This window comes from Neobacillus drentensis, from assembly GCF_036962125.1.
In the GTDB taxonomy this organism is placed as follows: Bacteria; Bacillota; Bacilli; order Bacillales; family Cytobacillaceae; genus Neobacillus; species Neobacillus drentensis_B.
This window is the reverse complement of sequence record NZ_JBALOA010000005.1, coordinates 432-58,102: the sequence shown is the minus strand read 5'-3', so window position 1 is coordinate 58,102 and position 57,671 is coordinate 432. Positions and strand designations below refer to the sequence as shown.

General features: G+C 38.4%; 57 protein-coding genes, 1 pseudogene and 1 other annotated feature (1 of these 59 only partly in view). Of the genes and pseudogenes, 4 read left to right on the top strand and 54 right to left on the bottom strand.

Going from position 1 to position 57,671, the window contains the following annotated elements; genetic code table 11:
• The 46 genes and pseudogenes from V7121_RS04885 to V7121_RS04660 form a co-directional block, all read right to left on the bottom strand.
• A protein-coding gene (locus V7121_RS04885) for a dihydroorotate dehydrogenase (protein ID WP_335545897.1) crosses the window boundary here: on the bottom strand, positions 1–25 show its start. 917 nt of this gene lie to the left of the window's left edge; the window shows 25 of its 942 coding nt (coding positions 1–25); its start codon is at positions 23–25; its stop codon lies off the left edge, out of view.
• The gene (locus V7121_RS04880; protein WP_335499460.1) at positions 22–795 is read right to left on the bottom strand and encodes a dihydroorotate dehydrogenase electron transfer subunit; all 774 of its coding nucleotides are present in this window, start codon (positions 793–795) and stop codon (positions 22–24) included. The genes V7121_RS04885 and V7121_RS04880 overlap by 4 nt, the downstream gene beginning before the upstream one ends.
• The gene (gene carB / locus V7121_RS04875; protein WP_335545895.1) at positions 792–3,998 is read right to left on the bottom strand and encodes a carbamoyl-phosphate synthase large subunit; all 3,207 of its coding nucleotides are present in this window, start codon (positions 3,996–3,998) and stop codon (positions 792–794) included. Before carB ends, V7121_RS04880 begins: the two co-directional genes overlap by 4 nt.
• Positions 3,965–5,082: pseudogene (locus V7121_RS04870) on the bottom strand (carbamoyl phosphate synthase small subunit). The gene carB and the pseudogene V7121_RS04870 overlap by 34 nt, the downstream one beginning before the upstream one ends.
• Positions 5,079–6,365, bottom strand: a complete 1,287-nt coding sequence (locus V7121_RS04865; protein ID WP_335545892.1) for a dihydroorotase — start codon at positions 6,363–6,365, stop codon at positions 5,079–5,081. Before V7121_RS04865 ends, V7121_RS04870 begins: the two are co-directional and overlap by 4 nt.
• Positions 6,325–7,269, bottom strand: coding sequence for an aspartate carbamoyltransferase catalytic subunit (locus tag V7121_RS04860; RefSeq protein WP_335499469.1), 945 nt, complete (start codon positions 7,267–7,269; stop codon positions 6,325–6,327). Before V7121_RS04860 ends, V7121_RS04865 begins: the two co-directional genes overlap by 41 nt.
• A 155-nt stretch (positions 7,270–7,424) precedes the next feature.
• Positions 7,425–8,738 carry a solute carrier family 23 protein gene (locus tag V7121_RS04855; protein WP_335545891.1) on the bottom strand — a complete coding sequence of 438 codons (1,314 nt, stop codon included), beginning with the start codon at positions 8,736–8,738 and terminating at the stop codon, positions 7,425–7,427.
• A 160-nt stretch (positions 8,739–8,898) separates the two neighbouring features.
• Positions 8,899–9,441, bottom strand: a complete 543-nt coding sequence (pyrR, locus tag V7121_RS04850) for a bifunctional pyr operon transcriptional regulator/uracil phosphoribosyltransferase PyrR (RefSeq protein WP_335499472.1) — start codon at positions 9,439–9,441, stop codon at positions 8,899–8,901.
• 180 nt (positions 9,442–9,621) lie between these two features.
• Positions 9,622–10,533 (bottom strand): RluA family pseudouridine synthase, encoded by a 912-nt coding sequence (locus V7121_RS04845; RefSeq protein WP_335499474.1) that lies wholly within the window; start codon positions 10,531–10,533, stop codon positions 9,622–9,624.
• Entirely contained in the window at positions 10,505–11,014 is a 510-nt protein-coding gene (gene lspA / locus V7121_RS04840) for a signal peptidase II (protein ID WP_335499476.1), read from the bottom strand. Before lspA ends, V7121_RS04845 begins: the two co-directional genes overlap by 29 nt.
• A 97-nt stretch (positions 11,015–11,111) precedes the next feature.
• Positions 11,112–11,396, bottom strand: a complete 285-nt coding sequence (locus V7121_RS04835) for a hypothetical protein (protein ID WP_335499478.1) — start codon at positions 11,394–11,396, stop codon at positions 11,112–11,114.
• Between the two features lie 141 nt (positions 11,397–11,537).
• Complete coding sequence (ileS, locus tag V7121_RS04830; protein ID WP_335545890.1) at positions 11,538–14,303, bottom strand: isoleucine--tRNA ligase; 2,766 nt, start codon at positions 14,301–14,303, stop codon at positions 11,538–11,540.
• A gap of 74 nt (positions 14,304–14,377) precedes the next feature.
• Positions 14,378–14,619 (bottom strand) — a binding site (T-box leader).
• A 49-nt stretch (positions 14,620–14,668) separates the two neighbouring features.
• The gene (locus V7121_RS04825) at positions 14,669–15,184 is read right to left on the bottom strand and encodes a DivIVA domain-containing protein (RefSeq protein WP_335499482.1); all 516 of its coding nucleotides are present in this window, start codon (positions 15,182–15,184) and stop codon (positions 14,669–14,671) included.
• Positions 15,185–15,271: 87 nt separating this feature from the next.
• Complete coding sequence (locus V7121_RS04820) at positions 15,272–16,045, bottom strand: RNA-binding protein (RefSeq protein WP_335499484.1); 774 nt, start codon at positions 16,043–16,045, stop codon at positions 15,272–15,274.
• Positions 16,046–16,074: 29 nt separating this feature from the next.
• Entirely contained in the window at positions 16,075–16,341 is a 267-nt protein-coding gene (locus V7121_RS04815) for a YggT family protein (RefSeq protein ID WP_335499486.1), read from the bottom strand.
• 5 nt (positions 16,342–16,346) lie between these two features.
• The gene (locus V7121_RS04810; RefSeq protein WP_335499488.1) at positions 16,347–16,802 is read right to left on the bottom strand and encodes a cell division protein SepF; all 456 of its coding nucleotides are present in this window, start codon (positions 16,800–16,802) and stop codon (positions 16,347–16,349) included.
• Positions 16,803–16,813: 11 nt separating this feature from the next.
• Entirely contained in the window at positions 16,814–17,491 is a 678-nt protein-coding gene (locus V7121_RS04805; RefSeq protein WP_335499490.1) for a YggS family pyridoxal phosphate-dependent enzyme, read from the bottom strand.
• A complete protein-coding gene (pgeF, locus tag V7121_RS04800; protein ID WP_335499492.1) occupies positions 17,488–18,315 on the bottom strand; it encodes a peptidoglycan editing factor PgeF in 828 nt (275 codons plus the stop codon). The genes V7121_RS04805 and pgeF overlap by 4 nt, the downstream gene beginning before the upstream one ends.
• Positions 18,316–18,384: 69 nt before the next feature.
• Positions 18,385–18,648, bottom strand: a complete 264-nt coding sequence (locus tag V7121_RS04795) for a YlmC/YmxH family sporulation protein (protein WP_335499494.1) — start codon at positions 18,646–18,648, stop codon at positions 18,385–18,387.
• A gap of 94 nt (positions 18,649–18,742) precedes the next feature.
• A complete protein-coding gene (gene sigG / locus V7121_RS04790) occupies positions 18,743–19,522 on the bottom strand; it encodes an RNA polymerase sporulation sigma factor SigG (protein WP_335499496.1) in 780 nt (259 codons plus the stop codon).
• Positions 19,523–19,683: 161 nt separating this feature from the next.
• The gene (gene sigE / locus V7121_RS04785; RefSeq protein ID WP_088086313.1) at positions 19,684–20,403 is read right to left on the bottom strand and encodes an RNA polymerase sporulation sigma factor SigE; all 720 of its coding nucleotides are present in this window, start codon (positions 20,401–20,403) and stop codon (positions 19,684–19,686) included.
• 45 nt (positions 20,404–20,448) lie between these two features.
• Positions 20,449–21,381, bottom strand: coding sequence for a sigma-E processing peptidase SpoIIGA (gene spoIIGA / locus V7121_RS04780; protein WP_335546152.1), 933 nt, complete (start codon positions 21,379–21,381; stop codon positions 20,449–20,451).
• A 400-nt stretch (positions 21,382–21,781) separates the two neighbouring features.
• Positions 21,782–22,918 carry a cell division protein FtsZ gene (gene ftsZ / locus V7121_RS04775; RefSeq protein WP_335499498.1) on the bottom strand — a complete coding sequence of 379 codons (1,137 nt, stop codon included), beginning with the start codon at positions 22,916–22,918 and terminating at the stop codon, positions 21,782–21,784.
• A gap of 37 nt (positions 22,919–22,955) precedes the next feature.
• Complete coding sequence (gene ftsA / locus V7121_RS04770) at positions 22,956–24,251, bottom strand: cell division protein FtsA (RefSeq protein WP_335499500.1); 1,296 nt, start codon at positions 24,249–24,251, stop codon at positions 22,956–22,958.
• A gap of 125 nt (positions 24,252–24,376) precedes the next feature.
• On the bottom strand, positions 24,377–24,739 hold the full coding sequence (locus V7121_RS04765; protein WP_335499503.1) for a small basic family protein: 363 nt from the start codon (positions 24,737–24,739) through the stop codon (positions 24,377–24,379).
• Positions 24,739–25,470 (bottom strand): DUF881 domain-containing protein, encoded by a 732-nt coding sequence (locus tag V7121_RS04760; RefSeq protein WP_335545888.1) that lies wholly within the window; start codon positions 25,468–25,470, stop codon positions 24,739–24,741. Before V7121_RS04760 ends, V7121_RS04765 begins: the two co-directional genes overlap by 1 nt.
• A gap of 54 nt (positions 25,471–25,524) precedes the next feature.
• A complete protein-coding gene (locus V7121_RS04755; RefSeq protein ID WP_335499509.1) occupies positions 25,525–26,235 on the bottom strand; it encodes a DUF881 domain-containing protein in 711 nt (236 codons plus the stop codon).
• Complete coding sequence (locus V7121_RS04750; protein ID WP_335499512.1) at positions 26,228–27,001, bottom strand: cell division protein FtsQ/DivIB; 774 nt, start codon at positions 26,999–27,001, stop codon at positions 26,228–26,230. The genes V7121_RS04755 and V7121_RS04750 overlap by 8 nt, the downstream gene beginning before the upstream one ends.
• 295 nt (positions 27,002–27,296) lie before the next feature.
• Complete coding sequence (gene murB / locus V7121_RS04745; RefSeq protein ID WP_335545886.1) at positions 27,297–28,205, bottom strand: UDP-N-acetylmuramate dehydrogenase; 909 nt, start codon at positions 28,203–28,205, stop codon at positions 27,297–27,299.
• 61 nt (positions 28,206–28,266) lie between these two features.
• Complete coding sequence (murG, locus tag V7121_RS04740) at positions 28,267–29,370, bottom strand: undecaprenyldiphospho-muramoylpentapeptide beta-N-acetylglucosaminyltransferase (protein WP_335499518.1); 1,104 nt, start codon at positions 29,368–29,370, stop codon at positions 28,267–28,269.
• 189 nt (positions 29,371–29,559) lie between these two features.
• A complete protein-coding gene (gene spoVE, locus V7121_RS04735) occupies positions 29,560–30,660 on the bottom strand; it encodes a stage V sporulation protein E (RefSeq protein ID WP_335499521.1) in 1,101 nt (366 codons plus the stop codon).
• A 102-nt stretch (positions 30,661–30,762) separates the two neighbouring features.
• Positions 30,763–32,115 (bottom strand): UDP-N-acetylmuramoyl-L-alanine--D-glutamate ligase, encoded by a 1,353-nt coding sequence (murD, locus tag V7121_RS04730; protein ID WP_335545884.1) that lies wholly within the window; start codon positions 32,113–32,115, stop codon positions 30,763–30,765.
• A 1-nt stretch (position 32,116) separates the two neighbouring features.
• Positions 32,117–33,091, bottom strand: a complete 975-nt coding sequence (mraY, locus tag V7121_RS04725) for a phospho-N-acetylmuramoyl-pentapeptide-transferase (protein WP_335499524.1) — start codon at positions 33,089–33,091, stop codon at positions 32,117–32,119.
• A gap of 1 nt (position 33,092) precedes the next feature.
• On the bottom strand, positions 33,093–33,536 hold the full coding sequence (locus V7121_RS04720; RefSeq protein ID WP_335545882.1) for a hypothetical protein: 444 nt from the start codon (positions 33,534–33,536) through the stop codon (positions 33,093–33,095).
• 2 nt (positions 33,537–33,538) lie between these two features.
• Entirely contained in the window at positions 33,539–34,999 is a 1,461-nt protein-coding gene (locus V7121_RS04715; RefSeq protein WP_335499531.1) for a UDP-N-acetylmuramoyl-L-alanyl-D-glutamate--2,6-diaminopimelate ligase, read from the bottom strand.
• Between the two features lie 186 nt (positions 35,000–35,185).
• Positions 35,186–37,105: a stage V sporulation protein D gene (locus tag V7121_RS04710; protein ID WP_335499533.1), complete on the bottom strand. Its 1,920-nt coding sequence runs from the start codon at positions 37,103–37,105 to the stop codon at positions 35,186–35,188.
• Positions 37,106–37,221: 116 nt separating this feature from the next.
• A complete protein-coding gene (locus V7121_RS04705) occupies positions 37,222–39,468 on the bottom strand; it encodes a penicillin-binding protein (protein WP_335499536.1) in 2,247 nt (748 codons plus the stop codon).
• A 2-nt stretch (positions 39,469–39,470) separates the two neighbouring features.
• A complete protein-coding gene (ftsL, locus tag V7121_RS04700; RefSeq protein WP_335499539.1) occupies positions 39,471–39,827 on the bottom strand; it encodes a cell division protein FtsL in 357 nt (118 codons plus the stop codon).
• Between the two features lie 65 nt (positions 39,828–39,892).
• A complete protein-coding gene (gene rsmH / locus V7121_RS04695; protein ID WP_335499542.1) occupies positions 39,893–40,825 on the bottom strand; it encodes a 16S rRNA (cytosine(1402)-N(4))-methyltransferase RsmH in 933 nt (310 codons plus the stop codon).
• A 63-nt stretch (positions 40,826–40,888) separates the two neighbouring features.
• A complete protein-coding gene (gene mraZ, locus V7121_RS04690; RefSeq protein WP_335499544.1) occupies positions 40,889–41,320 on the bottom strand; it encodes a division/cell wall cluster transcriptional repressor MraZ in 432 nt (143 codons plus the stop codon).
• A gap of 143 nt (positions 41,321–41,463) precedes the next feature.
• A complete protein-coding gene (gene bshC / locus V7121_RS04685) occupies positions 41,464–43,098 on the bottom strand; it encodes a bacillithiol biosynthesis cysteine-adding enzyme BshC (protein ID WP_335499545.1) in 1,635 nt (544 codons plus the stop codon).
• Positions 43,099–43,187: 89 nt separating this feature from the next.
• Positions 43,188–43,583, bottom strand: a complete 396-nt coding sequence (locus tag V7121_RS04680; protein ID WP_335499548.1) for a DUF3397 domain-containing protein — start codon at positions 43,581–43,583, stop codon at positions 43,188–43,190.
• Positions 43,580–44,485, bottom strand: a complete 906-nt coding sequence (locus tag V7121_RS04675; RefSeq protein WP_335499550.1) for a 2-dehydropantoate 2-reductase — start codon at positions 44,483–44,485, stop codon at positions 43,580–43,582. The genes V7121_RS04680 and V7121_RS04675 overlap by 4 nt, the downstream gene beginning before the upstream one ends.
• Positions 44,486–44,606: 121 nt before the next feature.
• A complete protein-coding gene (locus tag V7121_RS04670) occupies positions 44,607–46,151 on the bottom strand; it encodes an acyl-CoA carboxylase subunit beta (RefSeq protein ID WP_420490611.1) in 1,545 nt (514 codons plus the stop codon).
• An 18-nt stretch (positions 46,152–46,169) separates the two neighbouring features.
• Positions 46,170–46,382 carry a biotin/lipoyl-containing protein gene (locus V7121_RS04665; protein ID WP_335499555.1) on the bottom strand — a complete coding sequence of 71 codons (213 nt, stop codon included), beginning with the start codon at positions 46,380–46,382 and terminating at the stop codon, positions 46,170–46,172.
• 12 nt (positions 46,383–46,394) lie between these two features.
• Positions 46,395–47,732 carry an acetyl-CoA carboxylase biotin carboxylase subunit gene (locus V7121_RS04660; protein WP_335545879.1) on the bottom strand — a complete coding sequence of 446 codons (1,338 nt, stop codon included), beginning with the start codon at positions 47,730–47,732 and terminating at the stop codon, positions 46,395–46,397.
• Positions 47,733–47,968: 236 nt separating this feature from the next.
• On the opposite strand from V7121_RS04660, the gene V7121_RS04655 reads away from it, so the two are divergent.
• On the top strand, positions 47,969–48,448 hold the full coding sequence (locus V7121_RS04655; RefSeq protein WP_335499561.1) for an N-acetyltransferase: 480 nt from the start codon (positions 47,969–47,971) through the stop codon (positions 48,446–48,448).
• A 29-nt stretch (positions 48,449–48,477) separates the two neighbouring features.
• Here the strand turns inward: V7121_RS04655 and V7121_RS04650 are convergent, their stop codons facing one another.
• From V7121_RS04650 to V7121_RS04635, 4 genes are all read right to left on the bottom strand, one after another.
• Positions 48,478–49,107: an RsfA family transcriptional regulator gene (locus tag V7121_RS04650; RefSeq protein WP_335545877.1), complete on the bottom strand. Its 630-nt coding sequence runs from the start codon at positions 49,105–49,107 to the stop codon at positions 48,478–48,480.
• 85 nt (positions 49,108–49,192) lie between these two features.
• Positions 49,193–49,954, bottom strand: coding sequence for an enoyl-CoA hydratase/isomerase family protein (locus V7121_RS04645; protein WP_335499564.1), 762 nt, complete (start codon positions 49,952–49,954; stop codon positions 49,193–49,195).
• A gap of 115 nt (positions 49,955–50,069) precedes the next feature.
• The gene (gene rpmF, locus V7121_RS04640) at positions 50,070–50,243 is read right to left on the bottom strand and encodes a 50S ribosomal protein L32 (RefSeq protein WP_026566356.1); all 174 of its coding nucleotides are present in this window, start codon (positions 50,241–50,243) and stop codon (positions 50,070–50,072) included.
• Between the two features lie 83 nt (positions 50,244–50,326).
• The gene (locus V7121_RS04635; protein WP_335499566.1) at positions 50,327–50,854 is read right to left on the bottom strand and encodes a YceD family protein; all 528 of its coding nucleotides are present in this window, start codon (positions 50,852–50,854) and stop codon (positions 50,327–50,329) included.
• A gap of 233 nt (positions 50,855–51,087) precedes the next feature.
• On the opposite strand from V7121_RS04635, the gene V7121_RS04630 reads away from it, so the two are divergent.
• Positions 51,088–52,302, top strand: a complete 1,215-nt coding sequence (locus V7121_RS04630) for a nucleotidyltransferase (protein ID WP_335499568.1) — start codon at positions 51,088–51,090, stop codon at positions 52,300–52,302.
• Positions 52,303–52,419: 117 nt separating this feature from the next.
• On the opposite strand, the gene V7121_RS04625 is transcribed toward V7121_RS04630, so the two are convergent.
• The gene (locus V7121_RS04625) at positions 52,420–53,439 is read right to left on the bottom strand and encodes a SepM family pheromone-processing serine protease (RefSeq protein WP_335499570.1); all 1,020 of its coding nucleotides are present in this window, start codon (positions 53,437–53,439) and stop codon (positions 52,420–52,422) included.
• An 8-nt stretch (positions 53,440–53,447) separates the two neighbouring features.
• Entirely contained in the window at positions 53,448–54,227 is a 780-nt protein-coding gene (locus tag V7121_RS04620; protein WP_335499573.1) for a patatin-like phospholipase family protein, read from the bottom strand.
• A 233-nt stretch (positions 54,228–54,460) separates the two neighbouring features.
• On the opposite strand from V7121_RS04620, the gene ylbJ reads away from it, so the two are divergent.
• Positions 54,461–55,675 carry a sporulation integral membrane protein YlbJ gene (gene ylbJ, locus V7121_RS04615; RefSeq protein WP_335499575.1) on the top strand — a complete coding sequence of 405 codons (1,215 nt, stop codon included), beginning with the start codon at positions 54,461–54,463 and terminating at the stop codon, positions 55,673–55,675.
• A gap of 78 nt (positions 55,676–55,753) precedes the next feature.
• Here the strand turns inward: ylbJ and coaD are convergent, their stop codons facing one another.
• Together coaD and rsmD are read right to left on the bottom strand one after the other, a co-directional pair.
• Positions 55,754–56,236, bottom strand: coding sequence for a pantetheine-phosphate adenylyltransferase (gene coaD, locus V7121_RS04610; RefSeq protein ID WP_335499577.1), 483 nt, complete (start codon positions 56,234–56,236; stop codon positions 55,754–55,756).
• Positions 56,237–56,248: 12 nt separating this feature from the next.
• Positions 56,249–56,809 (bottom strand): 16S rRNA (guanine(966)-N(2))-methyltransferase RsmD, encoded by a 561-nt coding sequence (gene rsmD / locus V7121_RS04605; RefSeq protein ID WP_335499578.1) that lies wholly within the window; start codon positions 56,807–56,809, stop codon positions 56,249–56,251.
• A gap of 406 nt (positions 56,810–57,215) precedes the next feature.
• Here rsmD and V7121_RS04600 point away from each other — a divergent pair, with 406 nt between their 5' ends.
• Positions 57,216–57,605, top strand: coding sequence for a DUF7147 family protein (locus tag V7121_RS04600; RefSeq protein WP_335545875.1), 390 nt, complete (start codon positions 57,216–57,218; stop codon positions 57,603–57,605).
• Positions 57,606–57,671: the final 66 nt, after the last annotated feature.

Below are 57,671 nucleotides of genomic sequence, written 5' to 3'. Positions count from 1 at the left end.
GTAATTCGATGTTTAAGCGACTCATATCAATACCTCCCCTGCCTGGAATACAGGACCATCACTACAGACTTTTTTATAAGAAGCGCCTGTCGGATCATCCTTCTTTTTACATACACAAGCAAAGCAGGCACCAATGCCGCAGCCCATCCGCTCTTCTAGTGATAAGAATACTTTTTTATCTTGATAATTCTGCTCAATTGCTCTTAACATCGGAGTTGGTCCGCATGTATAGATACAATCAAACTGCAATTCTTTCATTACATCTGTCACAAAGCCCTTTCTACCAAAGGAGCCATCCACAGTCGCTACATAAGTTTCCCCATTTTTCAAAAACTCTTCTTCGTAAAAGACAGCTGATGCGGTTTGGAAGCCAAGCACATGGATGACTTTAACTCCTTTTGCGACTAACTGATTTGATAATTCATATAGTGGGGGAACACCAATTCCACCGCCGACAAGTAAGGCAGTATCTCCTTTGCTGACTTCTTCAACAGGAAAACCATTACCTAGTGGACCAAGGATATCAACAAACATTCCTGCTCTTAATTCTGCAAGCAAGGAAGTTCCTTTCCCTTCCTTGCGGTAAATCATGGTTAACATTTTTTGTTCCTTGTCGTACGAGGATATACTAATAGGCCTGCGTAACAGTGGATCTAAACCATTGGTTACTTTAATATGGACAAATTGACCTGGCTCCGTTATTTGAGAAACCAATTCTCCTTCAATGGTCAGCTCATAGATATCTGAAGCAATCTCTTTTTGGCTTAGAATTTTGCATAACTCTTTACTAATCATGCAAAAACAGCCTCCTTTTTCACTTGGTCCATCGCTTCAGCCGAAAAATTCATTGATTCAATGACTTTAAGGATCGCGTCAGCTGTATCTAAGGATGTTAAGCATGGAACACCATTTTCTACGGCTTCGCGGCGAATTCTAAATCCATCCCGTTCAGGCTGTTTTCCTTTTGTCAGTGTATTAATAATGAATTGCGCCTCACCGTGTTGAATAACATCCAACAGCGTCTTTCCGTCTGAACCAATCTTGCTGACGACTTTCACTCGTAGTCCAGCAGCTTCTAGGACAGTGGCTGTACCACTCGTTGCCATTAAACGATAGCCGTTAGCGGAAAATCGCTTCGCGAGCTTTAAGGCTTCTTGCTTATCTTTATCAGCTACGGTAAACAAAACGGTACCGAACTTTTGGATCGTCATTCCAGAAGCAACCAATCCCTTATACAATGCTTTTTCGAGTGTGATATCCTTCCCCATAACCTCACCTGTTGATTTCATTTCAGGTCCAAGCGTGATATCTACACTTTTCAGCTTGGCAAAGGAGAAAACAGGAACCTTGACGAATACTCCTTCTTTTTCCGTTACAAGTCCTGGAATATACCCCTGCTCGACAATCGATATACCAAGGATTGCTTTAGTGGCTATTTTCGCCATAGGAACATTAGTTATTTTACTTAAAAATGGCACGGTTCGGCTTGCACGTGGATTCACTTCAAGCACGTATACTTGCTCTCCTGCCAACACATATTGAATATTTAACAAGCCAACAATGTTTAAGCCTTTGGCTAATTTCTCGGTATATTCAACAAGAGTTTGTTTTACAGTTTCAGAAAGTGTTTGTGGCGGATATACGGCAATTGAGTCACCTGAATGAACTCCTGCTCGTTCAATATGTTCCATAATCCCAGGGATGAGTACATTTTCACCATCACAGATTGCATCTACTTCGATTTCTTTACCTGTTAAATATCGGTCAATCAGAACAGGATGGTCTGGATTAATTTTTACAGCATTTTTCATGTAGTGAAGCAGTTCTTCTTCATGATAGACAATTTCCATTGCCCTTCCGCCAAGTACATACGAAGGGCGGACTAAAACTGGATACCCGATTTCGTTGGCAATCCCCACCGCTTCTTGCACGGATAAAGCTGTTTTTCCTAACGGCTGCGGAATATTCAGCAGGTGGAGGGCATGTTCAAATTTATCTCTATTTTCTGCACGATCTAAATCCTCTAAGCTTGTGCCGAGAATTTTCACGCCATTTTCAGCAAGGTTGGCGGCAAGGTTAATGGCGGTTTGTCCGCCGAATTGAACGACAACTCCGAGCGGATTTTCTAACTCAATGATATTCATGACATCCTCGCTTGTCAGAGGTTCGAAATACAGCTTATCGGAAATACTGAAATCAGTGGAAACTGTTTCAGGGTTATTGTTAATGATGATGGCTTCGTAGCCTGCTTCCTTTATGGCTTTTACAGAATGAACGGTCGCATAGTCAAACTCAATCCCTTGACCAATCCGGATAGGACCAGACCCAAGAACAATCACACTTTTCTTGTCAGTCACGATGGACTCGTTTTCCTCTTCATACGTCCCATAGTAATAGGGTGTTTCCGATTCAAATTCTGCGGCACATGTATCAACCATTTTGTAAACAGGGATAATTCCTAAATTCTTACGCAACCTACAGACTTCTTGTTCTGAACGATTCCAAAGCTCAGCTATTTTTTTATCAGTAAAACCTTTTTGCTTTGCCTCAATCAGAATTTCTTTTTCAAATGGAGTGGCAGCAACTTTTCCCTCTAGTCCAATAATTCCTTCCATTTTCCTTAAGTAAAATAAATCGATTTTACTCCACTCATGCAAGGTTTCAATGGTTAATCCACGTTTTAACCCTTCTGCGATGTAAAAGAGTCGCTCATCGCCTGCTTTTCGAATCCGCTTCTCAAGTAAATCATCATCGATATCGTCTGCCCCGTTTAATTCAAAATGATAAACACCGGTCTCAAGTGATCGAATTGCCTTCAATAAGGACTCTTCAAAAGTACGGCCGATTGCCATAATTTCTCCCGTTGCTTTCATTTGCGTTCCTAATGAACGATTACCAGATTCAAATTTATCAAATGGCCATCTCGGGATTTTAGTAACGATGTAATCGAGCGCTGGTTCAAAGCTTGCGTACGTTTTCCCCGTTACGGGATTCAACATTTCATCCAAGGTTAATCCCACAGCAATTTTTGCTGCTAGTTTGGCTATTGGATAACCAGTGGCTTTTGACGCCAATGCCGAAGAACGGCTAACGCGTGGATTTACTTCGATAATATAATAATTAAAGCTGTTTGGGTCTAAGGCAAGCTGAACGTTACAGCCACCTTCAATTCCAAGGGCGCGGATGATTTTTAGTGATACATTTCTTAAAAGTTGATATTCGCGGTCACTTAATGTCTGGCTCGGTGCCACTACAATCGAGTCTCCAGTATGTACCCCGACCGGATCAATGTTTTCCATGTTACAAACGACTATAGCATTGTCATTTCCATCGCGCATCACTTCATACTCAATCTCTTTGAAACCGGCTATACTTTTTTCGAGTAGACATTGACTTACAGGACTGTGCTTTAAACCACTTGTAACAATTTCCGATAATTCCTCCTGGTTATGACAAATACCGCCGCCTGTCCCACCTAAGGTATAGGCTGGACGAACAATTACCGGAAAACCAAATTGTTCCACAAAGGCCGTAGCTTCAGCTAATTTATGAATGATTACACTATCAGGTACCGGTTCATTTAACTCTTTCATTAAGCTTCGGAATAGGTCTCGGTCTTCCGCTTGTTTAATCGCTGAAAGTTTTGTTCCTAGAATTTCAACCTCACACTCTGACAAGACCCCTGATTCTGATAACTCAACAGCAAGATTAAGTCCTGTTTGCCCCCCAAGTGTAGCTAACAGTGCATCAGGGTGTTCTTTACGAATAATTCGACTGACAAATTCAACTGTTAGTGGTTCTATATAAACGGCATCGGCAATTTCTGTATCAGTCATAATCGTTGCAGGGTTAGAATTCACTAGTATCACACGATAGCCTTCTTCTTTTAGAGCCATGCATGCCTGGGTTCCGGCATAATCAAATTCAGCCGCCTGACCAATCACGATGGGTCCTGACCCGATTACTAATATGGAGTTGATATCTGTACGTTTAGGCATTTGCTGTAACCTCCTGTTTGTTCTCATCCATCATGGCTAAAAACTGATTAAATAATCCATTCGCATCTTCCGGTCCCGGTGACGCCTCAGGATGGTACTGAACAGTAAAAGCCGGATAATCTAGATGTTTTAGTCCTTCAACCGTGTCATCATTTATCGCTATATGAGTAATGGCTAACCTAGTATTTTTTATAGAAGCTGCTTCCACTGTATAGCCATGATTTTGGGAAGTAATCGCAATTTTTCCTGTCGAAAGGTCTTTGACCGGGTGATTGGAACCGCGGTGGCCAAACTTCATTTTCTCTGTATTTGCTCCACATGCAAGGGCAAACAGCTGATGGCCGAGACAAATCCCAAACAATGGCACTCTGCCAAGTACACCTTTTAACATATCAATCGCTTCAGGAACATCCTTCGGGTTCCCAGGACCATTAGAAAGCATAATTCCATCTGGACTTAACTGGAGAATTTCATCTGCAGTTGTGTGATAGGGAACAACAATGACATCACAATCGCGTTGATTTAATTCTCGTAAGATCCCATGTTTCATTCCAAAATCAACAAGGACTACTCTTTTCCCACGCCCTGGGCTCGGATAAGGATTTCTAGTCGATACTTGTTTCACTTGATTAATGGGAAGATTACTTTTTTGTAACTGGCTTACTATTTCGTTCGGGTTTTTTTCAATACTGCAGATGGCTCCTTTTAAGGTTCCATACTGGCGGATAATTCTTGTCAATTTTCTTGTATCGATTCCAGCGATTCCAGGAATTTTTTTCATTTCAAAATATTCATCTAATGTATATTCACTACGCCAATTAGAGGGGAAGTCCGTTGCTTCTTTAACAATGAAGCCCTTTACCGCTGGATTAATTGATTCAAAGTCATCCCGATTAATCCCGTAGTTGCCGATAAGAGGATAGGTTAGCGTGACAATTTGCCCACAATAGGATGGGTCGGATAGAATTTCTTGGTAACCTGTCATACCGGTGTTAAAGACCACTTCACCGATTGTTTCGTTATCGCTGCCAAATCCTTTCCCAATAAAGACCGTACCATCTTCTAAAATAAGCTGTTTTTTCATGCTAATACACTTCCTCTTTCCCAAGCTATTTGGCCGTTTACAATCGTCATCTCAGGCCATCCCATACATTTCCAGCCGCCAAATGGAGTATTTTTACCCTTCGACAAAAATTCTTCTGGGTTAATGACACGTTCCTCATCCAAATTTATGAGGACGAGATCTCCAGGTGCACCAACTTCTATTTTCCCAAGAGGCAGTCCAAATGCTTCCGCTGGCTTTATTGTTAAATAACTGATTAATTGATCGAGTGAGATAATTCCTTTTAAAACAAAATGGGTGTATAAAAGTGGGAATGCGGTCTCTAGTCCCACAATTCCAAATGGTGCAAGAACCATTCCTTCACTTTTTTCTTCAGCCGTATGAGGAGCATGGTCAGTTGCAATAAAATCAATTGTTCCATCAAGTAGACCAGCGATTAATGCCTCCCTGTCAAGAGCATCACGAAGCGGCGGATTCATCTTGTAATTTGCATCAAGTCCCGGAATATCATCTTGAGTTAATAATAAGTGATGGGGCGTTACTTCTGCAGTGACATTAATACCCGCTCGTTTTGCATCCCTTACTACCCTGACTGATTCCTTTGTACTAATATGGCAGACATGATAATGACAGCCTGTTGCTTCAGCTAAGAGAACATCTCTGGCAATTTGGACTGACTCACAAATCGAAGGAATCCCATTTAGTTCATGCTTCTTCGAAAATGAACCCTCGTGTACACAGCCTTTATTTATTAAGGTATTTTCTTCACAATGGGCAACGATAGCCATATTATTGGCTGCTGCCTTACGCATCGCCGCAAGCATCCGCTCGGCCGACTGGACACCGACACCATCATCAGTTAAGGCAAACGCCCCTGCCTCTTTAAGCGCCGCAAAGTCCGTTAACTCTTGACCCAGTTGTCGAGTTGTAATGGATGCATATGGTAAAACTCTTACCTTCGCCGTTTCCTGTATTCTGTTTTGGAGCCAATCCATTTGTTCCTTGGTGTCAGGTACCGGTCTTGTATTTGGCATTGCTGCAAGAGTGGTAAACCCTCCTCTAGCTGCGGCAAGTGTACCGGTTGCAATGGTTTCCTTTTTTTCCCCGCCAGGCTCACGCAGATGGACATGCAAATCGATAAAGCCTGGTGAAACTAATTTCCTTTGTGCATCAACTTTACGATCGACCATGCCATCTATTTGAGGTGCGATTTTTGTAATCACTCCATTTTCTATTAATATATCCGCTTGGTTCGTTTCCCCATCAAATGCTATGTAAGATGCGTTCTGAATAAGTATTTTCATATTGTTTTCCTCCTTCAAAGCTTTGAATTGATCTCTTTATGGCTGCCATTCGGACAAACACACCGTTTTCCATTTGCTTAAAAATTCTTGATTTCTTGCACTCTACAAGACTATCAGCTATTTCCACATTTCGGTTAACAGGTGCAGGATGCATGATAATACTTCCAGTTTTCATCATTTTTTCTCTTTCTAAGGTGAGACCAAATTGTTGATGGTACTCATTAGCAGTAAAACTGCTTTTCTGTTGGTGACGTTCATGTTGAACGCGCAGCAGCATGACAACATCAGCTACCTGTACCGCCTCATCGATAGGCCTATACCTGGTTATATCTGTACTGCGAGTATCAAACCATTCTTTCGGCCCTGAAAAAATGATTTCTGCTCCTAGTCTGGTTAAGACATCCGCATTTGAACGCGCCACCCTGCTATGGCGGATATCGCCAATAATAGCAATCTTTAAGTCTGTAAATTTACCAAACTCTTCCCTGATCGTCATTAAATCAAGGAGTGATTGTGTTGGATGATGGCCGCACCCATCTCCGCCATTAATGATTGGAATATTTACCTTACCTATTAATTCATCAAAATAACGCTCTTGTTCGTGACGGATAACAATGGTTCTTACACCAATTGATTCTAATGTTTTAACTGTATCGTAAAGTGTTTCCCCTTTTTGGACGCTGGAAGTAAGCACTTCAAAGGGGATCACTTCTAAGCCTAATCTTCTTTCAGCAACTTCAAAACTGCTTTTTGTTCGTGTGCTTGGTTCGAAAAATAGATTGGCAGTAAACATTTGCCCTTCCGGTTGCCATTTCATTCCGTTTTTAAAACTCTGGGCATCTGCTAAGATTTGGTTAATCTCCTCTACCTTTAATTCATTTGTGGTTAGTAAGTGATTTAACATCAGTCTCTTTCCCGCCTCTCTTTTTTGATAAAAAAAAACACCCTGACCAATGGTTTAGGGTGTAGGAATTGCCGCTTAGTCCATAACAAAATCATCGAACTAAGTTTACACCCTTTTAAACCTCTCTGGATTTACTTAAAGAGTTGAAACTTGAGTTATGCAGTTTTCCGCTTTTCAGAGGTTACATTCTCCTCAAGCATATTGTCATTAGCTGTTTCTCTCCCCGGCAGGATGAGGTTTAGCAACACTCCGCAAATTGCTGCTAGGGCCATCCCTTGGATTTGCAATGATTCCGATACCTTTATCACCGCTCCACCAATTCCAATTACGAGAATGACCGAAGAAATCACCAGGTTACGTTTGTTTCCAAAATCAATTTTGCTATCAACCAGCATTCGTAAACCAGAGGAAGCAATGATTCCAAACAGCAAGATCGAAACTCCGCCCATAACCGGCGTTGGGATAGTCCCAATTAAGGCAGTTATTTTGCCGATAAATCCAAAGATGATGGCGAAAATCGCTGCTCCTGCAATTACATAGACACTATATATACGAGTGATTGCTAGGACGCCAATATTTTCACCATAAGTTGTTTTAGGTGGTCCGCCAATTAAAGCCGAAATGATTGTTGCTGTCCCATCCCCGAGGATAGAACGGAATAAGCCTGGTTCTTTTATATAATCACGACCGACTACTTTACTAAGTACCAATTGATGTCCGATGTGCTCCGATAAAGTTACAATGGCAACTGGTACCATTAATAAGGCAAGATCCCAAGTGAATTTTACTTTATAGCTTACAAAGGGAATGATAAATTCAGGCATTTCTAACACTTTTGCATCTAAAACTGGTTTGAAATCGACGACTCCGACTAGTAGTGCATAGATGTATCCAACAATAATCCCTGCTAAGATAGGAATCATGCTTAGCATTTTTTTAGCATATATCGAAAAAATGATCGTTGCTGCTAAAGTTACCAAGGCGACAGAGAAATGAAGCATACTATATTTACCAGTTGCTGGATTATTCATCGCCATGTTTACGGCTGTTCCTGAGAGTGCTAATCCGATGACAATGATTACTGGACCGACCACAATTGCTGGCAAAAGATTCATAATCCAACGATGACCTGCTTTGCTTATGACTAGTGCAACAAGTCCGTAAACCAACCCTGCTAGAAAAGTACCGACCATCGCACCTCCCGGGCCTCCCGCTCCTTTCGCCGCAATCACAGGAGCGATAAAGGCAAAGGATGAACCTAGATAGGCTGGAACTTGGAATTTTGTTATGATTAAGAATGCCAATGTTCCAAGACCACTCGAGATAAGTGCAATCGCTGGGCTTAGTCCGACGAGATATGGAACAAGAATGGTAGCTCCAAACATGGCGAATAAGTGCTGTAAGCTTAATGTTATCCATTGGAAAGGTTTTGGAATCTCTTTTACATCTAAGACTGGTTTATTATTCATGATGATTTCCCCCAATTATTATTTCTGCTCTTCTTTTTTTCATAAAAAAACCTCTTTGCCCATGACGGTACAAAGAGGTATGGAAATGCCTAAATGAAGATTCACTTTAGTCATTTTCCCCTTTGTCAGCCTCACAGGACTACTTTTAAAAGGGTGCTATTTATTTTTCAAAAATACTTACTTGATCAATTTGATCCACTTCTGTTAACTCGACAACTATTTTTTCGTCACTTGAGGTAGGAATATTTTTTCCGACATAATCTGCTCGGATTGGAAGCTCGCGGTGCCCTCTATCGACTAAGACCGCCAGCTGTATGACTGCAGGACGTCCTAAATCCATAAGGGCATCTAGTCCAGCTCTAACCGTTCTTCCCGTATATAACACATCATCAACGAGGATCACTTTTTTATTATTTATACCAACCGGAATATCGGAACCTTTCACCAATGGTTCTTGATTTTCTGTCTTTTTTGTTAAGTCGTCTCGATATAGGGTAATATCTATTTCACCAACAGCAATCGATTTTCCCTCAATCGCTTCAATTTTTTCTGCTAGTCGATTGGCTAGATATATGCCTCTCGTCCGAATTCCAACCAGTATGCAGTCTTCAATTCCTTTGTTTTTTTCAATAATTTGGTGAGCAATTCGGGTTAAGGCTCTGCCGATTGCTTGTTCGTCAAGGACAACAGCTTTTTGATTCATATTACACCTTCTTCTTTTGTAAAATAAAAAACCTCTCACCCAAATTATGGCGAGAGGTTAGTCAATTTATAGATATGGGTATAGATTACCCATTATCATAACCGTTTCCTTCTCAGCCTCACTGGACTGTTTTAAAGGCTTATTAAGCTAAAATTATCTTACTTTAATTATTCAGCTGTGTCAACGATTATTTCGAAGCTGGGTAAGCAGCGTTTGAAAATCGTCTGGAAGCGGGGCTTCAAATTCTAAGTATTCATTCGTTCGTGGGTGGTTAAATCCAAGTACACCAGCATGTAATGCTTGTCCGCCAATATCCAACGTTTTTTTCGGACCATATTTTGGATCTCCTGCAAGCGGATAGCTAATATATTTCATATGAACACGAATTTGGTGTGTTCTCCCTGTTTCTAATTGACATTCAACAAATGTAAAATCCTTAAAGCGTTCAAGTACATGGAAATGGGTGACAGCGTGTTTGCCATGGTCAACCACTGTCATACTTTGGCGGTCCTTTGTATCCCGACCAAGCGGTGCATCAACGGTTCCAAAATCATGGGGAATGACTCCATGGACAATCGCTTTATATTTACGAGTGACAGTTTTAGCGACTAATTGATTGACAAGGCTTTCGTGAGCCAGATCATTTTTTGCCACCATCAATAATCCAGAGGTATCCTTATCTATTCGATGGACAATTCCTGGTCTTAAGACACCGTTAATTCCTGATAAATCCTTACAGTGGAACATCAATCCATTTACCAATGTCCCTGACATATGTCCAGGAGCAGGATGAACGACCATCCCCCTTGGTTTATTTACCACCAAAACATCGCTATCCTCGTAGTATATTTCAAGATTAAGATCCTCTGGGACTACATCCAATTCTTCAGGATCGGGAATCGTGATTTCGATTTGGTCGTTCAAGCTGCATTTATAATTGGTTTTAATCTGTTGCCCGTTCACTGTAATATTGCCTTCTTTAATCCATTGCTGAACTTGTGTTCTTGACCATTCTTCATCAAGACTTGAGATCACCTTATCAATTCGATCCCCTTTTTGCTCCTCAAGAATGGTGTGTTCCATTTTCTCCATAAGATTTCTCCTTTGTATCTCTCTCTTCTAACAACATTTGAATCATTAACAGGATGACACCAATTACTAAAGCTGAATCTGCGATATTAAAGACTGGAAAATTATAACCGAAAACATACGTATGAATGAAATCCACTACTTCCTTGCGAATAACACGGTCAATAAAATTTCCAATCGCGCCGCCCAGCATTAAGGCTAAGGACACCCCCAGCATCCATTTACCTTTCACCGCTTTATATAGATAATACATAATTGCGACGATGACAATAATGGTAATTACATAAAAGAGCCACATTTGACCTTGTAATATTCCCCATGCCGCCCCACGATTGCGATGTGAGGTAATATAGAAAATATTATCAATGATTGGAATGCTTTCTCCTAAATACATATTGCTTACAATTAACCATTTCGTAAATTGATCTAATAAAATAACAAAAATTGCGATTAAGTAATAAAACACTAAGAAATACCTCCACATCAACCCCGACTCTAAGTCTGGACGCTTTCGCTTTTCTACTTCTTAAGCATTTTAGCATACTTTATCACTAAACGAAAATGGAACATGTTATAAACGTTTAATATATCGATTTTTTATAGTAATTTACTAAATGTTCTGAATCTCTTTTCGACTTCAAAGTTGGTATCATGCTTAATAATTCGGCGGGCAAAAATTCTCCTGAAATTTCACACTGGCCAAATTTGCCGCTCTCGAGCTTACGAATCGCTGTATTAATATCTGACAGTTCATCTTCTAAAACGGCCGTTAACCAATCTTGCTTTGGTTTATTGCTTAAAGAATTTTCAATCTCTTGTTTCGTATGACGGAGTTCCAAAAACAGCTTTTCCTGCATGGCATTCATAGTTGTTACCTCCGTGTATCATTTGTTTTATTATTTCCGCAGTCACTAACCACACACGGATAAACATTTGACAACAGCAACAACAATTAACGGATAAGGAAAATATTAAAAGCCCTGGGCAATTACTCAGGGCTTCCATAATTAATTATGGGTATAATTTTCTTTTACTACTTCCGCACATCGTGGGCAAAGTGTTGGGTGCTCGTGATCTTGGCCAACCTCTGGGGTAACAATCCAGCAACGTTCACAGGTCTCACCCTCGGCTTTCGTAACAACGATAGCTGCAGTTTCTAATTTGACTGCATTTTCAGGTGCTTCCTCATATGTTCCTGCCACTTCAAAACCTGAGATAATAAAGAGTTGTTTCATATTTTCTTCAATCGAATCTAATAATGCTCTTGATTTTTCATTTACATAAAGTGTTACTTTAGCTGTTAATGACTTTCCAATCACCTTTTGATTACGTGCTTCCTCAAGCGCCTTTAACACATCGTCACGAAGATGTAGGAATTCAGTCCATTTTTCCTCTAAAGCCTGGGCATTTTTTAATTCTTGATATTCAGGAAGATCTGTTAACTGAACACTTTCTTCTGTTACTTCTGGGATGAATTTCCATACTTCATCAGCAGTGTGTGAAAGTATCGGCGATACCAACTTCGTTAAAGCAAGCAGTGATTCATACAACACTGTCTGAATAGCACGGCGCTCAAGATTATTTGTAGCCTCAATATAAAGTACATCTTTTGCAAAATCTAAGTAAAAAGAACTTAAATCAAGGGTGCAGAAATTATTGATTGCATGATAAATGCCAGCAAATTCATAATTCTCATAAGCAGTACGAACATTTTTAATCAATTTATTTAATTTAACAAGCATAAATTGATCCACTTCACGAAGATCTTCATAAGCTACTTTATCTGCAGGCGTAAAATCAGCTAAATTACCCAGCAAGAAACGGAAGGTGTTACGAATTTTCCGATAGACCTCAGCAACTTGTTTCAAAATCGCATCGGATACACGAACATCCGCTTGATAATCTACAGAGGCAACCCAAAGGCGTAAAATATCGGCACCTAATTGATTCATTACCTTTGCAGGAACAACAACGTTTCCAATCGATTTACTCATCTTTCTGCCTTCACCATCAAGTGCGAATCCGTGGCTTAAAACGCCTTTATACGGTGCTTTACCCGTTACAGCTACGGCAGTAGATAATGATGAGTTAAACCAGCCGCGATATTGGTCAGAGCCCTCTAGATAAAGATCAGCAGGTCGAACTAGATCGTCTCTCTCCAGTAATACAGCTTGATGGGAAGAACCTGAATCAAACCAAACATCCATAATATCTGTTTCTTTTGTAAAAATACCGTTCGGGCTTCCTGGATGTGTAAAGCCTTCTGGAAGTAATTCTTTTGCTTCACGTTCAAACCAAACATTCGAACCAAATTCACGGAATAGGTCTGATACATGATTAATGGTTTCATCTGTAATAACCTCTTCACCATTTTCAGCGTAAAAAACAGGAATAGGTACTCCCCAGACACGTTGACGAGAGATACACCAATCCCCACGGTCACGGACCATATTAAATAACCGTGTTTCTCCCCAAGCTGGAACCCATTTTGTTTCTTTCACTGCATCAAGTAATTCTTCACGGAAATCTTTAATAGACGCAAACCACTGTGCAGTCGCTCTGAAGATTACCGGTTTTTTGGTTCTCCAATCATGTGGATAAGAATGGGTAATAAACGAAAGTTTTAGCAATGCACCTGCTTCTTCTAATGCTTGTGTGATTGGTTTATTGGCTGTGTCGTAAAATAACCCTTCAAAACCAGGTGCTTCACTTGTCATGACCCCTTTATCATCAACAGGACATAAAACATCTAAACCATATTTTTGACCGACATAGAAGTCATCTTCCCCATGACCAGGTGCTGTATGAACGCAGCCTGTACCGGCATCAGTCGTTACATGTTCTCCTAACATCACCAATGAATCACGGCCATATAAAGGATGGGCAGCTAAAATATTCTCTAATTCATTTCCTTTTACCTTTTGAACGACCGTTACATCTTCCCATCCGATTTCCTTCGAAACAGATTCGAGAAGTGCTTCAGCCACTAGATATTTATTTTCATTTGCAGAAACAACGACATAAGTTAAATCAGGATGAACAGAAATTCCCAAATTCGCTGGGATGGTCCATGGAGTTGTCGTCCAGATAATAATTTGCGTATCCGTATCTAGAACATTTTTTCCATCTTTTACTTTAAAGCCAACATAGATTGATGCAGACTTTTTATCTTGGTATTCAATTTCAGCTTCAGCAAGTGCTGATTCACTTGATGGGGACCAGTAAACAGGCTTCTTACCTTTATAGATATAGCCTTTCTTAGCCATTTCACCGAAGACTTTAATTTGTTGCGCTTCATAAGACGGTTTGAGCGTAATATAAGGATTTTCCCAGTCACCGCGGACACCAAGACGTTTAAATTGTTCACGTTGATTATCAATTTGCTCAAGCGCATACTTTGTACAAAGTTGACGGAATTCTGCTATCGTCATTTCTTTACGCTTTACTCCTTTGTTCGTTAACGCTTGCTCAATTGGAAGACCGTGTGTATCCCAGCCTGGTACGTACGGAGCATGGAAGCCGCTCATTGATTTATAGCGGACAATCATATCTTTTAAAATCTTATTAAGGGCATGCCCCATATGGATATCACCATTGGCATATGGAGGTCCATCATGTAATACAAACATCGGACGTCCTTTAGTCCGTTCTTGAACTTTTTTGTAAATATTCATTTCTTCCCATTTCGCCTGAATCTCAGGCTCTCTTTGTGGAAGATTACCACGCATCGGAAATTCAGTTTGTGGCATTAATAACGTATTTTTATACTCCATTTTTTCTTCCTCCTGTAATCCTCTTCATATACAGAATAGCCATTCGGACAAATAAAAAAACCCTCTCATCCCAAAATAGGGACGAGAAGGTTTTATTCCCGCGGTACCACCCTGATAGATAGTTCGAAATAATCGTCTATCCTCTTAAGCATTCGTAACGTGAATAACACGCCTTAGCCTACTACCCTTGATAAAAGGGTTCAGCTGCGGAACTCAAGGGCGATTTTCCAATCTTTCAACTTTACCGAGCTTCCACCGCCCTCGGTTCGCTAAAAAAGTCCTAAAAAAATTGTACTGTCCCTGTCATCGTCATTGACCATTCTATATAACTGTTAAGAAATTATATGCTAAAAAAATGCTTTTCGTCAAGCTAATGAATCTTCTTCTTGATGAATTTTTAGTTCTGTTGCATCAACTTCATATTCTAATAAATGATCCCAATCATCCGTATTTAACATATCAAGCTGCGCTTCAATCAACATTTTAAAACGGGTACGGAATACTTTTGATTGCTTTTTTAAATCTTCAATTTCAAGAGCTACTTTTCTCGCTTTTGAAAGGGACTCATTGACAATCCGATCGGCATTTTTTTCTGCTTCCTTAATTATCAATTTAGCTTCTTTTTGAGCATTACGTTTAACATCTTCACCCGCTTCTTGAGCAATAATGATTGATTTGTTTAGTGTTTCTTCAATCGTTACAAAGTGACCAAGACGCTCATTCATTTCGTTCACACGTTCTTCTAATTCTTTTTTTTCTCTAAGAACTAATTCATAATCCTTGATGACTTGATCAAGAAACTCATTCACTTCATCTTCATCATATCCTCTAAAACCTTTATTAAACTCTTTATTGTGAATATCCAACGGTGTTAACGGCATTAATGCCACCTCCATACAATCTCTAATTCTATATGTATAAGCAATTATTCGACATCATTCTGCGAAATTCCTTTTTTATTTATGTGGTTATTTTAGTTTTCCTACATTAATTCGCCATTTTTCTTTTTTCGTTTTCCCTTCAATGGTTAGAATTTTCGCCCGGCCACTTCCTCTTACTGAAATCATATCACCAACACCGCATTCAAATGAAGGGTTTTCAGTTAATGACCAATTTACTTTCACAAGTCCTTGTTGTATAAAAAGTTGTGATTTCTGCCGTGAAACATGATATATACCAGAAATTACAGTATCAAGTCGAAGCGAAGATACAGTTAAATCAGTTTCCACCAATAATTCATTGGTGGAAATCATATTCTCTAAACTTATTTCAGTGACTTTTACTCCTGCCCTGCCAATTGATTCAACATTGCTGATAATATAGTCTCGAATTTCTTTAGCGGCAAAAAACTGTGCTTTACCATCCATATTGAGGATATCACCGAACTTCCCACGTTTAAGACCCAATGACATAAGTGTTCCCAATACCTGCCTATGTTCGATTGAGACAAATTTACTTGGATAATGGATGTCAAAAAGACTGACTTGAAACTCGTCTTCTGACACTGTTAGATAATCAGGAAAAATCAGCGCTCTTTTTCGTTCAGAATCCGGGCTGCCTCCAAAAAACTTATGGATTACTTCACCTTGCTCGCCAATTAGCATTTTTAAGATATGCTGTTCCCTTGGATCAAGAAAGTCGGTTAACTTAGGTGAATATTGTGTCTCGACATAATTCTTCCAATTTAACACTTGATCAATATATTCTCGTTCTTCTGGACGAAAGTGCTGATAAATATTCATTATTCCATACACACCTAGTTTCAATATACTTAAGCAGCAAGAAAGCGATAGACACTTAATAAGCCACTGCTGGCGAAGTTTAAGACAAGAAAGGCAACAATAGGAGAAATGTCCATCATACCAATCGGTGGAATGATTTTTCTAAATGGCTCTAAATAGGGTTCACAAATTTTTGCTAGAAATTGACCAATGGTAGTCCCTCTAGCATTAGGAAACCAAGACATTAAAATATAAATAATTAATGCCCAAGAATAAATTTCAATTAACTTTTGCAATAAGCTAAAAACTAGTGCCATTCACATTACCACCTTGTATTTTGATTATCAAAATCAGGAATAAGGTCCGATATATTTCCTGACACCTCTACATTATCAGGGGTACATAAGAAAATGCTTGAACCAATCTTTTGAATGTCTCCACCAATCGCATAAACTGCTCCACTAAGAAAATCGACAATTTGTCTGCCCTGATCACTATCAATTCTCTGAAGGTTCACTACAACGGCACGGCGATTCTTTAAATGGTCAGCAATATCAGTTGACTCAGAAGCTGTATGGGGTTCAACTAAAATTACCTTAGACGACTTTGTAGAACTTGCCGTCTTTTGCACACTCTGAAGGCTCACAACATTTTGGGTTTTTACCACTGGTTGTCTTTGCTTGACAGGGGTAGCTTCAGTTACTTGTCTATCATCTTTATTGTCGTCATATTCATCGTCCAAAAAGAAAAATGTTTTTAACTTCGATTTAATCGTCATTATGGTCTCTCCTAATCATCTTCACCAACAAGTGCTGTGCCTATTCTTACCATTGTAGCCCCTTCTTCAATAGCAATTACATAATCATTTGACATGCCCATCGAAAGCTCAGTACAAGGGGCATGCTCCAAATTTAAGGCTTGGACTTGTTCGCGAAGTTCTCTTAATTTGCGAAAACATTCCCGTATTTGGGATTCATTATCTGTGAGTGGGGCCATTGTCATTAAACCTTCTACGCTGATATGCTCAAATTTACGAAGTTCGTGAATAAATGTTAGTGCATCATTAACACTTAAACCATGCTTTGATTCTTCCCCAGAGATATTGACTTGAACCAAGCATTTTACTTTATGAACCGCACGTTTATTAATTTCTTCGGCAAGAGAAATCCTGTCCAAAGAATGAATATATTCAACGATATTAATAATATTTTTTACTTTCCTCGTTTGAAGAGAACCTATATAATGCCAAACAGGCTTGTCCTTAAGTACTTCCCACTTTCCGAGAAGCCCATCATCACGATTCTCACCCAAATCTATTATCCCTGCTTCAAGTGCTTCATTGGCTCTTTGGGTACTAACATATTTCGTCACGCCAATTACCCTCACTTCTTCAGGTTTTCGGTTTACTCTAAGGCAAGCCTCATTAATTAGCTGTTTTATTTGTTTATACTTTGCTGCAACACTCATAAACGTTCTGTAGTCTCCTTCCAGCCCATATAAGTTAACATTCTTCCTGTTTTACCATGATCACGACGATGGGAAAAAAACGCATCATCACAACTGGAACAATATCTGGTTATAAGAATATTAGAATTTGGAACACCGGACTTCATCAGTATTTGTCGATTAACTTCACGTAAATCTAATGAATATTGGTCTTGGCTAATTAAATTATATGGTAAAATATCGACATCTACTAGTGTATTTTCAACCAAGTTTATAACATGCTTGTCAACAATATAACATTTTTCACAAATGGAAGGACCGATAGTGACGAAAATCTGATCTGGGGTAATACCTTCTCTTTCCCATGCAGTTACCATTTCCCTAGCAATTTGACCAACGGTTCCTTTCCAGCCAGCATGGGCAACACCAATCATTCTTGATTCAGGAGCAATAAAAAAAAGGGGAACACAGTCGGCATAGCAGAGAGTTAACAAGATGCCCGCTTCATTTGTATAAAATCCATCTGTATCTTTAATAGAATTGTCATAGGAAGTTGAGCCTTTGCCGCAATCTAATTTGGAAACTTTTTTAAGATGTATGCCATGTGTTTGTTCCGCACCTACCCATAAATTTAGCGGAAATGAGAGTAAATCAGATATTTTTTCTCGGTTGGAACAAACATCTTTAAGATGATCACCAACATGAAAACCAAGGTTAAGGGAGTGGAACTCGCCTTTGCTCGCTCCACCATCTTTAGTTGTCATTCCCACAACTAAACCTGGAAATTGATCTACCCAGGTTTCAATAGTTAAAAGTGACTGATTTTGTAAAACAAAGGGTTCCATGATTATACCTCGTATGTTTTTTCTATAGTTTACCATGAAAAGAAAAAATGGTCACCGCAAAACAAATGGTTAACCATCTACTTCTCCTGAAAACTCATTTCCTTTATACCTAACCAAGATAACATCCTGACCAATTTTAATAATATTTTTCCATGGGATTACCACGTCATCATCTTTCCCAAAAAAGCCAAGTACCCGGCCGCTTCCACTAATTACTACAGCGTCAATTTTACCTGTTGTTAAATTAATCTCGATGTCCCCTATATTCCCTAACCTTTTTCCATCTGCTACATTGACCACATCTTTGATTTGGAATTCAGAAATTTTTACCATCTCACTCACTCCCGATTTTATTACTATAGAAAATATATGTTTGTGCTTTTCGTTTTAGTAAAGGGAATAAAAATAAAGCTGCCCAAAGGACAGCTTAACTTTGAATATTTTTATTCATTTGCCGGATGGCCGCTTTCTCTAACCTAGATACCTGTGCTTGAGAAATCCCGATTTCGTCGGCAACCTCCATTTGCGTTTTTCCCTGAAAGAAACGTTTCCGTAAAATTAACTTTTCGCGATCGTTTAACCTTCTCATGCCTTCTTTTAATGCAATTTCTTCAATCCAGTGGATATCTTTATTTTTTTCATCACTTAATTGGTCCATTACGTAGATTGGATCGCCGCCATCATTATAAATTGGCTCGAATAGGGACACTGGGTCCTGTATAGCATCAAGGGCGAAAACAATTTCTTCATGTGGAACTTCTAATACTTTAGCTATTTCTTCAGCGGTTGGTTCTCTTGAGGTCTCGCTCATCAATCGCTCCCTTACCTGCAGGGCCTTATATGCAATATCTCTTAGAGACCTTGACACACGAATTGGATTATTATCTCGAAGATACCTTCGAATTTCACCAATAATCATTGGAACCGCATAGGTAGAAAACTTCACGTTTTGGCCCAAATCAAAGTTATCTATTGATTTCATTAGCCCAATACAGCCAACCTGAAACAAGTCGTCAACAAATTCGCCTCTATTGTTAAATCGTTGAATGACACTTAATACGAGTCGTAAATTACCGTTGACTAGCTTTTCTCTGGCATAAGTATCGCCCTCTTGCATTTGCTTGAAGAGTATTCTCATTTCTTCGTTCTTTAAGACAGGAAGTTTTGCTGTGTCCACACCGCAAATTTCAACTTTATTTCGAGTCAATCCTTTTCCCTCCTCACAGGAGTTGCTGTACAAAAAACAGTATCTCCTTGAGAAGGAAAAATATGCACTTATCCACGGTGATGGACAAGTGCATATTTGTCGAAAAATGCAATTAAGTCATGAAAATCTTAGGTTTTTTTAATAAAAAAATTTTTTCTTTACTATACCATTTTATTAAATTCTTTACGCAGTCTTTTAATGATTCTTTTTTCTAAACGTGAAATATAGGATTGGGATATTCCCAGCATATCAGCTACATCTTTTTGAGTTTTTTCTTCACCATTTGTTAAGCCAAACCGCAATTCCATGATTTGTTTTTCTCGGTCGGTAAGCTGATGGAGTGCTTTGGTTAACAACTTCCGATCAACGTTAGCCTCCAAATCCTTTGTGATAATATCGTCATCCGTTCCAAGAACATCAGATAATAACAGTTCATTCCCATCCCAATCAATGTTTAATGGTTCATCAAAGGAGACTTCTGACCTAATTTTATTGTTGCGTCTTAAGTACATGAGAATCTCATTCTCGATACATCGGGAGGCATATGTAGCTAGTTTTATCTTTTTCTCAGGATTAAACGTATTTACGGCTTTTATTAATCCAATGGTTCCAATACTAATTAAGTCCTCAATATTTATACCGGTATTCTCAAATTTTCTTGCAATGTAAACAACAAGACGAAGATTTCGTTCAATTAAAATGGACCGTGCGGCTTTATCACCGCCAGGTAATTTTTTTAACAACAGCTCTTCTTCATCTTTGCTTAAAGGAGGCGGTAATGCCTCGCTACCACCAATATAATAAACTTCATCTGTTTTTAAGCCTAATTTCATTAATAGTTTATACCAGTAGTAGGATAGGCGGAGCCTCCATTTTTTCATGCGTGTTCCTCCTTCTAAATTATGTTTTGTAAGAGTATAGTATTACTAACTCACCATAACGGTTTCAATTGGCTGTTTTGGCCCTGTGAGCATCTTTGGATGGACAATACATTGAAAGGCATCTTCGCTTGAAAGCTGCTTGATGGTGAAAGATACCAGACCCTTGTCACATAGGTACTGAGTCTCTTTATGTTCAATCAAAATGCTTTCAGGTTTTACAGCAATAATCAATTGATGCTCTTGTCCAATCACACGAGTTGGTATAATTCTAAGCCTATTTTGCCATTCCTCAGGAAGATCCTCCTTGCCTGTTATTAGTTCTTCTGGGTCATTTGCGAGCTTCTTTATTGATTCAGGGATTGTATCCATTTGGTTCTTAATTGAAACAAACATAACAGGCTGCTTTGATAACGGATCATATAATTGATTTCCACTATCCACTAATCCTTTAAAAGTAAGAGTTTCATTTTCAATTTTTACGCTTACCTTAACGATTTGATCAAATTGAATTTTTGTCATCTCCATGCTTTCTACATTTTTTCTAGAGAAGTGCCAAGCCACTGGAAAACCAATAAGAACGAATATCCAGCTAATTGGATCACCAAATCCTTTTGCACTAGACATAATGAGCTTCATTGATAAATTAGAGTCATATTGGATAAAATAATGCGCTCCTATTAATGCCCCGCCTATTAAAAAAGTTGAAACATAAAGGGTCATTAAGGCTTTAATAAAAAAAGTAAACCGCTTATATCCAAAGGTAATCAATACCATTAGGATTGAAAATATAAATTTTGAAATTGGATGGCTTGTATACACATTTAATGGTGTAAAAGATAATAAAATAATCAATGAACCAATAAATCCACCAGCAATCAGTTTTCCGATTCTTATTTCTCTTTTAAGAAAAATAGCTGTTAAATATAGAAGCAGGCTGTCAAATAACAAATTTAGAGCCCAAATTACATCTAAATAAATAGTTACCAGCTTCCTCTCTTTAAATTGTCAGCTTTTCCTTTCTGTTTACGAAAAAGTATAACGTACTTGCATGGCTGAAGTGTGTCACTTTCTGTAATCAAAAAAACAGAAATTTCCACTATTCAGAACGTATTTTGTCAGATGGATTTTATTGCTTAATATAACTCTGACTTGGCTGTTGATTTCCGCTCCAGGCGCTTCGCTTTCCGCGGGCGTTGCGGGGAGCCTCCTCGTCGCTGCGCTTCTGCGGGGTCTCCCCTGCCCCGTACTCCCGCAGGAGTCTCGCGCCTTCCACTACAATCAACAGGTGCCAAGATTAACAAAAAGGTTCAACATTTTCTTAAAAATAAAAGAGACATGACCTATTAGTAGGACATGTCTCTTGAATATAGTTATTTAATTATCTTCTACGGTTTCGGTTTCTTAAAAAGGTTGGAATATCCAGTGTTTCTTCTTGGTTAACTTGGGTATGGCGAACTGGTTCTTGTTGAACCTCTTCCCGCTTTGGCTGCTCTCTCTTTACATGACCAATTTGCTGCTTTGGCTGTCCAAAAGTAGGACGAGCTGCTTTTGGCTGAACACTTTCTTCTTTAAATCCTGTAGCAATGACAGTAACTATAATTTCCTCTTTAAGTGACTCATTGATAACAGAACCAAAAATCATATTTACTTCCTGGTCAGATGCAGACGCCACAATATCGGCTGCTTCCTGAACTTCATAAAGACTTAGGTTTGTACCGCCTGTAATGTTCATTAGGACCCCTTGTGCTCCATCAATTGATGTTTCCAATAATGGAGAGCTGATTGCTTTCTTCGCTGCTTCTGCTGCACGGTTTTCACCAGCTGAGACACCAATCCCCATTAGAGCAGAACCTTTATTCGACATGATTGTTTTAACATCAGCAAAGTCCAAGTTAATAAGACCTGGGACAGCAATTAAATCAGAAATACCCTGAACACCCTGACGAAGTACATTGTCGGCTTCACGGAATGCTTCCAACATTGGAGTACTTTTATCAACGATTTCTAGTAGTCGATCATTAGGAATCACAATAAGGGTATCGACCGCATCTTTCATTGCACCAATACCGCCTGATGCTTGACCTGATCGTTTCTTACCTTCAAATGTGAATGGTCGAGTAACTACACCAACAGTTAATGCACCTAAATCACGAGCAATTTGGGCAATAACAGGTGCCGCACCTGTACCAGTACCTCCACCCATTCCCGCAGTAACAAATACCATATCAGCACCGCTTAATGCTGCTTCAAGCTGCTCTTTACTTTCCTCAGCAGCTTTCTTTCCTACATCTGGATTAGCACCTGCTCCTAGTCCTCGGGTTAGTTTTGCACCAATCTGCATTTTTACTTCTGCTTTAGAAAGGTTAAGGGCTTGAGCGTCTGTATTAACTGCGATAAATTCTACTCCTTGAACGCCATGTTCAATCATTCTGTTTACCGCGTTATTACCACCGCCGCCAACACCGATTACTTTTATAGTCGCAAGAGAATCTAAATTTGTATCAAATTCTAACATGACAATCCTCCTAATTCGTCGCCTCTTTTTCGATTACCTATTCGAAAAAGTAACCAAGGAATTTTTTTACTTTTGATGACATCTTTTCTTCCGGATGTTTTTCTACTTTTGGTTGTTTAGGTTGTTGTTGTTTAGGTACCCTTTTTTCGACAGGCTCAGCAATAGTTGAAGAACCAACGTGTCCACCTGGTAATCTAGCATTCTTATAAGCGTACTTTATTAAACCAACCGCTGTGGTATATTGAGGTTCTCTAACACCAATATAGTCAGGCACGGCAATGCGGACTCGGTTTTGAAGGATTACTTGGGCAAGCTCTAATACACCTTGCATATTAGCAATTCCACCGGTTAATACATAACCGCCAGGAAGGTCATTCAATCCTAAGCGTTTCATTTCATGTAATACCAGCTCAAAAATTTCTTCCATTCTTGCTTCTATAATATCAGAAATTTCCAGTTGGTTAAATTGTTGATGCTGATCACTGCCAATGATAGGTACACTGAACACTTCATCTTCTGAAGCTTCGTCATAGAATGCATGTCCATGCTTTATCTTTATTTTTTCCGCATCTTCTGTTGAGGTCCGTAACCCTACAGATAGATCTTTTGTAATATAGTCTCCACCAACAGGGATTACACTAGTTTGTGTAATAAATCCATCTTCGAAGACTGCAATCGTCGTTGAACCGCCGCCAAGATCAATCAGAGCCACACCAAGGTTTTTCTCATCCTTTGATAAGGCATAATCTCCAGCTGCCAACGGCTGTAGAATAATGTCTACTATCTCAAGACCCGCCCGCTCAACACATCGAAGGGTATTAATAAGAATCGATTTTGAACCAGTAATCAGTGTACCATCCATTTCCAAACGAACACCAATCATACCACGAGGATCATTAATTTCATCTTTCCCATCAAGGATAAATTGTTTACGAATAACACCAATGTTTTCTCGTTCAGGTGGAATCGAGCCAGCATGTGCTGCTTCAATAACACGAATGACGTCTTCGTTCGTAATTTCTCTATTTTGGCTGGAAACCGCTACAATACCATGACAGTGTTGCAGCATGACATTGTTGCCAGAAATTCCTACGACCACATCGTGGATTTCCATACCAATCATTCTTTCTGCTTGCTCAATTGCCCTTCTAATCGAATGAACGGTGTCGTCCATGTCAACAATTGAACCTTTGCGTAACCCTTCAGATTTTACATTTCCAACACCTATTATATTTAACGAGTCTTTACCCGAGTCATTGACCATTTCACCAATGATTACTTTTACACTGGATGTACCGATGTCAAGACTAACATATATTTCATTGCTGTTCATTCTTTGGCACCTCCTTTAAATTTCCTTAAGTTGAACAACAACTATATTCTTTTGTCCAATAAAAGTTCACTATTAATATACTATAAAATTATTCGTCACAACTAAATGATTCCCTTTAAAAAATTTCAATTTTTTTCTACTTTTTCTTTGTTTGTTGACCATTTCGTCAATAATATTCGCCTTATTACGGCAATATTCTGAAACAATCTGACACCAAACGCAAAAACTGCCGCTAAATACAAGTCTACACCAAGATTCACACCGAGAAAAGCTAAACTTGCAGCAAGTAAAATATTAAAAAAGAAACCTGATACAAACACTTTTTCATCATATATATTTTGCAGGTATGCCCTGATCCCACCGAAAAGTGTGTCGAATGCCGCTAGGACAGCAATCGACAAATAATTGGAGTATTCTTCAGGTATTCGAATTTCCGTGAGCATACCTAGAACAATCCCGATTATTAAGCCAATAAAGGGAAGCCACATTAAGAATCGCCTCCTTCTTTTGTCGGTTCCATGTAGCGAATACGGATGGAATCATCATAGGCAGGTACCGTTACGTTCGGATTTGGTTTTGAAATGGAAAGCCTAAGATTTTCGATAAAAAATTCTTCCGTAGATTTAGATACTTTCATCCGATTATATAACTTTTCAGCTGTCGTATTATCATCTACACCAACGATAACTTCAATCGGCAAACTTTTTATGGCATGCCCATCAATTTTTGTTACCTGATTGATATCACGAATTACTGTCGTATTAATAATTCTTTTTCCATCAATTGCGATGTATTTTGCTTCGTACATATTCAATTCGTTTAGTAATCTTTTAAGAAGTTCTGGTGATACCACCCGATTTACAGGAGCTCCCGGTTTAATTTCTTCCATTACAGGTTCAATCTTTAATTTAATACCTGGAACGTTTACTTCTGTCACTCCCGCTTCAATCCTTAATTCCTCTAGGGTATCCTTTAAAGTTTTTTCTTTACTTTGTTTTCGCTTAGATTCATAGGCTGCCAGCTTTTCTTCATTCGAACGAATTTCACTTAATAAGCTGGATTGCAGTTCCTTTTCTTTTAGTAACGCTTCACGAAGCTGCCAAATATCGCGGGTGTCACGTTCAGCAGGTTTTTTTACAGTTTGGAATTGGATTGCAATCATGAAGCCAACTAAGACAGCTATCAATGTAAAACTAGCATTTATTTTTTGGTTGTCCACTTTTTTTCACCTAACCTTTTAATTATCATTTCGTGGACACATATTCACAAATGACTAACTCCCGAGGATTGGATTAAGAACAATTTCTTCTTCTTTTTCTATAGAAAAAACAATGTTATCATTTACTAATTGATCCTTCACTCCCCCAATTAAATTTAATGATGATGAAAGGACGTCAGGATCTCCGATTGCTGAAATAACAAACGGTGCTGGGTGCGGCGTGCCATCAACGGTAATAACTGGTCCATTACAAATAATATATGAATGGCTTGTCAGCCTTTGCCCATTAATGGCAACAGCTGCGGCCCCAGAAATATATAGCTCATTTACTACCTTAAAAACATGGTGTTCATGGACAAGATAATTATTGATATTATCTTCTTTTGGATCATAAGCTCCGTCAGTTAGCGTAATTTTAACTCCTTTACCTTGAACCTTCACTTTTCCCAGGAACATTCGATATTTTTCAGCATCCTCAGCAAGACTCGAATAAGCCTGTGTTTCCTTTGATAGTTCTTTTTCATTTTTAAGAACCATTTCCTGTTTTTGATTTAATTCTCTTTGTAACTCTCGATTGCTCTTTTCTTCAGTAATTAATTGGTTTCTAAGTGCAAGGGTCTTTTCCCATTGTTTACCTGCCAGTTTAGGTCTGTTTTCGCTATTTTTCATTTGTGTTAAGTGATACGAGAAGGCAATCATAAATCCTAAAACAAGACAGACCAGGGACAAAATGAAATGCTTACCCTTCACCCTAATCTTACTCACCTTTTTTTTCCTCCGCTTCTGTTTTAAAGGCCTTAAAATAGGTTCCTACTTCTAAGTCAATAATCCCCTTTTTGTTTGGATCTAATTGGGTGATTATTGAGGGATAATGCCCCATTTTTTCCGAGAAACTTCTTAATGTGGCGCTCACTTCAAAACCATCATTCATAAATAAGGAAATATGAAATTGATCAGTTTTTTTCGGAGTATAATGGATTTCAGAGATCGAGTTGGTTATTTCAACAGGTAGTTTTTCTAACTCTTTAACCATTTGATTGAGGGCTGCGCCTTCTTTGAATTCAAATAAAATCGGAGAGTTTACAGGAATTTTCTTTGCTTCTTTATTTTTCAATATTTGTCCATTTTCCATAATTGGAAAAAAGTTATTTGCTTGTTTAAGATACGCGATTCGCTTGTGTTCTTTTACTTGTATAATCACAGTATTTGGCCAATGAACCTTAATATCCACTTTTTTTATTTCGGATAATCGCTTTAACTTTGAAGCAATTTCATCCTCTTTTATTTTCCAAATATTCGTATTTTTCGTAAGACCACTTTTACTGACCAATTCCTCTGCGGAATATACACCATTCCCTTTTACTGTTATCGTCCTTACATGACTTAATGGTGATTGAGTATAGGCGATAACTACGATCATTGTAAAAAACAGAATTAAGAGGAGCACAAGCCTTCTGTTTGCTTTGCGTCGTCTTTGCTCCTTTAGTTTAGGAATACGGTCCTCGAGAGCTACGATTTTACCTTTTTCCATTTACTATTCCTCCACATAAAAAGCAACTGTCCCAAAATAAGTAGACTAGGCCTGTCCAACATTCGATAGTGAAACCTCGAGAAAGAGAACAACGGCACGAAAAAACCATGCCGTCTGTAACTTTTCCGAGGTTTCACCTATAATATTATCAGTAATTATAACACAATATTTGTCATTCGTACGAGATTTCTTACAAGAAAAGTAAGGATTAATTCATGGAAATTGAAAACTACTTTTTACTACATGTTTTGCTTCATCCTTATTGGTCTTCACTGAAGACCCGCGTCCACTTTCCTTACTTTTTTCCAATTATTTCAACTTCAGTTTCCATTTCTACCTCATATAAGCGGAAGATGGTTTCCTTGACATGTTGAATTAACGCAAGCACATCTTCTGCTTTCGCATTTCCAGCATTTACAATAAAATTCCCATGCATTTCTGAAATTTTTGCCCCGCCAATACTAAATCCTTTTAAACCTGCAGTTTCAATTAATTTCCCTGCGTAATTCGGAAGAGGATTTCTAAAAATACTGCCCGCACAAGGAAAATTCCATGGCTGCGTCTCTTTACGATAATCTTTGTTTTTTTGCATCTGGGCAACAATCGCTGTACGGTCACCCTTTACCAAGTCAAAAACTGCCTCCACCACAATTCCAGGACGAGTTTTTTGGAGTACGGATGTTCTGTATGAGAACTCCATTTCTTGGTTTGAAAGCCATTCGATTGTTCCATCTTCAAATAAAATATGTGCTTTGGTTAAAATATTACTAATGTCTGAACCATGTGCACCGGCATTCATATAAACAGCGCCACCAACAGAGCCAGGAATACCACTGGCAAACTCCAGCCCCGCAAGTCCTTTTTTACTAATTAGAGTCGATAAGCTTACGAGCGAATGGCCGCCACCGACCGTAATACTTGTATCATTAACCTCAAGGTGGTCCATTCCTGAACTTAACTTAATTACAGCACCTTCTATTCCCTTATCGGAAACCAACAGATTAGACCCACGTCCAATTGCACGCCAATTTAATCCATGTTTTCCAATTACACTCAACGCTGTTTTTAAATTCTCAACTGACGATGGCTCAATAAAAAGGTCGGCAGGACCCCCTATTTTCATCGTGGTATGATTGGCCAGTGGTTCATTTTTTTTAACCTTCCCTATATTTAAGGAAACTAATTCATTTACGATTTCGTCCATATTTACCACCCTAACTTTCATAGATGCATTTATTTCAGTTTATGCTAAAACCCTTTTTGGGCTACTTTTGATTTGTTTTTATCAGTTCTTGCATTAAGGAATACAGTCTGAGTGCCGAATCTGGCACACCCATTTTTCTCGCTTTCATCCTCATTTCCTCTAATTTATCCTTATTTAACAGAATCCGATCGATATGGTTTACAAGACTATTATTATTTAAATCCTTCTCCAATAATAATTCTGCAGCACCAAAGTCACTTAAGGATCTAGCGTTTTTCTCTTGATGATTATTTGTAACATATGGACTTGGAACTAAGATGCTTGGAATGCCAAGTGAAGTTAATTCTGCAAGTGTGGTAGCTCCTGCTCTTGAAACGACTAAATCAACCCCTGCCAATACCTCCGGCATATTATGAATAAATGGTTTTATGACTACATTACTAGGGTTTCCAATTAACTCAACCTCTTTTTTGACATCCTCATAATGAACGTCACCAGTAATGTAAAGGACTTGATAAGGTTTTTCAGCCAATTCAGCAAATGCCTTCACGACCGCCTCATTAATCGGCCTTGCACCACGACTGCCTCCAAAAACTAACACCACCGGCATCGTTGCACTTAAGCCAGCGGAGAGACGCCCTTGAATTCCATCCTTGCCAATTACTTCAGATGCACGTGGATTACCCGTAAAGACGGTCTTTTTTTCTGGGAAATACTCTTTAGCTTCTTCAAAGCAAATTGCTATCTTATTTACATAACGACTTAAAAATTTATTTGTTAGTCCCGGAACACTATTTTGTTCATGGATAATCGTAGGAATCCCAAGTTTCGACGCAGCATAAACCACAGGTCCGCACACATATCCACCTGTTCCTATAACAATATCCGGGTTAAACTCTTTCAACATCGTTTTACTATCTTTTACGCCTTTTAGGAAACGAAGGACCGTTTTTACATTCTCAAAGGAGAGTTTTCTTTTAAAGCCAGTAATATGTATCGCTTTAAAATCGATATTCTCCCTCGGAACTAGCTTACTTTCCAATCCATTTTTAGTCCCTATGTATAAAAATTGTGCATCTTTGTTATCTTTTTGTATTTCCCGAATGAGTGCGAGAGCAGGATAGATATGTCCCCCAGTCCCTCCACCACTAACAACTATTTTCATTTTTCCACCTCATTAACTATTTAACACTTAATTGCATACCTATCTTACTATAAAAACAATCAAAATAACGCAAATGAAAAAAGAATGTTATCTAATTGTAAAGATATGAGCCCCTCGAATAGAAATCAACAGGCATGCTTAACTCTAAATTAAAATAAAAAGAACCCTGCCACTAAACAGGGTGATGGTTCATAATCTTGAATACCTGCTGATATTAAGGAGAACACCTATCGCCATTAACATCAGGGTTAAACTAGAGCCTCCGTAGCTTAAAAATGGCAAGGTAATGCCGGTAACAGGCATTAGACCTGTAACAACACCAATATTAATCATGACTTGAATCGCAACCATCGCAATGATTCCTACCGCTAGGAAACTTCCATATAAATCTGGTGCGCCTAAAGCAATGCGAATACCTCTCCACAACAACAGTGCAAATAACAGTAATATAAAGGAACCACCAATAAAACCTAGTTCTTCAGAAAGAATTGCAAAGATAAAGTCTGTCTGTGGTTCTGGCAGGTAAAAAAACTTCTGACGGCTTTCACCGAGTCCCAGTCCAAACAAACCGCCCGGGCCAATTGCAAAAAGCGATTGAATCATTTGAAATCCACTGCCTTGCGGGTCAGACCATGGATCTAGAAAAGAAGTTATTCTTTTCATTCGATAAGGTGCAGAAGCAATTAAACCCACAAACCCAGCTACACCCAATAGTCCAAGGAAAGAAAAATGGCTAATCCGCGCACCTGCAATAAAAATCATTACGACACAGGTACCCATCATTACAGTTCCTGTCCCTAGATCAGGTTGGAGCATAATCATCGAAAAAGCAAGAAAAGCAAGACCTAGTGAAGGAATAAGCCCCTTTTTGAAAGATGTAATCAGTTTTTGACGTTCAGAAAGGTACTTTGCCAAAAAAGCAATCATTGCCAGTTTCATAAATTCGGAAGGTTGTATCGAAAAAGCCCCCACCCCTATCCAGCTCCGGGAACCATTTCTTTCATTACCAATCCCAGGAATTAACACCAGTATAAGTAGCACGAAACATACAATAAGAAAGGTTTTGGACCACGTCCGCCATGTCCAATAGTTGATGTTCATGATGAAAAACATGGCAGCAACTCCTACGCCGGCAAAAAGCGTTTGTCTTTTTGCAAAGAAAAAGGAATCATTAAATTTATATTCAGCCCAGATTGCACTTGCACTGTAAACCATAATAAGCCCTATTGCCAAAAGCGTAAATGTTACAATCATTAAAATAAAATCAGGAGTTGTTTTCTTTGTCGGCACCACCATACACCTCAACTGCTAGTTTTAGGGCTTAGCAGAACCTTAATACTGCCCCAGCGTCAGTGCACTTGTAAAAGTGTACTTCTCGACTAAGACAAGCCCTTACTTAAGCTTATGCACCGCTTCGATAAAAATGTCTCCCCTGACTTCAAAAGTTTTATATTGATCCCAGCTCGCACAGGCTGGAGATAATAAAATAACATCACCTGATTCAGAGTATCGATAAGCCTCAGGCACCGCCTTGTCAACATTATCGACACGCTTAATAAGTTTTATTCCCGCTTCTTTTCCAATGCGCTCTAACTTTGGCGCGGTCTGCCCAAATGTAATCATTGCTTTTACATTTTTTAAATAAGGGAGAAGTTCATCAAACTCATTTCCGCGATCGAGCCCGCCTGCAAGCAAAATAACTGGAGCTTTAAAAGCTGCCAAGGCATTAATGGTCGCTAGAATATTCGTCGCTTTCGAATCATTATAAAACTTTCTTCCATCCACTTCTGTTACGTATTGCAGGCGATGCCTGACACCTGTAAATGTTTGGAGGACCTGCTGAATGGCACTGTTTTCTACACCTGAAAGCTTCGCTGCAGCCATCGCAGATAATATATTTTCAAGATTATGTTTGCCCGGTAAGGCTACTTGCTCTATTTCCACCACTTTTTCACCATTAAACATTATCCAGCCATCAGAAAGATAAGCTCCTTCAGTAAGGACCTTTTGGGTAGAAAAAGGAATAATAGTAGCATTAGAATGACGAGCAACTTCTAATGTTTCTTCTTGGTCGGCATTAACAATTAAATATTCAAGCTCTGTTTGATTCTTTGTGATGTTTGCCTTTGCTGCTATGTATTCCTTTTTCGTCCCATGATAATCCAAATGGGCATCATATAGGTTTGTAAGTATCGCAATTTTTGGTTTAAAATCAACAATCCCCATTAGTTGGAACGACGACAATTCAATGACGATTGTATTTTTCGCAGTTGCTTCCTCAGCCACCCCTGAGGCAACCGTCCCAATATTCCCTGCTATTAATGGGTGCTTATTATCCGCATTCAACATTTCATAAACTAATGTTGTAGTGGTGGTTTTACCATTTGTACCTGTAATTCCTATAAACGGGGCTTCCGATATTTCATATGCAAGCTCCACTTCGGTAATAACTGGAATTCCCTTTTCAATAGCTCCAGAAATCATTGGATTGTTATAAGGAATACCTGGATTTTTAACAATAAGCTCGAATCCTTCATCTAGAAGCTCAATCGGGTGGTCGCCACAAATCACTTTAATCCCTTGTTCTAATAACCCTTGAGCTTCAGGATTTTCCGAAAAAGGCTTTTTATCATTGACAGTTACAAATGCACCGAGCTTATGTAATAGTGCAGCTGCAGTTACCCCGCTTTTCGCCAAACCAAGGACAAGAATTTTTTTATGACTGAACGATTTAACCTGTTTCACTTTATAACCACACCTCTATATAGATTCCTAGTATCGCAAGAATTAATCCAACACTCCAAAACGTGACGACAACACGCCATTCCGACCAGCCTACTAATTCATAATGATGATGCAAGGGGCTCATTCGAAAAATACGTTTTCCCGTCGTTTTAAAGGAAATAACCTGTAAAATAACTGATAATGTTTCAATAACAAATACTCCGCCGATAATGATAAGCAGTATTTCAAGTTTGGTAAGAATAGCAATCGTGGCGATTGCCCCGCCGAGAGCAAGCGATCCGGTATCTCCCATAAAAACCTTTGCTGGATGGGCATTAAACACTAAAAATCCTAATACAGCGCCAACAACCGCTACTGAAAATATCGCAATTTCCACTTGTGACTGATTCCAGGCTAGGACTGCTAACGCACCAAATGCAATGGCAGCGGTACCTGACACCAACCCATCAAGTCCATCTGTTAAGTTAACTGCATTAGAAAAGCCAACTAACCAGAATATAATGAAGAAAATAAAAAACCATCCTAAATCAAATGAAGAATCTGTAAATGGTACACTAATTTCGGTAGAAAATCCTTGCTGTTTATAAATAAGATAAAAGATTACTGAAATAATGATTTGGCCAAGCAACTTTTGTTTAGAAGTTAATCCTAAATTTCGTTTTAATACAACCTTAATAAAATCATCTAAAAACCCAAGTAGTCCAAAACCAAGCGTTACAAGGAGCAGCAAATATGTTTTAACAGTCGGTTCTGAAAATTTACCTGTCATTACGAGCGTTGTAATGACAATCGAAAATAGGATCATTACACCGCCCATCGTGGGAGTTCCGGATTTTTTTTGATGGGATTTTGGACCTTCTTCACGAATGCTTTGTCCAAATTTTAACCTTCTTAAGAAGGGAATAAATACAGGAGAAAGCAATACCGAGATAAGAAATCCCATGATTATTGTGAAAAAAATAACTTGCTCAAGCATTCTATCCCCTCCTTTCAGCGGGGTTTTTACTAGTAATTTTGTTTAACATCACAGCTATATCATATGTTTGTTTATTTTTATTAAGAAGCTCTTTATGTGAAAATTTAAAGTTAGTTATCTCCATAATTTCATCTGTTTCTCCATTTAATTTTTCTAAATAACGTTTTAATAGGGTCACAATTGCCTCTGCAGGGTCAACCGTAAAAAATATGGGAAAATGGTTGGGTGTATAGCTTGGAACCTCTTCTCCTTGGTCCCAAATTGCGGCAATCGCTCCATTCGTAATCGCTTCTGAAAGGTCCCCAGGCTTTCCATGGTACGAGATATATAAACCTTTTGGCTGCGATATTTGAGCCGTGTCGCTAACAGTAACAAAGAAAAGGTTATCTTGGATTCCACGACTATTATTAAATAGACTTTCCAAGTCTTTTAAAGCTAAATACATAGCTATCTCCTCTCAATTGCTTCCCGAGCCACGAGTCGGTCGTCAAAGTTATGAACTACATTGCCAATAATTTGATAGGTTTCATGGCCTTTTCCAGCGATTAAAATGACATCACCCTCCGAAGCCTCTTGAACAGCAGTTTGAATTGCTTCTTTTCGGTCAGGTATGATTCGGTACTGTACTCCATGAATTCCTGCTTCCATTTCCTTCAATATTGCTAGTGGATCTTCACTTCTTGGGTTATCCGAAGTTAAGATTGGATCTGTGGCAAATTGACCAGCAATTTTAGCCATTAGTGGACGTTTTGTACGATCGCGGTCCCCACCACAGCCAACAATACAGTAAACCTTTTTCTTTGCAAAATGCTGAATTGTTTTTAAGACATTTTCAAGGCTGTCTGGTGTATGGGCGTAGTCAACAATCACAGTAAAATCCTGCCCCTCATTAACAAGCTCAAATCTCCCAGATACACCTGTCACTTCTTCTATTGACTTAATCACAGCATTAATATCAATTCCGGAAACAATCGAAGCAGCAATACTAGCTAAAACATTATAAACACTAAATTTTCCTATTAATTGCATTTGGACAGGGTACTTTTCCGTTTGGACAATTAGATCAAAACGGGTTCCTGAGGAAGTCATCTCGATATTCTCGGCTTGAATATCAGCCTTAGTGTCGATGCCATATGTAATGACATGTGCAGCAGTAGACTTACTATACATAACTGAAGCAGGATCGTCTGAATTTAATATCGCAAATTTAGGTTTATGATGATTAAATGTGTTACCCAGCTGGGCAAACAATAAACTCTTCGCACGTTTATACTCATCCATTGTTTTATGATAATCAAGATGGTCTTGCGTAAGATTTGTAAACACTGCCACATCAAAATCACAGCCATGGACCCTGCCAAGGTCTAAAGCATGGGAAGATACCTCCATCACTGCTGTATCCACACCAGCTTCAACCATTTGTTTAAAAGTCTTTTGAAGTGTTAAGCTTTCTGGAGTAGTATTTTTTGTTTCAATCGTCTTGTCAGCTATTTTAGTATACATAGTTCCAATGATGCCTGTTTTTTGACTTGCATCTGAAAATATTTTCTCAATTAGATGGCTGGTAGTTGTTTTCCCGTTAGTACCCGTGATACCTATTAAACGCAGGTTTTTAGTCGGCTGATCGTAAAAGGCATCTGCCAGCACAGCCATTGCTCTCGTCGTATCTTTCACAAGAATTACCGGTACATCTAGTGGTAACGGACGCTCAGCTAGTATCGCAACTGCCCCGCTTTTCACAGCGGATTCAGCATAATCATGCCCGTCTACTGTGTATCCTTTAATACAAATAAATAAGCTCCCCATTTGCACCTTCCGATTATCGTTTTCGATGGAAGTAATTTCTGGATCCACACCTTGATAAGGAACTAGAAGATGCAAATTCTCAAGCAGCTTTTGTAGAATCATTTCTCTCAAATCCTCTCATAACCGTACATACATATTACCAATATCTGCCTAGAAACTCCTCTAAAGAAAGTTCCATCTTATTTTACATTAAAATATTTCATTTTGCTATTTAGTAATATAAGCTTAATAAAAAAATTAGGCGGCGGAAATCATTCCGACCGCCTCCAAGTAATAATTTTGTAAATGTTATTCATCCTTACCAAAATATAGTCTAATTTTTGATCCTTCTTTTACTTTGGTACCTGCTTCTGGAGATTGTCTAACGACCACATCTCCCTCGCCACTTGCATCAATTTTCAGGTTAATTAGTTGATCCATTAGTTCCATTTTGGTTAGACCGGTGAAATCAGGTAATTTTATTAACGGTGTATCTGGCCATTTCAGTTTTTTCTCAATTTGATTTTTACGCGGCTTAATCCCCATTCCGCTCAATGCATCTTTCATTATATTACCAACTATTGGTGCACTGACTGTACCACCGAAGGCTGTGACTCCTTTCGGATTATCTACTGCCACATAAACGACAATTTGCGGATCATCTGCTGGGGCAAAACCAATAAATGATACGATAAAATTATTTTCTAAATATCTTCCGTTTTTCGCTTTCTGGGCAGTACCTGTTTTGCCTCCGACTCGGTACCCTTCAACAAATGCTTTCCCGCCTGAACCCTTGGCAACTACATTTTCAAGAGCATGACGAATTTCTTTCGATGTCTTTTCCGTAATAACGCGTCTTTTTTCAACCGGCGAATTTCTCATCACTATTTCTTTAGTAACTGGGTCAATTAGCTCTTTTGCGATAAATGGCTTATACAGGATCCCGCCATTTATCGCTGCAGATACAGCTGTGACTTGCTGAATTGGCGTTACTGATACACCCTGTCCAAAGGCTGTCGTTGCTTGTTCCACAGGACCAACGCGATTTAAATTGAATAAAATCCCTGTTCCTTCCCCTTGCAAGTCAATACCTGTTTTTTGACCAAAACCAAAATCCTTCACATACTTAAACAACTTTTCTTTCCCAAGTCTTTGCCCTAATTCCACAAACCCAGGGTTGCAAGAATTCTGTACTACCTCTAAAAAGGACTGATCGCCGTGTCCGCCTCTTTTCCAGCATTTTAACCGTGCACCAGCTACCTGAACAGAGCCAGAATCATGAAAATGCTCTTTTTCAAGATTTACTTTCCCCTCATTCAGTGCAGCTGCTAGGGTGATAATCTTAAAAGTAGACCCTGGTTCATAAGTGGACCAAACTGGGAGATTACGGTTATAGACCTCTTGCGGAACATTTTGGAAGTTTGCTGGATCAAAAGTTGGTCTGCTCGACATCGCTAGAATCTCTCCACTATTCGGGTTCATTGCAAGCGCAACAATTCCGTCAGGGTTGTATTTTGCTTGTGCGATATCCAATTCTCTCTCCACAACTGTTTGTATTTTCGAGTCGATCGTCAGCTTTAAATCAAGACCGTCAGTTGGTTTCTCATAATCATCTGCCATATCGTTCATTCTTTCACCTTTGGCATTTGCGTAGAATTTAACTGACCCCCGCTCACCGCTTAATTCTTTATCATAGTATAGTTCTAATCCCATCAGACCTTGGTTGTCCACTCCGGCAAACCCAAGCACATGCGAAAGATAACTTCCCATAGGATAATGCCGCTTTGAATCCTCTCCTATATAGACCCCTTCAAGACCTAAAGAGCGAATTTCTTTGGCCTTTTCATGAGAAATTTTTCTTCCTTCCTTAATCCGTACAATTCTCTCTTTTAAGGTAATATCCCGATATGCCTTCTCTTTTGACATATTTAACACCGAGGCTAGTTTTTCGGCGGTTGTCGCTGGGTCCTTAATTTGTCTTGGAACGACCCATACAGTGGGTGTACTAATATTCGTTGCCAATGGTACTCCATTACGGTCCACAATTTCTCCTCGTTCAGGTTCAAAAGGGATATTACGACTCCATGAGTCTTTAGCACCTGCAGTCAACCAATCACCAAGAACAAATTGTACATATCCAAGCCGGACATCAATAATCAAGAAGGTAAGAATACCAACGAATAGTGCAATCATTAATCGTTTACGGACAGTTACATTTGAAACGCGCATGTTTGAACGACCCTCCTTTTCCTATCGTTCATTTATATGCTTGTACTTTTTTTCTTAGAACGTATGGCAAAATCCTTAAATAAAAGAAAATCCCGCGTTGACAGCGGGATTTTCTTTTAGTCTTGAACTATTTCTTCTGTACTGTCACCAGTTTGTCCTTGAGCGTCTGTTGTAGACTGTTTTTCGTCGTTCCACTGGTCTTCAGGAGTTTTTAAATCTACTATTAAAAAATCTCCATTTCGTAAAAGTGTTTTAGGTTTAATACTTTGCCCGGTTACATACCCTATTCCCTTTGCGTTTAATTTTAATCCAGCAATATTGGCAACTTTCATTACATCTCGAAGGGACCAGCCTGTCATATCTGGAGCAAATATTTCACCATCTGTTTGGATGATTACCTTCTCCCCTTCCAAAACAGTTGTCCCAGACTCTGGCAGCTGCCTGACTACTTTTGTTCCTTTACCAATTACTACAGTTTCAATGCCCCTTGCTTTCAAATTAGCTTTAACATCGAGGACGGTATATCCATTAAAATCCGGCAATTTATTTAATTGAGCTTTTTGACTCTTGGATGGTTGTATATTTAAATAATGAAGGCTGTTTTTCATGACAGGGTTAAAGATAGCTGAGACAGGAATCGCCCCTTGGCCAGCTTCAAGACCTTCTAATTCCGGCTGCTGTACGGCAACATAAACGATTAATTCTGGGTCATTCTTTGGAGCCATCCCTAAAAATGAAAACATGTAATTATTCACACCTTGTAAATACCTTCCATTTGGTCCAGGGATATTGGCAGTTCCTGTTTTCCCAGCGACACTATACCCATCAATTTTATAGCGGCCCCCCGTACCTTTTGGTGAGGTTACAACTGTTTCAAGGATATCTCGCACCTCTTTGGCCGTTTCTTTCGAAATTGGCGTAGAAACTACTTCAGGAGCTGCTGATTTAATTATTTCTTCAGTATCATGGTTAACAATCTTTTTTACTATATGTGGTTTTATCATTTTCCCGCCATTCGCAATGGCAGTTGCCGCTTGGATTTGCTGGATTGCTGTAATTGCAGTCCCCTGCCCATAAGCGGTGGTAATCTTTTCAATTGGATAAGTATATTGGATTTTCCCAGATGTTTCATTGGGAAGGTCAATACCTGTAGGTTTATCAAAGCCAAACCTTGTTAAATATTCTCGATACTTTTCAAAACCAAGTTTCTCTTTTGCAATTTTCGCAAAAGCAACGTTTGATGAACGCTGTACACCTTCAAGATAGGTAATCTTACCCCAGCCGGAGTAATTATGATCATGGATTGCTTTATCCCTTTTCGTAACTTGATATGAACCTGATTGATAAATTTCATTCGGATTGAATACCTTTTCCTGCACTGCTGCTGCTAGTGTGAAAATTTTCATAGTTGAACCAGGTTCGAACGAGGTTTCAATCGCTTCATTATGCCAGCCATCTTCAATTCCTTCTTTTGTTTTAGGATCAAAAGATGGTCTTTGTCCCATCGCTAAGATTTCACCAGTTTTCGGATCCGCGACAATCGCAATTATTTTTTGAGGTTTATATTCTTTTGCGACTTTATTCATGGCATCTTCTAAAAAGGTTTGTATCTTTTGGTCAATTGTTAAATAAACATCATTTCCATTTTGTGCCGGAGTGATTTTTTCCTTTTCATCAGGTAGGATATAACCCCACAAATCACTTTCAAAATTAACTTTCCCATTCGTCCCTGTTAACTTATCATTTAAGATTTTTTCAATTCCCATTTTCCCCACAGATGTAATGCTTTTATCCTTTTCCTCGATCCGGTCTGCATACCCAACTACATGGGATGCAAATACACCATTAGGATAAAACCGTTTGGAATCACGAATGAAGGTTATCCCCGGTAGCTTCAGGTCATCAATATTTTTCATCTTTTGGTGATTAATATCGGTGCCTGCTTTGCCAAATTCAACTTGAAATTTATGATTTTTTATTCCTTTTGATAAGATGTTATAAATATCTAGTTCATCCATGTCTAAATACTTTGCAAGTTCTTTAGCCGTTTTGGCCGGATTTTTAACATGTTGGGGTTTTTTTGGATTTGTGGTCATCTTTTTATCCAAAATAGCAATTAGTTTATATGCATTTGTATCTTCAGCAATGACCTCTCCATTCCGGTCCAAGATATCTCCTCTTAAGGCCGCCAAATTCCCTTCCCTGCTATATTTTTCTTGTGCCTTCGCTGCAAGTGGCTGTCCATCGACTTCTCCAGTGATTTGAATTGAAAAATACCTGAAGATTAATACAAAAAAGAGCAAACCAAAAATGACAAATAAAATGGTTGCTCCTGCATTCATATATGGCTGTTTCTTGTTCATTTTTAATGCACTACCTTGACATTATTTTCGTTTTTAATAAGACCCATTTCCTTGGCCTTTTTATAAATCCGGTCATAAGCACTCATTTCGCTTACCTGAACTTGCAAATCACTATTCACTTTCTGCTGCTCAGTCACCTTAGACTCGATAATTTGAATATCTTTATTGACTTTGTATATTTGCGCTTGATTTGAAATAATATGAACAGCGCCAAAACATACAAATCCAGCAAAGACTAATCCGATAATTTTTTCACCTGGAGTGAGCCAGGATTTCTTAATTATGATTTGACTCTTTATTTGGACTTTCTGCTCTGTTTGTTGCTGTTGTTCTACTTTCTTCCTGGCAAGATTACTCAAACTTTTTCCCCTCCAGATTAATATCTTCTTCTAAATCCAGGTTTGAAACGCCGGATTTCTTCTTCTCATAGTTTCTCTGCAATCCTAAGTTTTGCAGATCGGGCACGATTGTTTTGTTCTAATTCTTCTTCAGTTGGAAGGATCGGCTTCCGTGAGATTAGCTTTAATATCGGTTTATACTCATCTGGAATGATTGGTAAACCTGGAGGTAAATTAGGGGTTTCACTTGCCTTTTTAAAGGCTGCTTTGCAAATCCTGTCCTCAAGCGAGTGGAAGGTTATCACACTTATCCTTCCTGCAGGCTTCAACATGTCAATTGCTTGATTTAGCGACTTTTCAAATACAGCTAATTCATCATTGACCGCAATTCTGACTGCTTGAAATACTCGCTTGGCAGGATGTCCACCTTTTCTTCTTGCAGGTGCTGGAATAGCATCCTTGATCAACTCAACTAATTCTGCCGTAGTTTCAACTGGTTTTACCATTCTTGCCGCTTCTATTTTTCGGGCTATTTGTTTAGAGAATTTCTCCTCACCATAGCGAAAAAAGATACGAACCAAGTCTTCATATGCCCAATGATTTATCACATCATATGCGGAAATATCGGCCTCATTATCCATCCTCATATCAAGTGGTGCATCGTGATGATAACTAAACCCTCTTTCTGGTGTATCCAATTGCGGAGAAGAAACTCCAAGGTCATAAAGGACGCCATCAACTTTAAAAATTCCCCGATTTTCAAGTTCTTCTTTTAAATATAAAAAGTTACTTTTAATGATTTCTAATCGATCTCCATATTCAGCTAACTTTTCTTTTGCGTTCACAATCGCTGTTTCATCTTGGTCAAATGCATAAAGTTTCCCATTAACTCCGAGTTTTGAAAGAATAAGGGAACTATGCCCGGCTCCACCCAAAGTACAATCCACATAAATTCCATCTGACTTAATATTCAGTCCATCAACAGCTTCATTTAATAACACAGTTGTATGTTCAAACATGTAGTAACCACCTTTTCCAATCGAACGATAGATAATAGAAAATATATTAACATAATTTATCCATTATATATCAAAGCCAATCATATTTTCTGCAATTTCTGCAAAAGATTCTTCGGACTGGTTAAAATATTCTTCCCAAATCTGTTTACTCCAAATTTCAATTCGATTGGAAACACCTAATATTACACACTCTTTTTCCAATTTTGCATACTGTAAAAGTGGTGCTGGGATGTTAATTCTTCCTTGTTTATCAAGTTCACTTTCTGTTGCTCCTGAAAAGAAGAACCTAGTAAAAGCCCGGGCATCTTTTTTTGTCAGAGGTAAGCCTTTTAATTTCTCTTCAATAAGCGCCCACTCTGATAACGGGTAACCAAACAAACATTGATCCAATCCACGTGTAATGATAAACATGTCACCAAGATCATCACGGAATTTGGAGGGCACGATAATCCGGCCTTTATTATCAATGCTATGATGGTATTCACCCATGAACATACCTTCGACCCCCACTTTCTATTAAAAATGTACCACATTCCCCCACTTTCCACCACCTATTTTTAAACTATTCTTCTTAAAACCTGTAAATCCTTTTTTATCCATTAATTTCGCAAAAAAAAAACTTCACAACTGTGAAGTTTTTACATTTTCATGACTTTATGCAGCCCATCGAATTCAAAGGTCCCTGACATTAGATCATGAATCAGATTCATTCCATATTGATTTAGATAGTAAAATATATTCCAAACCCTTTCCTGCGGAAAACCGTCAGGTCTTAATGCAAGATCAACACGGTCATATTTTTTCAGTAAAATATCGTGTTTTAACTTTCCTGCATCATAAAGTTTTGTTTCCATAAACTCGATTTCTTTCAGTAAGTAACTCTCATTTTTCTTTAACAGCGGTAGTAGGCCTCTGTCCACATCAGCTGTTTTTACTTCGATTAGTCGGTATTGATTTAGCAGTTGTTCTTTGGTACGTAAAAATAACGAAACCAGTTCTTTATCTTTAATTTCTTCTAGAAATTGGTTCCTTTCCTTTGCTGTACCATTGCTTATCACATCGGCAAGATTTAACTGTAATTCACTCACGTCTGTTTCAATTGAGCGATCAAGGATGGTAATATTCAAGCGCGGTACAATTGGCGGCATCTTGATATCAAAATGTTCGAAAACTTGCTTAAGTTCTGCCCAGTATGAAATTTCTCCCGGACCAGCAATGAAAGCGATTGTCGGAAATAACCATTCCTGCATAAGCGGCCTTGTCACCACATTATTACTTAATGCTGCCGGATTTTCCTCGGCATACTCCACTAATTGTTCTTTTGAAAAGGTTAAAGTTCCACTTTTCCCCACAAAACAATCATTTTCCTGATTATATTCAAGCAAGATCCGATCATTCATCTCTTGATCATAGAAGAAAAGGTTAGCATTTTCTTCACTTGCATCAATCGTAATCGGAAACCCTTTTTCGCCTATTTCCCTTTGTTGTGCCAATAAATGGTACGTAATCTCCTTGTGGTGAAGAATTTGCTGTTTAAAAAATTCCTTTTGAAGGTCACGAAACTCCTTGTTACCAGAATCAACAATTAATAGTCCATAATCCTTGAACAATTCCATAATAAGATTGGCAAAGAAATCAACGAAGGTGGTGGATTTTGAAATTTGTTCTTCTGCAAATTCTAAAAGTGTATTCGTGTGTTCTGTCTCACCAAAATTCTCAATTAAATTCTGCACCCAAATAAGACATTCCTCTCTATTTAACTGAATGTCAGATACCATTAGCTTTTGATGAACCCTTTCAGGGTACGTCCATTTATCTGCCTTGTTATTTACAGGTACAAAGACATGATTAACTTCTTGAAAATCATGATCTTCCCCAGCAATCCAAAAGACAGGAACAACCGGTACACCTAGCTGTGCCTCTTTTTGTTCTGCCAATTTAATAATTGAAATAACTTTATGTATTGAATAAAGCGGTCCTGTAAGGATACCTGCCTGCTGCCCCCCAATAACGACAAGGCTTTGATTTGTTTTAAGTTTATCGATTGACTTAACAACAGCTTCAGACGATGGAAACCGCTTCATAAAGCTCTCAATATGTTCAGCAACCTCGGTACGAGGAAACAATCGGTTACTTAGTTCTTCCACCCGTCTAGCATCATCGGCTGCCTCATTAAACCGGTAATGAAAAAATGGTTGGATTTCCCGAGATTGTTCCAAATAATTCGAAGCAAACCGGTTGGTTGCTGGTAAAGAGAGATTTAAAATCTCCATTCATTGTACTTCCTTTCTGATCACCCAAATTCATTCTGTTAAGAGTATACCACTACCAATCACATTTGAAAAAAACTTTGGCTTATTATTCAGTTGGAAAAGGTAAAAATCAATGCCCGATAAATTAATCCATAGACGGTCAGGCTAAGGTAAGTAAAGAGAAAGAGTATAAAATTAAAACGCCAAAACCCCTTTATCACCTTTTTTAAGATAATTTCTTCCTTTATCTTCCAGTGAACAAACACAAAAACCATAGCTATTAAAATCATTAGTAGTATTATGAACCAAAAAAAAGATTTATCCCAAATAGTTAGTATTAAAAAATGTACAGAAATGATAAATAAAATGGTTGTTGAATCTAGTGCCACATGGACAGACTTTTGCGTGTTGTTAGTAATAAATTTCATAGCAAAAAATACAACAATGAACCCTAAAAAGGGTAAGGCAATAAATATGGAAATAATCGATGAGAGAACAGTAATCAAGCATATTCCCCCTTTATTATTTCTTTTCCTTTAATTAAATAATATAAATTTTCTACTAGTGGTGCTGTTATACCTTTGTTTTTGGCCTCATCTAAGATAAACCCCAAGATTGCATCCACTTCTGTCATTCTTGATGCTTCAAGATCTTTCAACATAGACGACCGGTTTGTGGAAGTGTTCTTACATATACCGATGATTTGCTGCAAATGTGCATTGGGGTTGTCCAAATGTAAGATTGAACAAATCTCCGAAAATAGGTTTTTTAGTACTTGAAAATAAAATGGGTTCTTTATCAATTCGCCATTTTCCACTTGTAGGGTGGCTGTTAATGGATTAATGACTGCATTGACAACTAATTTACTTATCAACATTGAAAAATAATTTTCTTTAAAAACTAGTGGAAATTCGGGAGGTGCTGAATGAATAAATTCTAACAAAATTGCGGGATCGCCTCTAAAAACAGCCACCTTTGTTGCAGCCTCACCATTATGGGCAACAGTAGAAGGATTTTCTTTCAATGCACCATGTTCCACGGAACCTACAAAAATATTAGTAAACGGAATAGTTTCAAGTAGTTTTAAATGACCCATACCATTCTGTAGAAAAAGGATATTTTTTGGAACGAGTGCTAACTTATTTACCATTTCAACAATTACTGGAAGTTGATATTGCTTGACTGCAATTATCGTAAGTTCTTCATCCCCCTTCCACTCCTTAATTGGCAAGGCCTTAATTAAGGATAACGTGTCTTCTTTTTCGCTTATTTTTAAAAGGATTCCAAACTTATTTATCTCTGCAGCTTGTTCAACTGTTCTAGTGTAAATCGTTACCTCTGAAACTCTACTAATATAAGCTGCGAATAATAGTCCAATGGACCCAGCACCAATAATTCCAACCCTCATGGTAACCCCTCTTCTTTAGTCGTCTTTACCCATATTTTATCAGATGCTGTCGATAGTTTGTTACTAAGATTTAGAAAAAAAGTTTAACCCTATTCGCTTATCAGCGAATAGGGTTAAAAAATCAAACTGGATAAACAGGATGTTTACGATTACTAAATTTTAATTCCTTAGTTTCGTAGTAGGCAAACCGTTTTATTAGAACATCCCTTAATTCAGAAGGTGCGACAATTTCATCGACGATAAGTTCTGAAGCCAGCTTATAAATATCAATATGTTCTTTGTATTCCCTATGCTTTTCTTGGACAAAAGCGATCTTTTCTTTCGGGTCCTCAATCTGATTAATTTTATTGGAATAGACGGCATTCACAGCCGCTTCTGGCCCCATTACAGCAATTTGAGCGGTTGGTAAAGCGATGCAGCAGTCCGGCTCAAAAGCTGGACCCGCCATTGCATAGAGACCGGCACCATAAGCTTTTCTTACGATTACCGAGATTTTAGGAACAGTCGCTGAACTCATTGCCGCAATTAATTTAGCCCCATGACGGATGATTCCAGCCCGTTCTACCTTGGTTCCGATCATGAAGCCCGGTACGTCTGCTAAAAATAATAGTGGAATATGAAAGGCGTCGCAGAGTTGAATAAACTTGGCTGCTTTATCAGCAGAATCCACAAATAAAACGCCGCCTTTTACTTTAGGCTGATTAGCAATTATGCCAATTGGTTTGCCATCCATTCTAGCTAATCCGGTAATCAATTCTGGTGCAAACAGCTTCTTTATTTCATAAAAACTAGCATGGTCCACAAGTCTATCAATACATTCATACATATCAAATGGTGCGTTTTGGTTTTCTGGAATGATCGCTTCAAGTTCGCGTCCTTGTTTTGCATCAACTCCCGCAGTTACTTTTGGCTTCTCTTTAAAACTAGCTGGAAAGAAGTTAATATATCTTTTTGCTGATTCAATTGCTTCTTGTTCACTATAGGCGAGAACATCCCCGCACCCGCTGACAGAACAGTGCATTCTCGCACCGCCCATTTCTTCAAGCGTTACCTTTTCGCCAATCACCTTTTCAGCCATTCGTGGTGACCCCAAGTACATAGATGCATTCTGATCGACCATGATAACAATATCGCAAAATGCGGGGATGTATGCACCGCCTGCCGCGGATGGTCCAAACAGAATACAAACCTGAGGAATCATCCCCGAAAGTTTGACTTGATTGTAGAAAATTCTTCCTGCCCCGCGACGATTTGGAAACATCTCAAGTTGATCGGTAATTCTTGCCCCCGCAGAGTCAACAAGGTAAAATAATGGAACCTTTAGCTTTTCAGCCACTTCTTGAATGCGAATAATCTTCTCAACAGTCCTGGCCCCCCACGAACCTGCTTTGATCGTCGAATCATTTGCCATCACACAAACCGTTTGGCCATTAATTTTACCAATCGCTGTTACGACACCATCCGCAGGAAGATCACCAGCTTTAAAATTAGCAAACTTACCATCTTCTTCGTATTGCCCTTCATCAAACAAAAGCGAGAGTCGCTCACGAACATATAATTTTTTTTGTTCCTTAGCCTTGTCGTGATATTTCGGATGTCCACCGGCTTCAATTATTTTCCGGTTCAGGTTTAATTGATCATTCAGTGTATTAATTGTACCCATCATTCTCCCCCTCAAAAACATTTATTCTAAAACAATCAGTACGTCACCTTCATTAACGAAGTCGCCAATATTAACCTTAACGTCAAATACAGATCCTTCTATATCGCTTTCAATTGGAATTTCCATTTTCATCGACTCAAGCATCACAACTTCCTGCCCCAGTTGGACTTGATTACCTTTGGCTACAAAAACATTTAAAACTGTCCCTGCCATGCTAGCTATAATTTCCTTCATTTTTTTCTCTCCTTATTTCACTAATTTTTTGGTTAAAAGACTGGTGGAGTAAGTTCCATTTAGAAACTCGTCATTTATTAATATAGTTTGGAATAGTGGTACATTAGTTTTAATTCCTTCAATCCTTATCTCATTAAAGAAGCGAATAGCCGTTTCAATGGCGATTTGCCGGGATTCATTATGAATAATGACTTTTGCTATCATTGGATCATAAAAGGGCGTAACCGTTCCTCCCTCTTCATATCCCCAATCAACCCTAACGCCTTCTTCCTGTTTCCATGTCAGCGTGCTGATTTTACCAGGTGATGGTAAAAAGCGAACAGAGTCTTCAGCATAAAGTCTAAATTCAATGGCATGACCCGATATAACAATATCATCCTGAAGTAGTGGTAAACGTTCACCACGGGCGATGAGGATTTGCCATTTGACTAAATCCAAAGTAGTAATCATTTCTGTCACCGGATGTTCAACTTGCAGCCGAGTATTCATTTCAAGGAAATAAAACTCTTCGTTTTGATCGACTATAAATTCAACGGTCCCAGCATTTGAATAATCCACTGCTTTTGCAGCTTTTATAGCTGTTTCATACATTTTGAGTCGTGCATTATTCGAAAGAAACGGTGAAGGTGATTCCTCAATTACCTTTTGATGTCTTCTTTGAATCGAACAATTCCTTTCATACAGGTGAACAATGTTTCCATAATTATCACCGAACACTTGGATTTCAATATGTCTTGCATCTTTAATATATTTTTCAATAAAAACCTCATCTGAACCAAAATAGGTCATTGCTCTCGTTTTGGTTTGGGAAAAAGACTTAACGAGCGCTTGCTCATCCTCGCAATACACCATTCCAATACCGCCGCCGCCGCCGCTTGCCTTAAGCATCACAGGATAGCCGATTGATTCTGCAAGCGCGCATGCTTCCTCAACTGTCTTTAAACCATGTCCACTTCCAGGGACGACTGGAACTCCTGCTTTCTCCATTGTTTGACGGGAAACAATCTTATCGCCCATTAATTCAATCGTTGAAGGGTTAGGTCCGATAAAAATAATTCCCGCTTCCATTACTCTTTGTGCAAAGTCACTATTTTCAGATAAGAAACCGTAGCCTGGATGGATTGCATCTACCTTTTCTCGTTTTGCTATTTCTAGAATTTTATCAATTTGTAAATATGACTTGTTAACAGGTGGTTCCCCCACACAAAAAGCCAATGTTGCCGCTTTAACAAAGGGCATTTCCTTATCTGCTTCGGAATAAATCGCAATTGTTTCAATCCCCATCTGTTGACAGGTTCGAATAATCCGAAGGGCAATTTCTCCTCGATTGGCAATTAAAATTTTTTGCACACTTTTTCCCCTTTCATACCCCTTTTATTCCATCATTTATATGTTTCTACATCATTCTCTAAATTTCCTGCAATTAATGAAAACGCTTCCTGAACATATTTGAAGAATTTTTTGAGTTTTTGTTATATAATTAAAATAATTCATTTGAATAGTGCAAAAATTATTTCACTTCATATTATTCAAGAACAAATGAATATATACAAGATTATGAGGTTATCATTTTTAGGAGGTCGACTATGGCAGCAAAAGTGGAGAGACTCAAAGTAAACTTTAAAACACTAGAAGAGTTTAAAAAATTTAAAGAATATGGAATTCAAGAATTATCCATGCTTGAAGATTTAGAAGCAAATATGATTGATGACGATATGGACTCCCCATTTTACGGAATTTACTTTGGGGACAAATTAGTAGCACGAATGAGTTTATATCAAATTGATGCAAAATTTGACCGCTACTTCTATCCTCCGCAAAACTACTTGGAATTATGGAAACTAGAGGTATTACCTGATTACCAAGGAAAAGGGTACGGCAAAGTGCTTGTAGAATTTGCGAAAAGCTTCGATCTCCCAATTAAGACGAACCCAAGAGTACAATCAAGAAGTTTTTGGGAGAAGATGGGCTTTGCAAATGTAGATTATGAAATGGAACGTGACCGCGGTGAGAATCCACTAGTTTGGTATCCTAGAGGTGTCGAGGCACAACATCATAATAAATAAATGAAAAAGCGGACAATATGTCCGCTTTTCTACTTTTCTATTCTTTCAAGATTACCATTTTTGTCCATTTGGAATTTCACTTTTTGTTGTTTGTCCTCATCCTGGAGGACAACCATTTTCCGAGCTCTTTCCATAATTTCAATTAAAGATCGATAATCCTCTTCGATTGCCTTCAAATTTTTAGATAATCTTTCATTTTCGGCAGCCAAATAGTATGCCTTCTTTTCCAGCTCTTTGATTTTTTCTTGTGATTTCTTTCGATCGGCTTCCATGCTGGATGAAGCTTGCGCTTTTTGTTGGAGCGCCTCTAAAAAATGAATTACAGCAGGAAACGTAATTGCACTTCCTTGCTCAGTTGTTGTCGGGGGAGGATCTACCTCTACTTTAACTGCCTCTCGGAATGTTTCTACTTCATTTGCGACTGGTTGCTTCTTCATTTCCTTCCGCTGCTTTTTAGCAAGCTCAATACCCGATTTATATTGTTTTCTTACAAATGAATTCCAGCGAAAACCACAAGCTGCAGAGGTACGCGTCAGCTGCTTCCCTACTTCCTCGAAAGCTTGCAGTTGGGTCCCGCCTTCGCGGATGTGTCGTAACACAACCTCAGCAAGTAACAAGTCTTCGTCTTGGGACCACGCATCCTGTCGAGTCGGTGACATTAAACATCCCTCCTAGTGTTTTTATAATACATATGCATCTACTAGAAAAGATAGACTTAATCAAGCACCGTGTTTTCATCTTTATTCATTCTTTTTTACGTATAAAAGTTTTTACATATTCATGGTGAAGTTCACTTTCCCAAAGAACGGAGCAATTTTTTACCTCCTCTTCGATTCTTTCACGAAGTTTTGCCTGCTCCCACTTTCTAATCCATATCTGTTTATAGGATTTCAGGACATTTATATCATTACCTATCATTTTCTCAATGAATGATTCACATGCCCGAAGTGAATCATCTTTATATATAGCATCTATAAACCCAATTTCTTTTAATTGTTGGGCTGTTACCTGTTCAGCATCCATTAAAAGCTTCAGTGCATTTGAATTTGGAAGCTTTTCTGCTAAAATCGAACCACCGCCCCATCCTGTGGTTATCGCTTGCTTTCCTTGGACAAACCCTGCTTTTATTCCTTCTCGTGCCAAACGAAAATCACAAGCCACAGCAAGCTCACAACCACCGCCAATGGCTGTACCGTTAACAAGAGCAATGGTCGGAATAGGCAAGGTAAGCAGTGAATAAAGGATATTTGCCATTTTAGAGAGCATTCCATACGCCTCTTCTTTTGTACGAAGTTGATGAAAAACAGATAAGTCTCCACCTGAACAAAAAGCACGATCGTCTTTCCCCGTGATTACAAGAGCCTTTATATCAGGTTGAGAACATCTCTTGATTGCTTCAGCTAATCCTTCCATGACGTCAAAATTTATTGCATTTCTCTTTTCACTTCTAGTAATCGTAAATAACAAATAACCCATTTCCTGTCTTTCAATCGTGTACGAGAACATTCTTCAAGTCCTTTCCAGCTACAAATTTTTTATTATATAGGTTAAGCTATGTATAATCTAAAAACGACAAAAGCACAAGGGTTAAAAACCCTTGTGCTTTCTATCTTATCGGAAATTAGTCGTTCACTACGTCTTTTCCTTTGTATGTTCCGCAAGCTTTACATACGCGGTGTGAAAGTTTCATTTCACCACAGTTTGGGCAGCTTACCATACCAGGTACGTTTAATTTAAAATGAGTACGACGTTTTCTTTTTGCAGTTTTAGAAGTTCTTCTAAAAGGTACAGCCATTCTTCCCACCTCCTTAAAGAGTATTAAGAAAGTAATGAAGTCCAGGAATGCCAGGTCTTCACTTTGCTTCTTAGATTTGTCGATTATGATTCGGAAGAAGAATTGTTTTCATCAAAAAATTTTGCGAGACCTGCTAGTCTCGGGTCAATTTTTTTAGATTGATCTTCATCATGAACTACTTCCCAATCCTTGCCAGACTGTGGAGCAGCATCTTCACGATTAACATCTTCGCAAAAAACTTGCATTGGAACCTCAAGTAAAAGAATTTCTCGAAGGATTGGCATAATATCAATCACTTCACCCTTTACTTGATATGCTTCCTCTTCTGATTCATATGCTGAACCATGTAAGAGGAACGTTTCAGTTGTTTCGACATTAATTGGAAGTTTAACATCCACTAAAGTACGAGAACATGGAAGTATTAAGTAACCTTCAATTTTTAAATGGAATGTTACTTTCGTTGAATCGATATCTCCCCGACCGGTTATATGCATCGGAGAAACTTCTCGGATGGTTGGATCATCTTGTTTGACCTCGTCCACACGAACCATCTCATCAATCATAAATTCCTTGTTTCGATATTTTTGTAATTGACTTAATGTCCATTTCAATTGAATCACCCCAAGGCAACAAAGGTAATTATAGCCTTCGATAAATTTTTTGTCAATGTTTTTTCTTTACACCCTATCAGGATTTAAAAAACAAAACGCTCCTATCTGTTTCCTATACTAGTTTAACCAGATAAGCCTTTTGCAAACATACTTAATATCTTACCATATTATTTGATTGGTTTCCTTAAAATGTTGTTATAATGTTAGTAGTTTTTAAAAAAGGGAGAGAAAGAATGAGAGCTGTGGGATTAATCGTGGAATATAACCCTTTTCATAATGGACATGCCCATCATTTACAAGCTTCTAAGGAAGTATCAAAAGCGGATGTTGTCATTGCCGTAATGAGTGGTAACTTTTTACAGCGCGGGGAACCTGCACTAGTATCCAAATGGCAGCGAACGAAAATGGCCTTACTAAATGGGGTGGATATTGTTTTTGAACTACCTTATTGTTTCGCCACTCAAAAAGCGGAGACCTTCGCAAATGGCGCCGTTTCAATTTTGGATGCTGTGGGTTCAAATTACCTTTGTTTTGGAAGCGAGAGTGGAAATTTATCATCTTTCATTCAGACCATTGAGTACCTAGATGAAATGGGTAGTACATTTAATGAAAATATTAAACACTATATTGAAACAGGGGTGAGTTACCCAAGAGCTCTAGCCCTTGCATTTCAGCAATTGCCAGATTCAGAAAGGTATTTAGATTTAGGAAAACCAAATAATATTCTTGGAATTGAATATATAAAAGCAATTAACCAGCAAAAATCCAATGTTATTCCATTAACAATTCCTCGGAAAAATGCTAATTATCATGACCAAGATTTTGCGTCTGCAACGATTGCAAGTGCAACGAGTATTCGGAAAGCGATTTTTACTGACAGCGAAGAAAATTCTGTGATTGACCAATATGTCCCAGGGCCGACCAAACAATTGCTTAAAGAATATTTACAATCTTATCAAGTATATCACCAATGGGAAAATTATTGGAGTTATCTTCAATTTCGATTAATTCACTCTAGTCCTGAAGAACTGAGGGACATTTATGAAATGGAAGAAGGTCTTGAATACAGACTATTATCTGCTGCACGAGAAGCTAACACCTTTCATGAGTTTATGGAGATGATTAAAACGAAGCGTTATACTTGGACAAGACTGCAAAGGCTTTGTGTTCATATCTTAACAAATACTAAAAAAGAAGAAATGGCATTAACTTCGGAAAAAGCCTCCTATTTAAGACTTTTAGGAATGACTCCTTTGGGCAGGGAATACTTAAATAAAACAAAATCTCATCTCAGTCTCCCACTTATATCTAAACTTTCCGCTTTTAAAGGAAAAGAAATATACCCTGACATTAGGGCTGCACGGATTTATTCGCTTGGAATCCCAAGTCATTTAAAAGCTGCTATGATGCATCAGGAATTTGAGCACCCGCCAATTTATATTAGATAAAGTGAAACTTCCATCAGTGGGGGCGTTCCATCCCCCACTACTTGATCCAATCAGGCTTTTACTGACTGACAGTTAAAGCGGGATAAAGCAAAAAGATGATGCCAAGGCACCATCTTTTTATTTTTTCTTAAGCTTTTTTAAATAACTAACCGCTTCATCAAATGTATCAATTGGAACAATCTTCATTTTTGTTCTTATATCACGGGCAGTCTTTACCGCATCTCGATAATTGGAATTCTTTATTCCCTTTTCATTAGGTGCTAGAAAGATTTCCGCACCTGCTTTGTCTGCTGCAACAATTTTTTGTTCAATTCCGCCAATAGGTCCAACCGTCCCGTCTACTTCTATTGTCCCGGTTCCAGCAATTTGGTACCCTTTTGTTAAGTCTCCTTTTGTTAGTTGGTTATAAATTTCTAAGGTAAACATAAACCCCGCAGATGGTCCACCAATTTCATCCGTTTTCACCTTTACTTTGGGCTCAACGACAATTTCTTTATCATCGACAAGTGAAATACCAATTCCAACTTTTTGTGGTTCTTCTTTGAAAGGCTTTAGCTTTAAAGTAACCATTTTTGTCTCTTTATTTCGCTGGTAAGTTAATGCCACCTTGTCTCCTGCTTGTTTTTTACTAACATAATCGATGAATTTTTCTGAAGAAGGCAATTTCTTTCCGTCCACCTTAAATATGCGATCGCCGGTTAAAAGAGTCCCATCAGCCGGCATTCCTGGAATCACTTGTACCACATAAATTCCCTTATATTTATATTTTACAGGTAATCCCGCTTTTCGGTAGGCAACCTCTATTGCATTTAGCTTTGCTCCCGCCATAAGGTGAAGCTGCCTAGCATTGTATTCTTCCTCTGTCTCTTTTTTATTTAAAATCATCTTTAATGGATACAGTTCTTCATATTTTCTAATCTTTGCTTCTAAATAAGAGTAAATATTAGCTCTTCCCATTCTAACTGTTGTGAGCATAAAATTGCCTTCATCTTTATCCCCGCCATCGACAGTGATAATTGGTGCCAATTCCTTCGCCATTCCTGGCTTCGAGACATAATAAGGTAATGAATAAAACATTCCCCAAATTAAAATGACAGTAATAAATAAAGCAGAACCTATATATATTTTTTTACGCATGGCAATTTTTATCCCTTCCACTGTTCAATCACAGTTTTAATTTGCGTGAGATGTTTTTTTGCTTCTTCCTCACCCAAGTTGATGATCTCCTCAATATTTGTGAAGGCTCGTGAACTATATATTTCAACCGGCGGTCGAATCATAACACTCGCTGCAATTTCCCTATTGCTAATTATTTCTGCTTGCATAATGTCTATACTCTGCATGATAACATCGTAGATTGAGGTAATTTCAGCATTTCTCTTAACCCTAGAAACATCAACAGCAATCACAATATCTGCGCCCATTTCTTTAGCAACGGAAACCGGAACCCGATCAGAAACCCCACCGTCAACAAGAATTCTGCCGTTAAACTTTTCTGGAACAAAGATTCCTGGAATAGAGATGCTTGCACGTACAGCATCCGCGACAGGACCTGTTTTAAATACCACCTTTTCCCCCGTCAATAAATCGGTTGCAACGATTCCAATCGGAATGGATAAATCCTCAATATTTTTCCCATGAGTAAAAACCTTAATAAACTCTTTTACTTTTTTTCCTGAAATAAAGCCCATTTTTGGTACGGTAAAATCCAAAAAGTATTTCCTCTTAAAGGCGGTGGATAATTTATATAACCGTCCCATCTCGATTCCCGCTCCATAAAAACTGGCAACCAGTGCTCCCATACTGCTGCCTGCAATCAAATGAATCGGAATTCCCGCATCTGTTAATGCTTTTATGACACCTAAATGAGCAAACCCGCGTGCACCTCCAGAACCAAGTGCCAATCCTATTTTAGGGTGCTCCATACCGTTAAACCTCCTAAAAATACCTTATTGAAGTTTCTGATTTCTGTATTACGGGCATGACAAACAACGTTCCTGCTTAAAGTGAAATCTCGTTCAATCTTATGGTCTAAATAAACTTTCTATGAGTATATTTGTGTTATATGAGGACAAGTCAGGATAGAATATTTCTTTATTTTACCATTCAATTAATTGAATGCACAGTTCATCGATCCCTTCGGGAGGAGGTCCCTTAATTGTTACAATCGAAATTAAAAACAATACTTTTATCTATATCTGTCACCATATTAGCCGGCTCACTAATATTCTATCCACAGGAGTCATTAGATGCCTCGATTCGCGGACTAAATATGTGGTGGGAAATTGTATTTCCATCCTTGTTACCATTTTTTATAGTTTCTGAAATGTTAATTGGCTTTGGTGTGGTTAAATTTATCGGTGTATTGCTGGAACCGCTGATGAGACCTCTTTTTAAGGTTCCTGGAGTAGGCGGGTTTGTTTGGGCCATGGGTATGGCTTCTGGATTCCCAGCAGGTGCAAAGTTTACAGCTAGACTGCGTCAGGAAGGTCAATTATCACAAATTGAAGCGGAAAGGCTAGTTTCTTTCACCAATTCATCCAATCCGTTATTTATCTTTGGGGCGGTATCAGTTGGATTTTTTTATAACCCCCATTTAGGACTTACCCTTGCATTAGCTCATTATTTAGGAAATATATGTGTTGGATTAATCATGCGTTTTTATGGAAAGGAATCACCTAAAGACTCTACGCAGCTAAAGAAAAAATTCAAAATCCGTTCTGCCTTTTCCGCTTTACATCAAACAAGATTAAAAGATAATCGGCCCATCGGGAAACTTTTGGGTGATGCTGTCAATTCCTCGATCCAAACTCTCTTGATGGTGGGAGGGTTTATTATCTTATTTTCTGTGATTAACAAATTACTTTATCATTTACATATCACGGCGACATTAGCAAAATCAGTTGAGTTCCTACTATCTTCCATGTCATTTCCAGAAATGTTAAGCATTCCGTTTATTTCAGGGTTATTTGAAATTACTTTAGGCAGTAAACTTACTAGTCAAGTAGTGGATGCTACTCTTTTACAAAAAGCAATGATTACTAGCTTTATCCTCGCATTTAGTGGTTTTAGTGTTCAAGCACAAGTTGCCAGCATTCTGGCAGAAACAGATATCAGATATAAACCATTTTTCATTGCAAGAATTATTCAAGGTGTTTTCGCAAGTATATTTACACTAATTTTGTGGAAGCCGGTTTACTTACGTTATAACAGTAATGATCGACCATCTAATGCCTTGCCAGTAGGTTTTTTTGGGGATGGTTCCTGGGTTAATCAGCTTTATCATCAGCTGATTTCCATAGGACCACTCTTTACCATCCTCTCACTCTTAGTGTATGTGCTCATTTTATATTCCCGCTTAAAAAAACAATAAAAAAAGAGCTAAACAGCTCTTTTTTTGTAAACTTCCATCGCATGGCCATTAGGTGCTGAAAAGGTCCATTGCGCTTTCTTATGCCTTGAATTTCTTTTGCAATTCTTTTTCTACAATTGGTGGGACGAGTGTGGAAATGTTCCCATTATATTTCGCAACTTCTTTAACGATACTTGAGCTTAAGAAGGAGAATTGATTATTGGTCATTATAAAAAAGGTTTCGATTTCATCATTCAGCACTCTATTCATGGAAGTAATTTGCATTTCGTACTCAAAATCTGAAACAGCACGCAGCCCGCGCAGAATTGCATTGGCATTCACAGTTTTTGCATAATCAATAAGCAACCCTGAGAATTCATCAACTATTACATTTGGAATATCCTTGGTTACTTCTTTAATTAAGCTTAACCGTTCCTCAACTGTAAAAACTGGATTTTTTGCTGAATTGTTTAAAACCACAACATATACTTTATCAAATACCTTAGCCCCACGACGGATAATATCTAAGTGACCATAGGTAATTGGGTCAAAACTACCTGGACAGACAGCAATACTAGCCAAAATAACTCCCCCTTAATCAGAAACATTCCGTATATAAATTGTTATTGCTATAATCCCGTACTTTTCATGTTTAATTTGGCTAAATCGTCCTACCTCTTCCGGTAATTCAACATCAAAGCTATGTTCACAGACGACAATTCCATCTTTTCTTACGACATCCTGCTTATCCATTTTTTCCATTAAACTGACCAGTTGCTGCTTTTTATAAGGAGGGTCTAAAAATATGTAATCAAAGCTAATATTCCTTTTAATAAGCGCCTTTAAAGCTCTATCCGCATCATTCCGAAAAACCTCAGCTTGCTCCTCAAATTTACAAGCTTTAATATTTTCCTGAATCACCTGAATGGCTCTTGTCTCACGGTCAATAAAGATTACCTTATCTAATCCTCTGCTTAGTGCCTCCAGGCCTAATCCACCACTTCCAGCAAATAGGTCCAAGCCGATGCCGCCATTGAAATAAGGACCAATCATATTAAATAAGGCTTCCTTGACCTTATCCGTTGTCGGTCTCGTTGTATTTCCAGGGACTGCTTTCAAATGTCTTCCTTTACAAATTCCTGAAACCACTCGCACGTACTAATCACCACATTTTTTCAGAAATAATATCTTAATACATCCTACCATAATTCTTAAAAAGTAGACAATTCTTATGGAATATAACTTTATATTAAATAGAAGCTAAACAAACTAGTTGTGTCCTTAAGAATTTTTATTATAAAGTACGTATAAGCTTTTGCGTTGTGGAAATAATGTAATTAACAACATCAATTCGAGGATGTTGTTGCCAACCGCGGAGAAGACTTACGTTTCCCCATAAGTTCTTCCTCCGGTTTCTCCTCTCCCTTTGCCTTCTATCCTTTATGAGGATATGGAAGGACCCTGCAGAATTTTCTGCAGGTTTTTTTTATTTTTTATTCAAAAAATAAAAAATAAGTGTTACAGTTATTTTGAATTGACCTATTTTAAAGGAGCGTTTTAATTGATTCAGCGTTTTATCGAATTAGGAGAAGGATATTCAGATATATATGAACTGATAGAACTTACAAATGCCAATCAACACCGACTTGTGCACATGCTTGCACTTCACACAAAGATTGATAATAAAGAACTAACATCCTTGGTCGTCATTCTAAAACCAACGGACCCTGGCAAGTTCCAACCTCTTTATATTTGTCGTGAGGGTATACCAAACCCACATTTTTTGCCAAATAAAAGGTATGACCTATTTGTTGAAACAGCGAATAAGTACAGTAAGCAAATTTCTGAATTATCGGTTAAGCCCTCTACCATCTTTTATGAAAGAGACCTATATTATCAATACCTAATTGGTATCCTGAGGCTAAATCATTATTTACTGCCGTTACAATAAGAAAAGCGGAAGCGCCCTGCTCAGCGGCGTATGGCCTGGAGCGGTCCAACTGAGATAAAGGAAACA

Coding starts and splice junctions, on each gene's coding strand:
- V7121_RS04705 (WP_335499536.1), bottom strand. CDS start 39,468: ATGAACAAGAAACAGCCATATATGAATGCAGGAGCAACCATTTTATTT.
- V7121_RS04675 (WP_335499550.1), bottom strand. CDS start 44,485: ATGAGGGTTGGAATTATTGGTGCTGGGTCCATTGGACTATTATTCGCA.
- V7121_RS04630 (WP_335499568.1), top strand. CDS start 51,088: ATGAGAGCTGTGGGATTAATCGTGGAATATAACCCTTTTCATAATGGA.
- murB (WP_335545886.1), bottom strand. CDS start 28,205: ATGGACGAAATCGTAAATGAATTAGTTTCCTTAAATATAGGGAAGGTT.
- V7121_RS04880 (WP_335499460.1), bottom strand. CDS start 795: ATGATTAGTAAAGAGTTATGCAAAATTCTAAGCCAAAAAGAGATTGCT.
- rpmF (WP_026566356.1), bottom strand. CDS start 50,243: ATGGCTGTACCTTTTAGAAGAACTTCTAAAACTGCAAAAAGAAAACGT.
- bshC (WP_335499545.1), bottom strand. CDS start 43,098: ATGGAGATTTTAAATCTCTCTTTACCAGCAACCAACCGGTTTGCTTCG.
- V7121_RS04650 (WP_335545877.1), bottom strand. CDS start 49,107: ATGTCACCGACTCGACAGGATGCGTGGTCCCAAGACGAAGACTTGTTA.
- V7121_RS04810 (WP_335499488.1), bottom strand. CDS start 16,802: ATGACGATTAAATCGAAGTTAAAAACATTTTTCTTTTTGGACGATGAA.
- V7121_RS04620 (WP_335499573.1), bottom strand. CDS start 54,227: ATGGAGCACCCTAAAATAGGATTGGCACTTGGTTCTGGAGGTGCACGC.
- V7121_RS04835 (WP_335499478.1), bottom strand. CDS start 11,396: ATGAATGCCATGCAGGAAAAGCTGTTTTTGGAACTCCGTCATACGAAA.
- pyrR (WP_335499472.1), bottom strand. CDS start 9,441: ATGAATCAAAAAGCTGTTGTCCTTGACGAACAAGCAATCGGCAGAGCC.
- murG (WP_335499518.1), bottom strand. CDS start 29,370: ATGAAAATAGTTGTTAGTGGTGGAGGGACTGGGGGACATATCTATCCT.
- V7121_RS04805 (WP_335499490.1), bottom strand. CDS start 17,491: ATGAGTGTTGCAGCAAAGTATAAACAAATAAAACAGCTAATTAATGAG.
- V7121_RS04765 (WP_335499503.1), bottom strand. CDS start 24,739: ATGTGGCTTCCCTTTATTGGCTTAATAATCGGGATTGTTCTAGGTATG.
- V7121_RS04720 (WP_335545882.1), bottom strand. CDS start 33,536: ATGTATTTAGCTTTAAAAGACTTGGAAAGTCTATTTAATAATAGTCGT.
- V7121_RS04845 (WP_335499474.1), bottom strand. CDS start 10,533: ATGGAGAAAATGGAACACACCATTCTTGAGGAGCAAAAAGGGGATCGA.
- ftsZ (WP_335499498.1), bottom strand. CDS start 22,918: ATGTTAGAATTTGATACAAATTTAGATTCTCTTGCGACTATAAAAGTA.
- V7121_RS04655 (WP_335499561.1), top strand. CDS start 47,969: ATGGCAGCAAAAGTGGAGAGACTCAAAGTAAACTTTAAAACACTAGAA.
- rsmH (WP_335499542.1), bottom strand. CDS start 40,825: ATGTTTGAACATACAACTGTGTTATTAAATGAAGCTGTTGATGGACTG.
- mraY (WP_335499524.1), bottom strand. CDS start 33,091: ATGCTTGAGCAAGTTATTTTTTTCACAATAATCATGGGATTTCTTATC.
- V7121_RS04750 (WP_335499512.1), bottom strand. CDS start 27,001: ATGGAAAAAGGTAAAATCGTAGCTCTCGAGGACCGTATTCCTAAACTA.
- mraZ (WP_335499544.1), bottom strand. CDS start 41,320: ATGTTCATGGGTGAATACCATCATAGCATTGATAATAAAGGCCGGATT.
- V7121_RS04865 (WP_335545892.1), bottom strand. CDS start 6,365: ATGAAAATACTTATTCAGAACGCATCTTACATAGCATTTGATGGGGAA.
- lspA (WP_335499476.1), bottom strand. CDS start 11,014: ATGTGGAGGTATTTCTTAGTGTTTTATTACTTAATCGCAATTTTTGTT.
- V7121_RS04625 (WP_335499570.1), bottom strand. CDS start 53,439: ATGCGTAAAAAAATATATATAGGTTCTGCTTTATTTATTACTGTCATT.
- V7121_RS04670 (WP_420490611.1), bottom strand. CDS start 46,151: ATGATGGGTACAATTAATACACTGAATGATCAATTAAACCTGAACCGG.
- V7121_RS04710 (WP_335499533.1), bottom strand. CDS start 37,105: ATGCGCGTTTCAAATGTAACTGTCCGTAAACGATTAATGATTGCACTA.
- ileS (WP_335545890.1), bottom strand. CDS start 14,303: ATGGAGTATAAAAATACGTTATTAATGCCACAAACTGAATTTCCGATG.
- V7121_RS04820 (WP_335499484.1), bottom strand. CDS start 16,045: ATGAATATTTATCAGCACTTTCGTCCAGAAGAACGAGAATATATTGAT.
- pgeF (WP_335499492.1), bottom strand. CDS start 18,315: ATGGAACCCTTTGTTTTACAAAATCAGTCACTTTTAACTATTGAAACC.
- sigE (WP_088086313.1), bottom strand. CDS start 20,403: ATGAAAAAATGGAGGCTCCGCCTATCCTACTACTGGTATAAACTATTA.
- V7121_RS04815 (WP_335499486.1), bottom strand. CDS start 16,341: ATGGCACTAGTTTTTAGCTTATTGCAAAAGTTAATTGAAATTTATTCT.
- ftsA (WP_335499500.1), bottom strand. CDS start 24,251: ATGAACAGCAATGAAATATATGTTAGTCTTGACATCGGTACATCCAGT.
- V7121_RS04855 (WP_335545891.1), bottom strand. CDS start 8,738: ATGAATAATAAACCAGTCTTAGATGTAAAAGAGATTCCAAAACCTTTC.
- V7121_RS04825 (WP_335499482.1), bottom strand. CDS start 15,184: ATGCCGTTAACACCGTTGGATATTCACAATAAAGAGTTTAATAAAGGT.
- V7121_RS04665 (WP_335499555.1), bottom strand. CDS start 46,382: ATGAAGGAAATTATAGCTAGCATGGCAGGGACAGTTTTAAATGTTTTT.
- V7121_RS04715 (WP_335499531.1), bottom strand. CDS start 34,999: ATGATTCTACAAAAGCTGCTTGAGAATTTGCATCTTCTAGTTCCTTAT.
- V7121_RS04795 (WP_335499494.1), bottom strand. CDS start 18,648: ATGGTAAAAATTTCTGAATTCCAAATCAAAGATGTGGTCAATGTAGCA.
- V7121_RS04645 (WP_335499564.1), bottom strand. CDS start 49,954: ATGTTCTCGTACACGATTGAAAGACAGGAAATGGGTTATTTGTTATTT.
- V7121_RS04860 (WP_335499469.1), bottom strand. CDS start 7,269: ATGTTAAATCACTTACTAACCACAAATGAATTAAAGGTAGAGGAGATT.
- carB (WP_335545895.1), bottom strand. CDS start 3,998: ATGCCTAAACGTACAGATATCAACTCCATATTAGTAATCGGGTCAGGA.